This is a genomic window from uncultured Actinomyces sp. (assembly GCF_963542285.1).
Classification (GTDB): Bacteria; Actinomycetota; Actinomycetes; order Actinomycetales; family Actinomycetaceae; genus Pauljensenia.
In genome coordinates this window covers 1-46,383 of record NZ_CAUTWQ010000014.1, presented here as the reverse complement: position 1 = coordinate 46,383, position 46,383 = coordinate 1, and the positions used below count along the sequence as shown (strand labels likewise).

General features: G+C 57.8%; 29 protein-coding genes and 1 pseudogene. 19 read left to right on the top strand and 11 right to left on the bottom strand.

The features are described 5' to 3' along the window. Window positions 1–22 precede the first annotated feature (22 nt). From RW023_RS06610 to RW023_RS06580, 7 genes are all read left to right on the top strand, one after another. On the top strand, window positions 23–1,444 hold the full coding sequence (locus RW023_RS06610) for a multicopper oxidase domain-containing protein (protein ID WP_315580447.1): 1,422 nt from the start codon (window positions 23–25) through the stop codon (window positions 1,442–1,444). A gap of 75 nt (window positions 1,445–1,519) precedes the next feature. Further along, window positions 1,520–2,842, top strand: a complete 1,323-nt coding sequence (locus RW023_RS06605; protein WP_315580449.1) for an MFS transporter — start codon at window positions 1,520–1,522, stop codon at window positions 2,840–2,842. A gap of 5 nt (window positions 2,843–2,847) precedes the next feature. Next, window positions 2,848–4,143, top strand: a complete 1,296-nt coding sequence (locus RW023_RS06600) for a phosphatase domain-containing protein (protein ID WP_315580446.1) — start codon at window positions 2,848–2,850, stop codon at window positions 4,141–4,143. Between the two features lie 386 nt (window positions 4,144–4,529). Further along, the gene (locus RW023_RS06595; RefSeq protein WP_315580445.1) at window positions 4,530–6,128 is read left to right on the top strand and encodes an ABC transporter substrate-binding protein; all 1,599 of its coding nucleotides are present in this window, start codon (window positions 4,530–4,532) and stop codon (window positions 6,126–6,128) included. Between the two features lie 334 nt (window positions 6,129–6,462). Then, a complete protein-coding gene (locus tag RW023_RS06590; RefSeq protein WP_315580444.1) occupies window positions 6,463–7,386 on the top strand; it encodes an ABC transporter permease in 924 nt (307 codons plus the stop codon). Further along, on the top strand, window positions 7,379–8,347 hold the full coding sequence (locus RW023_RS06585) for an ABC transporter permease (protein WP_315580443.1): 969 nt from the start codon (window positions 7,379–7,381) through the stop codon (window positions 8,345–8,347). Before RW023_RS06590 ends, RW023_RS06585 begins: the two co-directional genes overlap by 8 nt. A 35-nt stretch (window positions 8,348–8,382) precedes the next feature. Continuing rightward, window positions 8,383–10,314 carry an ABC transporter ATP-binding protein gene (locus RW023_RS06580; RefSeq protein WP_315580448.1) on the top strand — a complete coding sequence of 644 codons (1,932 nt, stop codon included), beginning with the start codon at window positions 8,383–8,385 and terminating at the stop codon, window positions 10,312–10,314. Window positions 10,315–10,490: 176 nt separating this feature from the next. Here RW023_RS06580 and RW023_RS06575 read toward each other — a convergent pair whose 3' ends face one another. Further along, entirely contained in the window at window positions 10,491–11,591 is a 1,101-nt protein-coding gene (locus tag RW023_RS06575) for a LacI family DNA-binding transcriptional regulator (RefSeq protein WP_315580442.1), read from the bottom strand. Between the two features lie 126 nt (window positions 11,592–11,717). On the opposite strand from RW023_RS06575, the gene RW023_RS06570 reads away from it, so the two are divergent. The 5 genes from RW023_RS06570 (at window position 11,718) to RW023_RS06550 (ending at window position 21,582) form a co-directional block, all read left to right on the top strand. Continuing rightward, window positions 11,718–13,658: a sugar-binding domain-containing protein gene (locus RW023_RS06570; protein WP_315580441.1), complete on the top strand. Its 1,941-nt coding sequence runs from the start codon at window positions 11,718–11,720 to the stop codon at window positions 13,656–13,658. Next, on the top strand, window positions 13,651–14,721 hold the full coding sequence (locus RW023_RS06565) for a sugar ABC transporter permease (RefSeq protein WP_315580440.1): 1,071 nt from the start codon (window positions 13,651–13,653) through the stop codon (window positions 14,719–14,721). Before RW023_RS06570 ends, RW023_RS06565 begins: the two co-directional genes overlap by 8 nt. A 1-nt stretch (window position 14,722) precedes the next feature. Continuing rightward, entirely contained in the window at window positions 14,723–15,550 is an 828-nt protein-coding gene (locus RW023_RS06560; RefSeq protein WP_315580439.1) for a carbohydrate ABC transporter permease, read from the top strand. A 120-nt stretch (window positions 15,551–15,670) separates the two neighbouring features. Continuing rightward, the gene (locus RW023_RS06555) at window positions 15,671–17,053 is read left to right on the top strand and encodes an extracellular solute-binding protein (RefSeq protein WP_315580438.1); all 1,383 of its coding nucleotides are present in this window, start codon (window positions 15,671–15,673) and stop codon (window positions 17,051–17,053) included. Between the two features lie 536 nt (window positions 17,054–17,589). Further along, window positions 17,590–21,582, top strand: coding sequence for an endo-beta-N-acetylglucosaminidase (locus tag RW023_RS06550; protein ID WP_315580437.1), 3,993 nt, complete (start codon window positions 17,590–17,592; stop codon window positions 21,580–21,582). Between the two features lie 278 nt (window positions 21,583–21,860). On the opposite strand, the gene gluQRS is transcribed toward RW023_RS06550, so the two are convergent. Further along, window positions 21,861–22,895, bottom strand: a complete 1,035-nt coding sequence (gene gluQRS, locus RW023_RS06545) for a tRNA glutamyl-Q(34) synthetase GluQRS (protein ID WP_315580436.1) — start codon at window positions 22,893–22,895, stop codon at window positions 21,861–21,863. A gap of 23 nt (window positions 22,896–22,918) precedes the next feature. On the opposite strand from gluQRS, the gene RW023_RS06540 reads away from it, so the two are divergent. From RW023_RS06540 to RW023_RS06520, 5 genes and pseudogenes are all read left to right on the top strand, one after another. Next, entirely contained in the window at window positions 22,919–23,503 is a 585-nt protein-coding gene (locus RW023_RS06540) for a CrcB family protein (RefSeq protein WP_315580435.1), read from the top strand. Then, window positions 23,500–23,877 carry a CrcB family protein gene (locus RW023_RS06535; RefSeq protein ID WP_315580434.1) on the top strand — a complete coding sequence of 126 codons (378 nt, stop codon included), beginning with the start codon at window positions 23,500–23,502 and terminating at the stop codon, window positions 23,875–23,877. Before RW023_RS06540 ends, RW023_RS06535 begins: the two co-directional genes overlap by 4 nt. A 71-nt stretch (window positions 23,878–23,948) precedes the next feature. Next, window positions 23,949–25,033, top strand: a pseudogene (locus RW023_RS06530) (methionine ABC transporter ATP-binding protein). Further along, window positions 25,030–25,752 (top strand): methionine ABC transporter permease, encoded by a 723-nt coding sequence (locus RW023_RS06525; protein WP_315580433.1) that lies wholly within the window; start codon window positions 25,030–25,032, stop codon window positions 25,750–25,752. The pseudogene RW023_RS06530 and the gene RW023_RS06525 overlap by 4 nt, the downstream one beginning before the upstream one ends. A gap of 117 nt (window positions 25,753–25,869) precedes the next feature. Next, window positions 25,870–26,709: a MetQ/NlpA family ABC transporter substrate-binding protein gene (locus tag RW023_RS06520; protein ID WP_315580432.1), complete on the top strand. Its 840-nt coding sequence runs from the start codon at window positions 25,870–25,872 to the stop codon at window positions 26,707–26,709. Window positions 26,710–26,870: 161 nt separating this feature from the next. Here RW023_RS06520 and upp read toward each other — a convergent pair whose 3' ends face one another. Then, the gene (gene upp, locus RW023_RS06515; RefSeq protein ID WP_009407884.1) at window positions 26,871–27,509 is read right to left on the bottom strand and encodes a uracil phosphoribosyltransferase; all 639 of its coding nucleotides are present in this window, start codon (window positions 27,507–27,509) and stop codon (window positions 26,871–26,873) included. Window positions 27,510–27,566: 57 nt separating this feature from the next. On the opposite strand from upp, the gene tadA reads away from it, so the two are divergent. Then, on the top strand, window positions 27,567–28,574 hold the full coding sequence (tadA, locus tag RW023_RS06510; protein WP_315580431.1) for a tRNA adenosine(34) deaminase TadA: 1,008 nt from the start codon (window positions 27,567–27,569) through the stop codon (window positions 28,572–28,574). A 101-nt stretch (window positions 28,575–28,675) separates the two neighbouring features. Here the strand turns inward: tadA and RW023_RS06505 are convergent, their stop codons facing one another. From RW023_RS06505 to RW023_RS06475, 7 genes are all read right to left on the bottom strand, one after another. Next, the gene (locus tag RW023_RS06505) at window positions 28,676–29,290 is read right to left on the bottom strand and encodes a biotin transporter BioY (protein WP_315580430.1); all 615 of its coding nucleotides are present in this window, start codon (window positions 29,288–29,290) and stop codon (window positions 28,676–28,678) included. Further along, window positions 29,287–29,808 (bottom strand): holo-ACP synthase, encoded by a 522-nt coding sequence (locus tag RW023_RS06500; protein ID WP_315580429.1) that lies wholly within the window; start codon window positions 29,806–29,808, stop codon window positions 29,287–29,289. Before RW023_RS06500 ends, RW023_RS06505 begins: the two co-directional genes overlap by 4 nt. Window positions 29,809–29,816: 8 nt before the next feature. Further along, entirely contained in the window at window positions 29,817–38,990 is a 9,174-nt protein-coding gene (locus tag RW023_RS06495) for a polyketide synthase (protein ID WP_315580428.1), read from the bottom strand. A gap of 19 nt (window positions 38,991–39,009) precedes the next feature. Then, window positions 39,010–40,599 carry an acyl-CoA carboxylase subunit beta gene (locus RW023_RS06490; protein ID WP_315580427.1) on the bottom strand — a complete coding sequence of 530 codons (1,590 nt, stop codon included), beginning with the start codon at window positions 40,597–40,599 and terminating at the stop codon, window positions 39,010–39,012. Then, window positions 40,596–42,398: a biotin carboxylase N-terminal domain-containing protein gene (locus tag RW023_RS06485; RefSeq protein WP_315580426.1), complete on the bottom strand. Its 1,803-nt coding sequence runs from the start codon at window positions 42,396–42,398 to the stop codon at window positions 40,596–40,598. The genes RW023_RS06490 and RW023_RS06485 overlap by 4 nt, the downstream gene beginning before the upstream one ends. After that, a complete protein-coding gene (locus RW023_RS06480) occupies window positions 42,395–43,171 on the bottom strand; it encodes a biotin--[acetyl-CoA-carboxylase] ligase (protein ID WP_315580425.1) in 777 nt (258 codons plus the stop codon). Before RW023_RS06480 ends, RW023_RS06485 begins: the two co-directional genes overlap by 4 nt. A 162-nt stretch (window positions 43,172–43,333) precedes the next feature. Next, window positions 43,334–44,074 carry a TetR/AcrR family transcriptional regulator gene (locus RW023_RS06475; RefSeq protein ID WP_315580424.1) on the bottom strand — a complete coding sequence of 247 codons (741 nt, stop codon included), beginning with the start codon at window positions 44,072–44,074 and terminating at the stop codon, window positions 43,334–43,336. 133 nt (window positions 44,075–44,207) lie between these two features. On the opposite strand from RW023_RS06475, the gene RW023_RS06470 reads away from it, so the two are divergent. After that, window positions 44,208–44,498, top strand: coding sequence for a hypothetical protein (locus RW023_RS06470; RefSeq protein ID WP_315580423.1), 291 nt, complete (start codon window positions 44,208–44,210; stop codon window positions 44,496–44,498). Between the two features lie 162 nt (window positions 44,499–44,660). Here RW023_RS06470 and RW023_RS06465 read toward each other — a convergent pair whose 3' ends face one another. Beyond that, window positions 44,661–46,238 carry an Ig-like domain-containing protein gene (locus RW023_RS06465; RefSeq protein ID WP_315580422.1) on the bottom strand — a complete coding sequence of 526 codons (1,578 nt, stop codon included), beginning with the start codon at window positions 46,236–46,238 and terminating at the stop codon, window positions 44,661–44,663. Between the last annotated feature and the right edge of the window lie 145 nt (window positions 46,239–46,383).

The window sequence follows — 46,383 nt, the reverse complement described above, 5'->3', positions numbered from 1 at the left end:
TGAGTGAAAGTAGGAAGGCTCAATGAGCGAAGAAACCACCGGACCCTCGCGGGCAGCAATGGTCTTCACTGGCCTTGGCGCTGTTGTCGCACTGGTTCTTGCCAGTGTCCTAGCTGGCGGAAGTAATGCAACGCAAAACTCAGCGGCGGGGAATACCTCAAGCGTGGCCTCGTCAACTCAGGTGAAAGAAACCGGAGAAACCACCCACGTGGAAATCGGCGTCCAAGGGATGTCCTTCACTCCCTCTGTCATCCACGTTCCAGCAGGAAATCGACTGCTCATCACTTTCACAAACACCGCGGAGCAGCGCCACGACCTGGTTCTGGCCAATGGGCAAACGACCGGATCCTTGGCCCCCGGTGCAAGTGCGGAAGTGGACGCTGGGGTCATCACTGCAGATACCGAGGGTTGGTGCTCACTGCCAGGACACCGTGAGATGGGGATGACACTGAGCATTGTCGCCGATGGCGCAACGGGCGGCTCTGCCTCAGCAGATTCGCACTCTGGCGACGCCTCCCACAACCACGAGGTTGCAACGGGAACGGGAATCCCAACTGCAGACCAACTGCGAGCCTACGCGGCGAAAGTCGATCCCTATCCCGCTGAAGTTGCACCGGCCTCGGAAGAAAAAGACCACTACTACACCCTGGTTGCCCGCGACGATATCGTGCAGAACCTGAGCGACGATGTCAGCCGGACGGTCTGGACTTTCAACGGGAACACTCCCGCCCCCACCCTTCGTGGAAAGATCGGCGACACCTTCCACATCACCCTCAAAAATGAAGGAACCATGGGGCACTCTCTGGACTTCCACGCGGGCGATATTGCGCCGGATGAGGCCATGAAGACGATCGATCCGGGGCAAACGCTGGAATACACCTTCACTGCGAAGGCGGCCGGTATCTGGATGTACCACTGCTCGACGCACCCCATGTCCATGCATATTGCCAATGGCATGACCGGTGCGGTGATTATTGACCCCACTGATCTGCGCCCAGTGGACCACGAGTACGCGATGGTTGCGACCGAGCTGTACTTGGGGGACAACGGCGGAACTGCGAACGCAACAAAGATCGCCTCGATGATGCCTGACCTGCAGGCATTCAACGGTCGCCCCTTCCAGTACGACGCGCACCCCCTCAAGGTGAAGGTTGGCCAGCGCGTGCGTTTCTGGCTGATGGATTCGGGCCCAAATACCGCCATGTCCTTCCACATCGTCGGTGGTCAATTCGATACCGTCTGGGACGAGGGTGGATATACCCTCATCGACGGCGGCAATGCCATTAGCCGTGGGGGAGGAGGATCTCAGACCTTCCCCATGCTTCCTGCGCAGGGTGGATTTGTGGAGCTTTCCTTTAAGGAACCGGGTACCTACACCTTCGTTAACCACATCATGAGCCTTGCCGAGGCCGGAGCTCACGGAAAGATTGAAGTGACGAACTAACCCACTTTTACGGGGTGCGCAGCACCATAAGCGTGGGGAGTGCCAAAGGCACCTAAGAACGCATACACTGGCACAGTGCTGTCGACCTATGGGGAAATTCTTCGTCTGAACCAGGCATGGCGTTTTTCAGCCGCCGGCTTCATTTTGCGCCTACCCATGTCCATCATGCCGATTTCGATCATCTTGTCGATCCAGACAGCTTATGGAAACTACACCCTTGCGGGTGCGGTGTCGGCAATCAATATCATCGCTTTGGCAGTAACTGCGCCAATGTGGGCACGCCTGGTCGACCGCTACGGACAGCTCAAAGTCATGGGGCCGGTTTTTGCGGTGTCGGCAGTCGCGACCATCGTGTTGCTCGTGGCGACTCTTCAGATGGCCTCGCCGTCGATCTTGTTCGTTTCTGCCGGAATTGCTGGTGCAACCTGGGGGTCTCCGGGCGCGTTGGTTAGAGCTCGATGGATCCGCACCACCGACACGGTGTCACAGCTCAATAGCGCATTTGCTCTCGAGGCCGCTGTCGACGAATTCGTCTACATCGTTGGCCCCGTCATCGCAACGGTTTTGGGAACGGTCCTGCACCCGACGACCGGTGTTGCGGTCTCCATTGTTTTCCTTTCTGTCGGCGCCGTGCTCTTCTTATCCCAGCGTTCTTCAGAGCCCCTTCCATTGGGGAAGGCTGGTCGCGTTGCCCGGGTAGCTAGCGACGGAACCGAGGGCTCAAAGGACGCGGCAACGGAGGCTAAAGGCGCAACGGCCTCGGCACCCGCACGTGAACGATCCCTGCTTCTTCTTCCCGCGATGATCGTCCTCATGCTGACTTACATGGGAATGGGCGCGCAATTCGGTGCGAATGACATTGCTGTTGTTGCTTTCACCAAGGAGCTGGGGGTTCCCGCTCTTTCGGGTGTTCTGCTTGCGATGTTCTCACTTGGTTCGTTTATCTCCGCATTGATCTACGGTGCGCGGAGCTGGCGACGTCCCCTGTGGCAGCTCTTTGCGATTGGCGTTGTCGCCTTGGCAATTGGTATGACCGCTTATCTGCTGGCGCATACGATCATTGCCTTGGCCGTCATCATGTTGATCAGCGGCATTGCCTGTGCCCCGACCATGACGAACGTCAACATGATGGTCGCCAAATCTGTTCCCAGACATCGTCAGACCGAAGGCCTGGCATGGTTGAGTACTGCCATTAATCTGGGTGTTTCGCTAGGATCTTCTGCCTCGGGTCCCGCTGTCGACCGTTATGGTTCGGGCGGCGCCTACGTGATGATTGCAATCTTTGCGTGGGTAATGGTTCTCATCATGCTCGTTGGCCTTCCATCTTTGAAGCGTTCCATGGAGAAGTCTGCTGCGGAAGAAGCGCAGCATCAGCGCGATCTTCTGAATGAGGACTAAAATTGGTGTTTGCCCGAAAGAGCCTTCCCTCCCTTGCACTTTCCGTTGCCTCTCGCCTTGACGAGGCCACGTCGACGGGGCTTGCCCGAGTGCTGGGGTGGGCGGGCTTCTACCCGGGTGTTGTTGGCTTTGGAGGTTATGCCTCGCAGAGTCGTGCGCGCGTTCTGGCTCGCGTCATCATGGAAGAACGAGGGGGGGAGCGCTCGTGGTTGACCCAACGGCGAGGTTGGCGTCAGTTTTTTGATGCTCAGGTTCCTTTCCAGCCGGTTCTGGTGACCTGTGGTCAAGCCCAAAAGGTCGTTTTCACCGATGGCGGTGGATACATCGATATTGAGCTTGAGGGGCACGGTTTGGAACCGGGGTGGCAGGTCGCCTCGATTCAGCCTCTGAACGCCGTGGATGTTCAGCGAATGGGTGTTCGCGAAGGAGATCGCCTGTATCCCTCTTCTACTGTTGAAGGGGCCACTGCTGCGGGAGAGTCTCTCTTACGTGTGGGCGATGCAAAAGACGGTCGGGTCCTTGGTCGAATCCGCGCGGCAAAATCTGTTGATGTTCCGTTACGAGTGATCGGTGACGATGAACGTTACGGTGTTGTTTCAGATATTGATGACACGATCATTGTCTCGATGATTCCGCGTTTGTTGACCGCGGCAAAGCATGCACTGCTGGAGAGAGTCTCTGATCGCGAGGCCGTACCCGGGATGGCGGGGTTCTTGCGGCGAGTAGCTCGTTTCAACCTCTATCCTTCGGTTCAAGAGAAGCACGCTGAACACAAGGAGTCTTCTTCGGTTGGGCATGGAAGGCAGGCGAATGCCTTGCCTGTCATGTATCTATCGACTGGTCCGTGGAACCTAGTACCCGGCTTGCGAGAGTTTTTACGCCGAACGGACTTTCCTATGGGCGCCTTCTTGATGATGGATTATAGTCCATCAAATTCGGGATGGTTCCGCTCGGGAGTTGAACATAAGAAGCGTGAATTGCGACGCCTTGCGCATACTTTCCCAAATATTCAGTGGATCCTAGTCGGTGATGATGGGCAGCATGATCCCGAAATCTATGCGGAGTTCGCACGCGAGTTTCCGAAGAATGTCGCGCTGATTGCAATTCGCTCACTGTCACAGCTTGAACAGCTGATGGTACACGGGACTCTTGATCCAATTTCCTTGGGAGAACTAGAAAAAATCCCCGACCAAATACCTTGTTTGTCTGGTGAGGATGGATTTAGGCTAGGCCGAGCGGCTGCGGCTCTGGTGCCACAACCGCCCGACCCGCAAAGTCTAACCGGATATTTGGATCGCTGAAGCTAGCCAAATATCCGGCTTCAGTCCTCGAGGCGGCGAGTCCTGCACTGTTTAGATTAGTCTGTTTCGCTTCGTATCGGCAGTGCTTAGTTCGTACCTTTAGCTTTAATTTCGTGCCTTTTGAGGGGCTGTTGACAAGGCAATAAGCCTGATCGGAACGGGTATGAATGGTTGACGAGGAAGCAAAATCTATCACGGTGTGATATGTGGCATAGGTTGACAAATTTGAGAGCTTGCTAACAGATGCTTCTTTACCAAATCTTTATAATTGTAACCGAAATGTAATGTTTACATCATGGACATGTGAAGGTTTTGAGAAAAAAGTGGGCTATGCTTCCGAGACATCAGCACTTATGACTGAATAGCACTCCTACAGGAGGAATCTCATGAATCTTAAGAGGTCGTGGCTGGCAGTGCCCGCCGTCCTTGGACTGGCGCTGACCGCATGCTCTTCTGGCAGCACTGGTTCCAATGGTGGTTCTTCGGACAACATTGTTACCGTTAACGGTTCTGAGCCCCAGAACCCGCTGATCCCGGCGAACACCAACGAAACCGGTGGTGGCCGTATCGTCTCCAGCATCTTCTCGTCCCCCGCTTACTACGCGGCTGACGGCTCGACCCAGCTGGACGCTGCAGAGTCCATTACCCCCAACGCCGACAACTCCGAGTGGACCATCAAGCTGCGTTCCGATGGCAAGTTCTCCGATGGCACCCCCGTTCTAGCAAAGAACTTCGTCGAGGCATGGAAGATGGCCACCAAGGAGAACCTTGGCTCTGCAAGCTTCTTCGCTAGTGTTATCGGCACCGACGATGATGGCGCTGGCGACATGGAAGGTGGCCTGGAGATCGTCGACGACTACACCTTCGTCATCAAGCTGAAGGCCCCCGAATCGGACTTCATCAAGCGCCTGGGCTACACCGCCTACGCTCCGCTTCCCGACTCGACTCTGGCAGACCCCAAGAACGGTGGCGAGCACCCTGTGGGTAACGGCCCCTACATGGCCAACGGTGAGAATGCTTGGCTGCACTCCAAGCAGATCGATCTTGCTGTGAACCCCAACTACTCCGGTCCTCGTGTCGCGAAGAATAACGGTCTCCGTATTGTCTTCTACCAGTCCCTCGACGCTGCTTACGCTGACCTGATCTCGGATAATCTTGACGTTCTCGATGGTGTGCCGTCCTCGGTCTTCTCCAGCTACCAGCAGGAATTGCCCGGACGTACTGTTAACCAGCCTGCGGCCATCATCCAGTACATCACTATTCCTGAACGCTTGGAGCACTTCTCCGGCGAAGAGGGTAAGCTGCGTCGCAAGGCCATCTCAATGTCTATCGATCGCGACTCGATCATCAAGACGATCTTCGCTGGTACTCGTACCGCTGCTAAGGACTTCACCTCTCCTGCAATCGATGGATTCAAGGAAGGCCTGAAGGGCTCTGAGGTTCTGGAGTACAACCCCACCAAGGCTAAGGAACTGTGGGAGCAGGCTAACGCCATCTCTCCGTGGAGTGGCAAGTTCCTCCTCGCCTACAACTCTGATGGTGGACACCAGCAGTGGGTTGACGCAACCTGCAACTCGATCAAGAACACCTTGGGTATTGAGGCTGAACCCGATGCCTACGCAGACTTCAAGTCGCTGCTTGGCGATATGAAGGCCGGCACCACCAAGGGAGCTTTCCGTCAGGGCTGGCAGGGTGACTACCCCGCGCTCTACAACTTCCTCTTCCCGACCTACTCTTCGAACGCTTCCTCCAACTACTCCGGTTGGAAGAGCGAACAGTTCGACCAGTACCTGGCCGACTCGCGGTCCGTTTCGGAGACTGAGGCACTCGAGCTTCAGTACAAGGCCCAAGAGCTGCTCTTCGAGGACATGCCGGTCATTCCGACCTGGTACTCGAATACCAACGGTGCATGGTCTACCAAGGTGAGCAACGTTCAGTTCACCTGGAACTCAACCGTGAACTACTTCGCTATTACTAAGAACTGAAGATAGTTCTTCCCCGCTAGATACGTGAGCGGATGAGGTGTGGGGTGGAAGTCTCTCGACTTCCACCCCACACGCATTGAATTTATTTCTTTCGACATATTATCAATGAGTAATTCCTCACCGTTTTCTCTGCGTAATTAAAGACACACGATTGACCATTTACCACTTCTTTGCATTACTATGAGTGATAGTGCGCATATGTTTGTATGTATCTCTTGCGGTATCTCGCTGATCCGTTTGTAGCTACAGGCGTATGCGAAAGCCCGTTCATGATGATGAACCCCGATACGTTTACGAAAACTCTTCGTAAACACATGTAATAAAGGACCTGTCCATGCTGCGATACATCGGACGACGTCTCCTGCAGACCATCCCGGTCTTCTTTGGAGCAACGTTCCTGATCTTTGCGATGGTCCACCTGATGCCAGGTGATCCCGTCGCGGCCCTCGGAGGCGATAAGGGCTTAACCGAGGCTGCGGCAGCTCGAATCCGCGAAGAATACAACCTTGATAAGCCTTTCTGGTTGCAGTACGTGCTCTACCTCAAGGGCATCTTCACCCTTGACTTTGGGACGACCTTCTCCCAGCAACCGGTAACGACGGCGCTGGCGACCGCATTCCCGATCACCATCCGACTTGCCATCTACGCCCTCTTGATCGAGGCCATTCTCGGTATTCTCTTCGGTGTTATCGCAGGTGTGCGTCGCGGCGGTATTTTCGACTCAACGGTTCTGGTCCTCTCTCTGGTTGTCATCTCTGTGCCGACCTTTGTTATCGGCTTCCTCATGCAGTTCTTCCTCGGCATGAAATGGGGATTGCTTCCTGCTACGGCAACTACGGTTTCCTTAAAATCCTTGACGATGCCTGCAATTGTGCTAGGCGCGACCTCCCTTGCATACGTCATCCGACTCACGCGCCAATCGGTATCCGAAACCGTCTCTGCCGATTACGTGCGTACCGCACGCGCTAAGGGCCTGAAAGAGGGCACCGTGATGAGGCGCCACATTCTTCGTAACTCGCTGATCCCTGTCGTAACCTTCCTCGGTGGCGACTTGGGCGGCCTCATGGGTGGCGCGATCATTACCGAAGGTATCTTCAACATCAACGGCGTTGGCGGTACCTTGTGGCAGGCTATCGTCCACGGTGAGGCAGCTACCGTTGTTTCCTTCACGACAGTTTTGGTCATGGTTTACATCATGGCAAACCTCCTTGTTGACCTGCTGTACGCCGTTCTTGATCCGAGGATTCGCTATGAGTGATTTCATCCCTTCGCAAGCTATTTCGCGTACTCGCGCCGGTCAGGAGCACTACGTCTCGGATATTGATGAGACCGGTTTGGGTGCAGTTGACGCCGTCGCCGATGAGTCCGCGCCCGCCTCAATGTGGGGTGAAGCGTGGAAGAATCTGCGCAAGCGGCCCCTGTTCTGGATTGCTGCGGTCATTATCGTTATGGCCGTTTTGATCTCTGCGTTCCCACAGCTTTTCACGAGCGTTAAGCCCGACTACTGCGAACTCTCGCACCACCTGGGCAAGCCCGAGGCCGGACACCCCTTCGGCTACACCTTCCAGGGTTGCGATATCTACGCTCGCGTCATCTACGGCGCACGCGCCTCGGTTTCCGTCGGTGTCCTGACAACGATCTGCGTCGTCTTGATTGGTGCAACTCTTGGTTCCATCGCCGGCTTCCTTGGCGGCTGGATTGATGCCCTGATTTCACGTGTCACCGACATCTTCTTTGCAGTTCCCCTCATGCTTGCAGCCATTGTGTTCATGCAGATGTTCAAGCAGCACCGCAACATCTGGACGGTCATCTTGGTCTTGTCGATATTCGGTTGGACTCAGATTGCACGTATCACACGCGGTGCGGTCATGAGCGCCAAGAACGAAGAATTCGTGACGGCCGCGAAGGCAACCGGTGCATCGCGTTGGCGCATCCTGCTCTCCCACATCATCCCGAACTCCATGGCACCGATTATCGTCTACGCGACGGTTGCTCTGGGTTCCTTCATCGTCGCCGAGGCCTCGCTGTCCTACATGGGTATTGGTCTTCCCCCGACGGATGTGTCTTGGGGTTATGACATCTCGCAGGCGAAGGATAGCCTGAGGGAGGCACCGATGGTTCTCTTCTACCCCGCTATGGCACTGGCCTTGACCGTGCTCAGCTTCATCACGATGGGTGACGCCGTTCGCGAAGCCCTTGACCCGAAGGCGAAGAAGTGAACGAAGAACAATTCGAAGAGACTGTTACCGAGGTCATCCTCGAAGGTGCTGAGAAAGCCGAAATCCACCCGGACGACGCCAATCCTTTGCTCAAGATCACCGACCTGGAGGTCACCTTCACGACCTCGACCGGTGTCGTTCCCGCCGTTCGCGGAGCTAACCTGACCATTTACCCCGGTCAGACCGTTGCAATCGTGGGCGAGTCCGGTTCGGGTAAGTCGACCACCGCCGCTGCCGTCATTGGCCTGCTTCCGGGCACCGGTAAGGTGACCGGCGGCTCTATCGAGTTCGACGGTAAGGAGCTCACCAAGATGAGCTCCAAGGAATGGATCAAACTGCGTGGATCTGGTATTGGTTTGGTTCCCCAGGATCCGATGAGTAACCTGAACCCCGTTCTTCGCATCGGTACGCAGGTGAAGGAAGCTCTGCTGGCGAACAATATTGTTCCCCGCTCCGAGGCAGGGGAGCGAGTAACCGAGCTCCTCGAGCAGGCAGGCCTTCCCGACGGACAGCGCCGCGCAAAGCAGTACCCGCACGAGTTCTCGGGCGGTATGCGTCAGCGTGTGTTGATCGCTATCGGTCTTGCTTCTCGTCCGAAGCTGCTCATTGCTGACGAGCCCACCTCGGCACTGGACGTGACTGTTCAGCGTCGCATTCTCGATCACCTCGAGACGCTGACCAAGGAAATGGGCACGGCAGTGCTCTTCATTACTCACGACTTGGGTCTGGCCGCTGAGCGCGCCGAACAGCTGGTCGTCATGCACCGTGGTCGCATCGTGGAGTCCGGTCCTGCCTTGGAGATCCTCCAGCACCCGCAGCACCCCTACACGAAGCGTCTGGTTTCCGCGGCCCCGTCCTTGGCCTCGGCACGTATCGAGTCCGCACACGCACGCGGCATCACGCACACGGAAGAAGAGTTCACCGGCTCGGCGAAGAACGCCTCGAGCGAGGAAATGATTCGCGTCGAGCACCTCACCAAGGAGTTCCACATCCGCGGTGCGAAGGGAGATGCCTCGAAGCTTCTCGCGGTCGACGATGTCTCCTTCACGCTGCGCCGTGGAAAGACTCTGGCGGTCGTGGGTGAATCCGGTTCCGGTAAGTCAACTGCCGCGAATATGATCCTCCACCTGCTGGAGCCGACCTCGGGCAAGATCTTCTTCGACGGTGAGGACACCTCGGAGTACACCGAGGCGCAGCTTTTCGCGTTGCGTCGCCGCTTGCAGGCCGTGTTCCAGAACCCCTACGGTTCGCTGGACCCGATGTATTCGATCTACCGAATTATCGAGGAGCCTCTGCGTATTCACAGCTACGGCACGAAGGCCTACGCTCAGCAGGAAGTTGAGCGCGCCAAGGCTACGGGCCGTGACCCTGAGCCGTGGGCAGTTGCCGCTCTTGAATGGCACTCTGAGTCCGATAAGAAGCTGCGTGAAGAGCGCGTTAAGGCCTACGCTCAGCAGGAAGTTGAGCGCGCCAAGGCTGCGGGCCGTGACCCCGAGCCGTGGGCAGTTGCCGCTCTTGAAGGACACTCCGAGTTCAACCCGAAGAAGCTGCGTGAAGCGCGCGTTGCCGAGCTGCTTGACTTGGTTGCCCTGCCGCGTAGCGCCATGCGTCGTTACCCCAATGAGCTCTCCGGTGGTCAGCGTCAGCGCGTTGCCGTTGCGCGCGCGCTTGCGCTCAACCCCGAGGTAATCGTCCTTGACGAGGCCGTTTCCGCACTGGACGTGCTGGTTCAGAACCAGATTCTGCACCTGCTCAACGATCTGCAAGCTGAGCTTGGACTGTCTTACCTGTTCATTACTCACGACCTGGCCGTTGTCCGCCAGATCGCAGACGATGTTGTGGTTATGGAGAAGGGCCGTCTGGTCGAGGCAAATACGACCGATGCACTCTTTGATCACCCAGTTCAGGATTACACTCGCGAGCTGATCGAGGCCGTCCCCGGACGCAAGATCCAGCTGAACCTCTGAGAGTATTTCGAGCTTTTCGTGTGGGCAGGCCTTCGGGTCTGCCCACACGTGTATGTGTGCGCGGTGGCCGCTTCCCCCCCCTCCACATTCCTGCTTTAGCTCACTCGTTCCTGTCCTATTGCTGTTCTAAGGCCGCAGGTGTGCGAGCTAAAACAGGAATGAAGGAGCTTACGCGCTTAAGCTCGAAGGGTTGAGCGGCGGATTGTCAGCGTGTGTGAGACCGTTACGTCTGCCACCGCGTGTGGGAGATCGGCTGACGAGGCGTTGCTTTCCTCATTGCTCTGCTCTTCAGGTGATGTGGGTGCCTGTTTGCCACCTGCGCCCCCGCGTCCCTCAATAAGCGCAATCAGCCCCTGGACGGCCTCGCGAGCGATCGCGTGAGTATCGGGCGTGATCGTGGTCAGCGTTGGCGTTGAGAAGCGCGAAAGGACCGTATCATCCCAGGTGGAGACCAGTACGTCCTCGGGTACGCGCACATTCGCCTCGGCAAGCGCGCGCAGTGCGCCAATCCCAAGGAGGTCGTTCATCGTGAAGATTGCATCAGGGAGATTGTTGGATTCCAACCACTGAGAGAGTGCTTCCTGTGCGCCACCGGCGGTCCATGGGGACACTTCAACGCTGCGCCATGCCCACGAGTCCAATCCGAGTTCGGCCAGCGCCTTCTCGATCCCGCGTTGGCGAAGTGCGCCCGCGCTGGAGGTTGCTCGAGTATGTGTCGAACCAAGGATGAGGAAACTGCGCGCGCCCTGCTGGTAGAGGTGGTGCACCATTTCCGAGGCCGCAGAGACGTTATCCATTGAAAAGTGCGGAATGCCTGCATCCTGGATCCTCTCGCCGAGCAGTACCAGCGGTGCGTCCAACTCGAGCTGGTTGAGGCCTTCGAGGTCGAGCTCGATGGGGGAGAGGATGAGTCCATCAATGAGGTTGGTACGGAAGTCGCGCAGCACCGAGACTTCGTGTTCGCGAGTGCCGGCGGTTTCGACAACCATGATCGAGTATCCGCTGCGTCGCGCCTCTTCTTGAATCAGGTGTGCAATCTCTCCGAAATATGGCCAGGCGAGATTGGGGATAGCGAGCGCCAAGGTGTGTGTCTGACCCTGCCGAAGGCGCTGCGCAGCAATATTTGGCCGATAACCCAGTTGACGGATTGCATCCTCAACTGCCTTCCGCGTAGCAGGGGAGATGTGCGGGAAATTATTTACCACGTTTGAAACGGTGCGCTGTGAAACACCGGCAAGCTGCGCAACGTCGCGCATGTTTGGCCGTGAAGATTTCATGTGCGTCTCCAAAAAGTGTTATTAACACCGATCTCATCTGGGAATATTGCTTCAGTCTACTGAAAATTCTGGTTAACTGCTGAGGAATTGTGGTTAATTTGCTACGTTGCAATTTGTTGGTAGATCATGCATCATGATCCCATGAAGGTCAATGTAGATACTTTCGATGCATGGAGTGACGCGAATTATCCGCGCCCGGATCTCTGTCGTGAATCCTGGTTAAATCTCAATGGCCAGTGGTCCTTCGCCACGGATTCATGTGATGAGGGACTTACTCTGGGTTGGTATCTCCCCGGAGTCAACTTCTCCAAGACGATTACTGTCCCCTTCCCGCCGGGAAGCCCGGACAGTGGCTGGAGCGGAGAACGATCCGATGTCGTCTGGTACCGGCGAACTATTACCCCTGAAGACCTTCAGCGGGCAGGTGCTGATGACAGTTCCTCGCTCCAGCACCTGCGTATTCATTTCGAAGCGGTTGATTTTACCTGTGATGTCTGGATTAACGGCCGTCACCATATACACCACGAAGGTGGATATACGCCCTTCACCATCACCGTTGACTCATCTGATTATTTGGATGAAGGCCTTGAAATTGTCGTCCGCGCACAGGACCGCCTTGACGCAGTGGACCAGCCGCGCGGCAAACAAGACTGGCAAGAAAACCCCCACGGTATTTGGTATCACTCGGTCGTTGGAATCTGGCGCGATGTCTGGATGGAAGTTGTCCCCGAAGGCTACATTGAGTCGTTGACCTGGTCTTGGGATATTGAGAACGCTCAAGTCGCCTGCGACATCGCACTATCGGGTCTGCGTGAAGCCAGTGGGGACATCGACCCGATTGAGGCCAGTTTGACCCTTGAACTTGAGGGTGAAACCTTGGCTGCAAGTATGGTCCGGATGCGCTCGCGTTCACTTCGCCTCGTCGCTCAAATCCCCGGGCTGGCAAACCGACAGGAATGGGGGCGCTTACTGTGGTCCCCCGCCCACCCCAATCTCATCAATGCGCGGATATGTGTTGGTGATGACGAGGTTGTTTCCTATGTCGGTATCCGCGATGTCAGCCTTTCGCATCGCTATGTGGAAATCAACCACCAGCCCACCTACCTGCGCGGTGTTCTGGACCAGGGCTACTGGCCCTCGTCCTACTTCACTGCCCCCAGTCCACAGGCCTTGAAGGCGGATCTGGAACTGGCCCGCGATATGGGCTTCAACTTCGTCCGTATCCACGAGAGAAGTGCGGATCGACGGACACTGACGTGGGCTGATCGCATGGGAATGATGGTGTGGGGAGAATCCGCATCCGCCTATGCCTTTAGTGACCGGGCAGTCACCGTGACCACGCAGGAATGGCAGGATCTGGTTTTACGCGATCGCAATCATCCCAGTCTGATTGTGTGGGTGCCCTTCAATGAAAGCTGGGGAGTGGACCTGATCGTCACCTCACCAAAGCAGCAGGCCTTCGTCCGCTCGGTTGTCGCCCTGACCGATGCGCTTGACGGAACTCGTCCAGTCATCGCTAACGACGGGTGGGAACAGCTGGAGACTCCGATCGTGACAACCCACGACTACGGGGTTTACGGCGAGCAACTCCGCGTTAACTACGCCGACCGTGAATCGATTGCAGAGCTGGTTAACGGAGTCGGCCCGCAAGGACGCAAGATCCTACTTGGCGAAGCCTGGAGCGATGACCGCCCCGTTATGGTCACGGAGTTCGGTGGGATTTCGCTGCCCCTGGATGCAGAGGATGCGTGGGGCTACGCAGTTGTCCCCACTGTCGAGGCCTACAAGGAGCGCGTGAGCGGACTATTCGATGCTCTTGAATCCTCGCCCATTCTGGCTGGCTTCTGCTACACGCAACTGACGGATACCCGTCAAGAGACAAACGGCCTCGCCGACGAAAACCGCACTCCCAAGCTTCCGTTGGAGGTTATCCGAGGATTTGTCACCAGTTCTGCTCGCCAGAGCGGGCAAATCCGGCCACGCACGATTGTCGAGGCCAGTGCGGTGCTTGGTACCGATGAGCGAAGCGCTGTTTCACGGGCCTTTGAAGGTGATCGCGATGCCTAAAGCCCGCGTCCTTCGCCGGTGGGCAACGAACTTCGCTTTTACCCTGCCCTTCCTGATCTTCTATGGGGTCTTCGTCCTCTTTCCCGTGGTCCAAGCGATTCTGATGTCCTTCTTTGACTGGGATCTGCTGGGTAGCACCCGGGAATGGATCGGGCTTGAAAACTACACCCACATGCTCGGCGGTACCGGCCTGGTCTGGGACGTCACTTCGATGTGGCTTGTCCGACTGTTGTGTTTGGCCTGTGGAGTGTATGTGACCGTCAAGGCAGTGCGCGAAGGCGACCTCAACTCAGGGCGCATCCTGTTGATCGTCACCTTGATCGGTGCGGCAATCATCTTGGGAATCCACCCTGGAGATGGGGGTTCGTGGTCTGATCCGCGTTTTTGGAACGCGATGAAGAACACTGCGATTTTTACCCTGGTGTCGACCCCCATCATTGTTGGACTTGGCCTGATCTACGCGCTTCTCCTTCAACGAGGCGGACGGGCAAGCTCCTTCTACCGTGCAGCGTTCTTCGTCCCCTACGTTCTTCCGGTCTCGGTTGCCACCCTGATCTGGGGATACATGCTCAACCCCTCGCGAGGCATTGTCGCGCGCTTCACCGAATACATGGGGTGGGGGACGATCTCGTGGCTTTCGGATCCAAAGTGGGCAATGACTGCAATCGTTGTGACAACCGTATGGTGGACGGTTGGTTTTAACCTCATTCTCTTTGGCGCGGGTCTTCAAGATATCGATCCGACGCTATATGAGGCCGCAAGCTTGGACGGCGCGAATTCCTTCCAAAAATTCGTCAACATCACCCTTCCGGGTCTTCGTCACGCGACGGTCTTGGTTTTGGTCACACAGATCATCGCCTCTTTCCAGATCTTCGGTCAGGTGAACATCATGACGGCCGGAGGCCCGGGTGGTACGACAGACGTTCTGGTGCGCTACATCTATCAGACGGGCTTTAGGGATACCCAGCTCGGCTACGCCTCGGCAATGTCCTTGGTGCTCTTTGTTCTGATGGTCTTTATCTCGTTCATCCAATTCCTGATCTCACGGCAAAGGAGCCGCTGACATGCGCGAGAAACTCAAGTCGTGCGGCTACCACGTCGTGATGATGGCACTTGCTCTGCTGTGGCTTATTCCGCTGCTGTGGACACTGGTGATCTCTCTGAGTTCGAACTCGTCATTGAAGACGAACTCGCAGATCCTTGTGCCCACAGAGCCGACCTTGTCGAACTATGCCGATGTTTTCCGCACTGGTTTGGCTGGTCGATGGTTCCTCAACTCGATGATCGTCTCGATTACTGCCACGGTCATTACGGTGATCATCTGCGCTGCTGCCGGTTATGCATTCGCGAAGCTTCCCTTCCCTGGGCGAACCATTGTTTACGGACTGACCTTGGCCGGAATGATGGTTCCCAAAGAAGCGATGTTCGTCCCCCTGTTCATGATGTTTTCCGAGGCCGGGTTGGCGAATTCCTATATTGCGTTGATTTTCCCCCGTGTTGCCTTCCCCTTAGGCGTGTTCATCATGACGCAATTCTTCTCGCAGGTGCCAAGCGAAATGGAGGAAGCTGCGCAGGTTGATGGGGCTTCACCCGTGAGGATTTTCTTTTCCATCATGGTGCCCCTTGCGCGGCCTGCTCTGATCGCGCTTGCGACCTTCTCCTTCGTTCAAACCTGGAATGACTACCTGTGGCCACTGGTCTCGGCGACAAAGCCCGAAATGTTCACGGTGACGACCGGTTTGGCCTCTCTGCAGGGAACATTCGCACAATCGACGGAATTGGGTTCGCTGATGGCCCGAGGAATTGTTGGTGCGGCGCCCCTGCTCATCGTCTTCCTGCTGCTCCAGAAGTATCTGATCCGAGGAATTGCACTATCGAGTGGCGATAAGTAGGCATCGCCACCTGCGCCACACGCCTGATCATCACTGCCGGGAAAGGGAGACTCGGCCTCGGCAATGAGGATCTTACTCACACGAAAACTCACCATTCACCACACAACGAAAGGCATGACAATGCGACAAGGACGCGCACTGACACGTCACGCGGGAATCGGTGCATGTGCACTGGCGACGACCGCGCTCTTTGTACTCACCGGATGTGGAGTGAACTCCGCCTCCTCCTCAAAGACTGTTGATGGAGCGGCAATTGCTTCCGTCAGCGATGATGACCTCAAGGGAACCACCATCACCATGGCTCGCTTCTTTGGCGACTGCCAGGAAAAGACTGAGGGAGTCACCGACCTGTCCAAGGCCAACAGCGAATGCACCGCCATCTCGATCCTCACGAACAAGTTCAACGCTGAGAACAAGTGGGGAATCAAGGTCGAGCGTATGGGCGGCGCTTCGTGGCACAGCTACTACGACTCACTCAATGCCGCTTTGGCCTCGTCGGATCGCCCCGATGTGACAATCATGCACGGCTCCAACCTGCCCTACTACGCTGCCAAGGGCCTGCTCATGGAGGTGCCCGATGGAGTGGGCATCGACCTGTCCGGATCGACGAAGCCCGCGTTGGACGCCGTGACCTACAAGGACAAGAAGTGGGGCGTTCCCTTCGATACCCACGCCATCATCAGCCACCTGAACATGGATATCCTCTCCCAAGCCGGATTGGTTGGTGAAGACGGTACCTACGAGCTTCCGACTTCGCCCGATGAGCTTCTTGAGCATGCAAAGGCCGTGAAGGAGAAGACCGGAAAGAACTACATTGATATCGCCCTGTCAAATGACCCGATGGGCGGGCGCTTGTGGATGACTCTGGTTCAGCAGCAGGGCTCGGACATTATTTCCGAAGACGGCACCAAGGCAAATATGAACTCGGCTGAGGCGAAGACCTCGTTGGAATTCATCAACACCCTGGTTAAGGAAGGTTACACGACCGTCAACCATGACTACGATGCCTCGGTTCAGAGCTTCCTGCGTGGTGAATCAGCAGTGATGTACAACGGTGTGTGGTCGGTTAACCAGTTCACAGCTGAAGCTCCCTTCAAGTACGAGACCAGCGATGCGCTCATGCTCTTCAAGGACAAGGCAACCTGGGCGAACTCTCACGTGTGGACCGTTCCGGTCTCCGCCAATCCCGATGCGAAGAAGTACCGTGCGGCTTTCGAATTTACCAAGTTCCTTAACGAGCACACCGGCGACTGGGCGATCGCGACCGGTCACATGCCTTCAACTCAGAAGGCTCTGGACTCGAGCGAGTACCTGAATGCTCCGCACCGCTCGCAGTACCTGAAGACCGCGACGACCTACGCTCGCATGGCTCCGCGCGTTGAGGCCTGGCCGAAGATCGCCGACCAGATTCAGGAGCAGATTGAGGCCACCTGGCTGAACGGAGCTGCAGTCGGTACGACTCTGGACAAGCTGCAGGAAGCTGCTAGCTCTTCACTGAAGTAGGAGTGTGTATCAGAGGTTTCCCTACGGGGTACTTCGTTGAGGGGTGTCTTGGTGATCCCTCAACGGTGACAGCCGCTTGTTAGCGCGACACCATGATTCGATTCCAGTGGGGTCAGGGGCTGACACGTGAATAAACGCAAGTGATGTGTCGGATAGCGTGCTCGCTGAGATATCGCGAAAGTTCGCGTTAGTTGCGAGAAAGCGGCTGAATAATCGGGACGGGAACGTATTCCATGTGAATGCGTTCCCGTCCCTTCTTCTTGCATGTGTTCAAACTTCTTGCATGTGCTCAAAGCGGGTTGCTCCTTCATTCGGTTTATCAAATCGTTATCATCGGTGGTCAGAACTGGTTTTGGTGTCGATTGAGCTTTGGTACCATGACTTCTAACCGGCGAGCTTAACCGGTTTTTCTTTCGGCAATCGATCGCAGCGGATCGGGCGCCGCCTGTGACTCTTGGAATCCCACATGGGCCACATCGGTACTACGCGTACCCACAACTACACACAAATCGACAGGGCGAAGGAGCTCCTGGCAGATGTCGACACATAAGAATAAGAGGCGCCTTGTTGCCATTGGCGCACTGACCGCCGCTAGCGCGTTGATAATCCCCGCTGCATTCGCTGCAGACTCCTACCCACCTCAGGGAGATTCTGCGGTCGCAAGTGCACAGCCCGTGGTCTCGGGCTACCGCGTTCAAGACCTGCGTGACTGGACCCCCGAATCTGACCCATTTGCAAGTCAGCTTCGCGCAACCGTCCCACTCCAGCCTCGAATTGATCGAAATCCTGACACCCAGGTGAAGCCAGAACTGGACGGGAAATCCGAAATCATGCTCATGCAGGGTGATTACGGCAATTCCTTCTTCGGTTCAACAACCTTTAACAACACTTTTACTGACCACACTTTGAACTTCTGGCAGTACACCGACTATTGGTCACCGTGGCACGGCGGTGCATCCTTGGGTGTCCCGCAGGCGATCTACAATCCAGCAACCTCGGATTGGCGTAACCGCGGATTTGAGTTCGGTGTTCTGACCCTTCCCAGTCCCGAATACACCAATGCTGCACACCGCAACGGCGTGAAGTCGATTGCGATCTTGTACTTCGACCCCTCATTCCGCCCGGGCCTGACCTTCACTGAGATGTTCGATAAAGATCCGAACTCACAGGGCTACCTCATCGCCAAGAAACTGGTCGATATGGCCAAGTACTACGGTTTCGACGGCTATTTCCTCAACCAGGAAGAATGGGGCGATGACTCTGAATTCAAACCATTCATGTCCTATCTGACCAGCCAGGGTTTGTGGACTCAGTGGTATGACACCAACTCTTCCTTTAACGAATCCAAGGCAGCGTGGCTGCGCGACGATGAACACGGACGTATTCACTCCTCTGTCTTCGTCAATTACGGAAACAATGGCAAGCGAATGAATAGCTGGGCGCTTGCGAATGGATACGACCCCTACAAGGAAGTATTTGCAGGAATTGAAGCCAACCAGACCGGTTTTCGCTCCAGTGGTGGTGTCGACCGAGGCTACACCTCGGAAGAAAATCACTCTCCGCTGACCTCGATTGCTCTTTTCACTCCCTCGGATCACTACCAACGCGGACTAGACGACAACATCCAGGAAATCACCGGTCGCAGCGATTCAGCTCGTCCTTTCATGCAGCAACAGCCCTATCAATGGATGATTGCTCAACGTGAGCGCATGTACTTCTCTGGAATGAAGCAGGACGTCACCCAGACCGGATCGGCTAATGGTCAGGCCAACCCCGCTGTCGGAGTTAAGGGCAGCGGATGGGTTGGAGTTGCTGATTTTGCTCCGGCTCGAAGTGTTATTCAGGGGAGTAACTTCTGGACGAATTTCTCGACCGGTAAGGGGATGCGTTCGTACACGAATGGTGCAGTCACCAATACCTCCGAGTGGTCGGACATGGGAGCGCAATCTATCTTGCCTTCATGGCAGTGGTGGATTGCCGGAGAAGGCGGCGCAACGCTGAAGGCCGATTTCGACTACGGCGAAGAGCCGCGAGTCGATCTGCAGGGTAAAGAAGTGGCTCTTCCCTATTCGCCTGTAGGTGCCTATCAAGGAGGAAACTCCCTGGTCCTCTACGGTCAAGCGCAGCAAGCGCAGACCATTCGCCTCTACAAGACGAACCTGAGCGTGAAGGATAACTCGACCGCTGAAGTTGTCTGGCGCGCAAAGGACGCGTCAACGAAGGCCCGCCTGGCACTGGTCTTTGCCGACAAGCCAGGGGAAGTTGTCACTCTCTCCTTGGGTGCAGCTTTGACAGATGGATGGAAGGATTCGCTTGTTGATCTTTCTGACTTCCAGGGGCGAACGATCGCAACGATGGGCCTGCAGGTCGAAGGAAGCGGCGATGTTCAGGTGAATGTCGGCAAACTTGCTGTCAGCGATGAGTCCGCAACACCCGCTATCCCCGCTGGATTTACGATCAACGAGCTGACCACCGACAGTGAGATGAACGTTTCTTGGCAGAAGGCAGACTTTGCCTCCGTTGATTCCTACATTCTCGAGGCCGTGGATGCCTCAGGAAATGTGCGTCATCTTGCCCAGGCCTATGGGGATTCGCGCTACATCAAGAAGGTCGATCTTGAGGGTAGCTATATGCTCCGACTTCGAGCAGTGGGCAAGGACGGATCGATTTCACAGCCTGCCGAACTGGTTGTTAATCGTTCTGCGCTTCCCAGCGAATTGACCTATGCAACTGCGAAGGATGCTAACGGTAACTTCACTCAAGCAGCGACTTCGGGGCAGGTCGAACTGTCGTGGAAGGCACCCGCTTCGGGGACACCCACCGGATACAAGGTTCGTCTTGAAACTTTGTACGCAGGAAATGACAACCCCTACCACGGATACGCCGAATACACGGTCGGTCCTGAAGACACATCGGTATCTGTGCCCGCTCCCGCGGAGGGGCTAATGTTCCGAGCAACGGTTCAGCCCCTAGGTGTCGATACCGGTGCGATTCCCGCTCTGGCATTGCGCGGACGTTACAACGATTCGTACTCACGGCCGATGGGACGCCAAGACTTTGTTGGGCTAGACGGTGCGAAGTACAAGCTGGTGAACCCAACGACGAAGGACTGGCAGAAGATCAATGCGACGGGTGACCAAAGCTGGACCGCTACCCGCGGTAAGAACAACCGTTCCGACTGGGGTAACCGAGATGAGAACGGCCAGCTCAAGCGCACGCGTCCTCTGGGGACTCACGGTGCAACCTACTCGATTACCGACTACGCGGGTAACACCTCGGGACAAGTCGTTGTGAAGGCGAAAGACGGGGCGATGGGAATCGTCGACCGTGCGGCACCGGAACTGTGGGCCAGCCCGTGGAACGATCAAGAGATCACCCGGGGTGCGTCAATGAAGAATATCGTTGCAACTGCTCGCGATAACTTCTCAACCGTTACTCTGTCCGCCAAGCTGGTGGATCCGGATGGCCCCGAGGGCAATTCTGTGGCAATTCCGACCACGGGCGAGGGGCCAAAGGCCATGAATGACCCGATGCTTCTCCCCGATACCAATGAGCCGAGCGATGAACCCAGTACTGAGCCCACCGCTGAGCCCACGCACGGTGCTAACGATGGTTGGGATGACGATGATGAACCAATCTTCGATTGGGGAGCTCGCTCTGCGAATACAGGGAACAACCACTCAACGGACCGCGCAGCTCTTGACTCGGGAGTGACCGCGTCTGGGCTCTCGCTTGATTTGGCCAGCGGAACTATTTCGGGAACTCCGACGTGGAGCGGGACTCGAGAACTGGTTCTCACTGCGACAGATGAATCGGGAAACGCTTCGACAATGAGCCTGATGCTGACGGTGAATGGGGGAGCGGATACGCCGACTCCTACGCCGACTCCTACGCCCACGACTGAGCCCTCTGCTGAGCCGACAGTAGCACCGACGGTTGAACCAACAGCTGCGCCGTCAACGCAGCCCAGTGCTCAGCCCTCGACTGAACCAAGCGTTCAGCCCACCGAGGAGCCTTCGGCCAAGCCGCAGCCCTCCGAAGAACCCAGCTCTGCTCCTTCGGCGTCAGTGAGCCCCTCGGCCTCGCCAAGTGCCGAGGCCACCGCTGAGCCCAGTGCTCAGCCCACTGTCCAGCCAAGCCAGCCCAGCGAGCAACCTACGACGCAACCTCAGCCTTCCGCCTCGGCCTCATCCGATAGCGACCAAGGCAACGGTCAGGGAGGCACCCAGGGCAACCAGGCCGGTAACGGCGGAAACACGGGGATTGGTATTGGGAATGTCCCGAATGATCCCCAGGGCAATGCCCCGGGAACAAGCGGCCAGCAACCCGGAAAGGACCAGGCGAGCCAATCCGGGAATGATCAGGGCAAGTCAGCAATGACGAACCCGAAGCACAGCGCGAGCAAGAAGGCGGGCTCGTCTCTCGCTGGCACCGGTGTCACTGTCGCGGTGATTGGTGCGATTGCACTGATCCTGGTGATGACCGGTGGGACTCTCACCGCCTTGCGTCGCAAGCGTGAGGAAAGGTGAGCGGCTCTTCTAAGTATTGAGAAGAGCTTTGTGCCCGGGTTGGAAACCGCATCCGCTGCATACGCGGTTTCCGACCCGGGCACAATCCTGTCTGGAGGCGCGATATCCCCGTGATATCCCCGCGTCCGTTTGTGCTGCCGTTGCAGCCCTGTTTGCGCCCCCTCCACACGAAGTCGTGAAATGACACAGCTTATGGCCTGTGTCTTTTGCCAACTTCGTGTGTCATTTGTGGGGGTCGGGCGGAGGAGGAGGGAGGCTTGAGGCGTTACGCCGAGCGATCAAGCGAAAAGCTTGTCCAAGTCGGGTGTCCAGGGCTGACGGGGGAGCGCGCGCAGCGTCTCAGTGTCCATCGATTCAAGAAGCTGGGAGGCGGAATGCACTCCTTCAATACCCATCGAGCGGGCTAAAACCTCAATGATCTGGGCAATAGTCACCCCGCGCTCCGCAAGTTCCTCGATGGTCACTGCACCATCGCGCTTGGCGAGCCGCGCGCCCGATTGAGCTAAAACCAGGGGGACATGTGCGTAGGTGACCGTGGGATACCCCAATAAACGCGCCAGAATTGCTTGGCCGGGCGATTGAGAGAGGAGGTCGTCACCGCGAACCACTTGGTCAACTCCCTGGAATGCGTCATCAATGACGACCGCCAGGTTATATGCCGGTGCACCATCAGAACGCTGGATGACAAAGTGATCGACAGGACCCGTGTACTCACCAAAATATTCGTCATGCACCGTCCACTCCGATACGGGAGCCTTCAATCGCAGGGCGGGACGACGTCCCTCGGCCGCGAATTCTTCGCGCTTTTGGGTGATCTCAGATGCGCTCAGGTGCAAGCACGTCCCGGGGTAGTGGCCAGGCGGAACGTGCGGTGCGGAAGAGGCCTCGCGAATGTCCTTACGTGAACAGAAACACTCGAAAGCGTAACCCTCGTGGAAGAGGCGGGCAACGGCCTCGTCATGGACGTGCGCGCGCGAGGACTGGATAAGCACCTCGCCATCCCAATCAATTCCCAGTGCCTTCAGTTCGTCAATCTGACGTTGTGCGGAGCCCGAACGCACCCGGTCGATATCTTCAATCCTCAAAACGAAACGTCGACCGGTGAGCCGTGCCCACATCCACGCGAGCAGCGCAGTGCGAAGATTGCCCAGGTGGAGGTCGCCGCTGGGGGAAGGAGCGAAGCGTCCGGCGCCTAGGGCATGCGCAGGGTTGCCTTCTCCGATTGTGATTTCCGAGGCCGAGTTCGCAGGGGAGGAAGCCGAGTTTCCCGCTCCATCGTGTGCCCGGGATGTCAAGGTCGACGCAAATGCCATAGCCCCAGACTAACCTTGGATACATGGAGACACGAGCGCATCTGAAAGGTGATGAGCTGGAAGTCGGCGTATCGGCGCACCATCACCTGAGTTGGCTCACGCGCATTCCCTCGTGGTTGTGTGTTGCTTTCGGAGCCTTCCTTGGCACGGCAATTCGTGCGGGATTGGATCTTGCTGCTACGGATAGCGGGAAACTTACGGTTTTTTCTTGGTCCACGGTGGCCGTCAATCTTTGCGGGGCCTTCTTTCTTGGTTTCGCCACTTCTTGGGCACAGAGCTATTTCCGCGAGGATGCAGTGCGCAGAAAAGTCATGTTTGTCGCAGGAAGCGGATTCGCTGGCGCTCTGACCACATACTCCACCATGGTCATGGCCAGTATCCATAATGCAGTCCAAGCAATGACATCAGTCCCCGCTGCTGGGGGTGAGCTTTCCGGAGCTGTCTCTTCTCCGTTTAGTGCTGCGATGGCGTCCTCCGTGCCTCTACTCATCGAGGGAATGCTTGCAAGCCTTGTCTTGCTTGTAGTTGGGATTGGGCTTGCTGCCGTGGGGTGGATCTGGGGCCAAGGATCCCGACGCAGTGAATCGTCAAGGGCGGCAAAGAAATGACCCCACTGCTCTTCCTTCTCGTGTGCGTTTTCGCTTCCTTGGGTGCTCTCTCTCGCTGGCAGCTGGATCTTTATCTCAAAAAGCATCGAGCAAAGCGAACACCCCAGTGGGGGATCGGTGTGGTCAATCTATTGGGATGCACATGCGCTGGTGCGCTCGCGGGTATTCTTGCCCCCAATGCTCCCGTTTTCTTCCTGCTCTCGACGGGATTTTTAGGCGGATTTACAACCTTTTCCACCGCTGTACTCGATGCAGTGATGCTTATTCGTGAGCACAGATACCGCGCTGCTCTGGGCCTCGTTCTAGGGGTCTGGTTGGGGGGATGCGTGTTGGCCGTTACCGGTTTCCTCATTGCTGTCAGTTTCGCAATGTGAGGTTGTGTAACGAAAAATTTGGACACTCCGGCACGGACTCATAGTCTAAGGGTGCATGGAAGGAGGACCCAGTGATTGATCTGATCGACGTCTCGAAGATCTATCCCGTGAAGGGAAGTGATGATGTCGTTGCCCTTGATCACGTGAATCTGCACGTTGAAGCAGGAAGTATTCACGGCATCGTGGGTCAATCGGGTGCCGGTAAGTCAACGCTCATTCGCTGTCTGACGGCTCTGGAGAAACCCACTTCTGGGTCGATTATCGTTGATGACATTGATCTGTCACAGCTTCGTGGGCGCGAGCTGCGCCAAGCGCGGCGCAAGATCGGCATGGTCTTCCAAGCAGCTAACCTTTTCGACGCCAAGACTGCGGGAGGAAATATCGAATTCCCGCTGAAAGTCGCTGCGAAGAAAGAATTTACCCGCGAGGAACGCAAGGACGCGTTCGTGAACTTCTTACGCTAGTCGGCCTCGAGCATCGTGGCGGTGCCTACCCTTCAGAGCTTTCCGGTGGCCAGCGCCAGCGCGTCGGTATTGCGCGTGCACTTTCAGATACCCCTCGAGTCTTGCTCTGTGATGAGCCAACCTCAGCCCTTGACCCCGAATCAACCCGCGCGATCCTGTCACTGCTGCGTCAGGTGCGCGACGAAACCGGCGTCACCATTGTCATCATTACCCATGAGATGTCGGTCGTTCGCGAAATCTGCGATTCCGTAACACTCCTGAAAGACGGAGGAATCGTCCAGAGCGGAACAATCGAAGAAGTCCTGGCTGACCCGGGTTCGCCTCTGGCAAAGGAATTGGTTCCTGCGCCCAGTGTTGATGAACTGGATGTCACGGACTTCAATCGTGAGCTGACCGCACGTGAAATCGTTGCACAGAGCAGCTCAGCGGAGGCCAAAACCTCAGCCCAGCCCTGGGAATCTGGAAATATCCTTTTGGACGTGATCTTCACGTCGCATCCCGGGGTTCCCACGGGTTCGAATATGCTCAACCTTGCCGCAAAGCTTGGTGCGGATGTGACCGCAGGGACTTTCGAATCGATGGGTTCTGTCCAAGTTGGTCGCCTGGCTCTGGCAATCCCTGCAGCCCAGCGTTCTCCGATCATTGAGCAGCTTCGCGCCCAGGGAGCGCATGTGGAGGTGAGGTCGCTGTGAATCTTTCGGCTCTTTCAACAGTCCTGACGCTGCTTCCACTGGGTAAAGGTGACCCGACGTGGGGAGACAACCCCGCACTCACCCAGCAGTTCCTCCCGGCAATCTGGGAGACCCTGCTCATGGTCATCTTCGGCACCTTCTTCACCGTGCTCGTCGGCCTTCCTTTGGGTCTGCTTCTTGTCCAGACCTCGAAGACGGGACTCACTCCTAACAAGACCATCAACCAGATCGTTGGTTTGATTGTCAATGTTGGCCGCTCTTTCCCCTTCCTCATCCTCATCATCGTGCTACTTCCGGTGACCAGGCTCGTCATGCGTAGCGCGATTACCTGGCAGGGAGCGACCTTCCCCTTGGTCATCGGCGCGATTCCGTTCTTTGCTCGCCTAGTGGAAACCAACCTGCTTTCCGTCGAAAACGGCAAGGTCGAGGCCGCGCTCATGGCTGGGGCTTCCAACCGCCGGATCCGCTGGAGCATTTTGGTTCGCGAGGCCCTGCCCGGCATCATCCAGTCCGTGACGGTTTTGGCGATTACCCTGGTGGGCTACTCGGCAATGACGGGCGTCGTTGGTGCGGGCGGTCTTGGAAAAATGGCGATTGACTACGGGTATCACCGTTTCCAGACGGACACGATGATCTGCTCGGTCGTTGTGATCATCATCATCGTTCAGTTAATTCAAATGATTGGCGACATGCTCAGCCGGCTGGTGGATCACCGCTGAGCATCCACCAGCCGGGTCGCGAACTCTGCTTGGTAATTAGGAAAAATTCGCGGGATTATCGCGGGCCACTCAGGTCCCCCCGCTTGTAGGAAACAGACAATCTAAGGAATTACTCTCATGCGTCACTCTCGTTCTCTTCGTACTCTCGCTGGTCTTGGTGTTGCGGCAGCACTGGTCCTCTCGGCCTGCTCCAGCGGTTCCACGGGCTCTTCATCATCTTCAAACGGCGCAACCACCATCACCGTTGCAGCCAGCCCCTCACCTCATGCAAAGATCCTCAAGTACATCCAGGACAACCTGGCAAAGGACGCGGGAATCAACATCAACATTAAGGAATTCACCGACTATGATCTGCCCAACCGTGCGTTGGATCAGGGTGAAGTTGATGCCACCTACCACCAGACTGTTCCCTACTTGGAGAAGGCTGAGCAGCAGTTCAACTACGACTTCACTCCCGGTAAGGGCATCCACCTCGAGCCCCTGGCCATCTACTCCTCCAAGCACAAGTCCCTGGATGAGCTTCCTGAAAAGGGCGGAATCATTGGCGTGATCTCCGACGTCACCAACCAGGAGCGCGCACTTCGCCTTCTTGCTGCGAACGGTTTTGTTGAGATCCCCGCAAGCGGTGACGTCAATGTTTACACCGTTAAGAAGCTGAAGAACTTTGACTTCAAGGAAATTGACGGACCCGTTCTGGTCTCTAACTTGGGTGAGACTGACTACTCGGTGATCAACGGTAACTTCGCGCAGGAAGGTGGCCTGGCGCCCTCGCGCGATGGTCTGGCCGTTGAATCCCCCGAGAACAATCCTTCGGTGAACGTCCTGGTATGGAAGACCAGTATTTCAGGCGATAAGGCCGAGGCAGTGAAGAAGCTGGATGAGCTTCTGCGCTCTGACCAGGTGAGGAAGTACATCGAGGACACCTGGAAGGATGGCTCGGTGATTCCGGCCTTCTGATCAAGGGCTTCGCGATTAACTGATCGTTACTTTGATGTGTGTGGGCGCGGCTTGGCCGCGCCCACACACATGTCCCGCACGCATGTCCGCGCGCATCAAGGTGGCCACGTCCCTTGGACGTGGCCACCTTAAGTTTTTGAGGAATCTAACCGGAGCTAGGCTCAGTCGACGATGCCGTAGAGGCGGTCGCCAGCGTCACCCAGACCGGGGACGATGTAGGACTTTTCGTTGAGGCGCTCGTCAACAGAAGCGACAACTACGGTCACATCTGCGCGATCGCCCACGAAGTCTTCCAGAACCTTCAGGCCCTCGGGAGCAGCCAGCAGACAGACGCAGGTCACGTCCTTGGCTCCACGATCGAAGAGGTACTTGGTTGCGGCAACCATGGTGTGACCGGTTGCAAGCATTGGATCCAGAACGAAGCACTGGCGACCCGAGAGATCTTCGGGAAGACGGTTCGCGTAGGTTTCAACCTCAAGGGTCTTTTCATCGCGCTTCATTCCCAGGAAGCCAACCTCGGCGGTGGGAAGAAGACGGGTCATTCCTTCGAGCATTCCCAGCCCAGCACGAAGTACGGGGACTACGATGGGGCGCGGCTCGCTAATGCGCTTGCCAACGGTAGGCGCAACAGGAGTGTTGATTGCGATCTCAGTGGTTGAGACGTGGCGTGTGGCCTCGTACGCAAGAAGGGTGACCAATTCGTCAACCAGTTGGCGGAAAGTTGCCGAGTGGGTGTCGCGGTCACGCAGAACGGTGAGCTTGTGGGCAATGAGCGGGTGATCAGCAATATGAAGGCGCATGGTTCAAGAGTAACCCGCGAAGTAGGGTTTACGCGATAGGCTGAAGGGGTGGCAACTATGGATCAGTACAAAGAAGCGATGGCTCGCGCTCTCTTCCTGGCGAATAAAGCACGCGAATTGGGAGATGTCCCCGTGGGTGCGGTCGTTATTGACTCAGTAGGACGGATTATCGGCCGCGGTTGGAATTGCCGCGAGGCCGAGCACGATCCCTGCGGTCACGCTGAGATCATGGCCCTGCGAGAGGCCGGAAAGCGTTTGAATCGATGGAATCTCATCGGTTGCACGCTGGTTGTCACTTTGGAACCCTGCACGATGTGCGCGGGGGCAATAGTTTCATCTCGTGTTGATCGCGTCGTCTTTGGCGCATGGGACCCCAAGGCTGGAGCAGCTGGGTCGCTGCGTGACGTTCTTCGTGATTCTCGCCTCAATCACCAGGTCGAGGTCGTTCCCGGAGTTCTGGCTCAGGAAGCAACCGTCCAGCTTCGTGCATTCTTCGAAACACGTCGGGATCGCCCGGACAACCCCTTCGTTGGAATCCCTCCACGTGAACGTGAATCCAAAGAACCTGAAATTGAAACCCTGAGCGGTTGGGCCGATTCTCATCCTCAGCCGGAAATTTCCGCGCCCGAGGCCTCTGCCGCGCAGGAAACCCCAGATGCTGACCCGACCGCTGCAGCCATCGCCTCGATCCTTGCACGCATGAACCATCCCGCGGCCACGGAACCCTCGCAAGCGGCTCAGGTGGAGCCGGCAGGTGCACAGCAAGCCGCAGCAATGGAAACCCCCGCAGTGGCTCCTCGAACAGCCGTGGCGGCCTCGGAAGCTCCGCTCAGTGGCCACAGCTCGGTGCCGCCTCGTCGGGTGCGCTCGTACGCGGCTATGAACGACGTCCCTCAGGCGAACTCCCACGCTCAGCAGGCTCCTCAAAGAGCTACACAGCCCACTGCTCAAGCTAAGCAGGCTCCGGTCCTTCCTCAACTCAAGCCTGCTGAGTTCGTCCCCGGAACGGCCGGGATTGTTGTTCGTACACGTGCGTCAAAACACGGAAGGCCCACTCAGGAGTAATCCGCCCCTGAGGGAAGCCTGAATCGCTCCTCATCACACAATATGGGTGTGGCCCGCGCATTGTGCGCGGGCCACACCCATCAAAACTGTCGACGTGGGCTTTATCGATCGAGTCCCACGTGGCCGACCGCCTTCCACAGGCTTCCAATCACAGCCGCCCCTGCGATTGCCTTAACGATTCCGCCCACGATAAAGGGAGTGAACCCTGCATTCATGGTCTGCGCGAAAGACATGCTGACACCACCCATGCGGACAACCACCCACATATAGGGGATGCCGACCAAGAAGGGAACTAGGGTCGCTCCGCCGAATGCCGCAAGAGACAGCCAGAGGTGACGATCCCATGCGCGTTCAGAGAGCTTTCCGATCAACCATGCAGCCGGAATAAAACCAATGATGAAACCAAAAGATGGCTTTGCAAGTGCGGTAAGACCGCCGCTTGCGGACGAGAACCACGGCACTCCGGCAAGGCCAAGTACCAGATAAGAAAGCAGTGAGAGAGCCCCGCGACGTGCTCCCAGAACAGCGCCGACCAGCAGAACGCCAAGAGTTTGGCCGGTGATCGGAACAGGCCACATGGGAATGGCGACCTGTGCCAAAGCTCCGACGAGTCCCGCGCCTGCGAGAACAGCAAGAGCGTCTCGGCGCAGCGATGCGCTACCGAAGTGGTCAGCTAATACCGGTGAGAAAGTCGATGAAGCCAGTGGTGTCGTCATGAGAAATCCTTTGAAGAGTGTGATTCGGATGGGTACGCATGAATCCATGCGATCGCGTAGTTACCGTCGTGGGATAAAGAAACAAGCCATGTGAGTGAAGCTGAAATCTCGCGCTCTGTTTGCTTGAGCGCGGCGGCAATTGCTCCGTGGAAGCGCAGCGAAGGGCGCCCCCAACGGTCATTCACCACTTCGATTTCGGCCCAATCAACCTGGTCGCGCTCAAGTGGATCTTCGCGACCGTAGTACAGCGAGGACCAGGCCTTGATGAAGGCCTCTTTCGCTGCCCAGCGAGCCGCAAGGGATTGAACCGAACGCATCGACAGACCTGCAGGCAGGCTAGAAGTCGAAAGGGCCTCAGAAGCTTCGCGGGCGGATGCTCCCTGCTCGGGAGTAAAACGCGCTGCTGCATTCCACTCCCGAGCAGTGAAGACTCGATGAAATACCGAGCCTTCCTGGCCGAGTTGCTCCCCGAAAGAAGCAACATCGACCAGGTCGACACCGATAGCTGCCGGTTTCATGCCGGTTCTCAGTTCTGAGCTTCCTGCGAATCCGAAGCCGCCGATGCGTAGGTGCCATCTGCACCCAAGCGAGCGGAAGGATCCAGAAGCAGGGCAACCTCGGCCTCGTGAGTGTCGGTTGCCGGAAGGCGACGCCCCTCAATGGGAACGAAGAGCTCCGCGTGTCCGATCATTCCCTGCTCCAGGTGACGACGTCCCTCTTCCAGGCGCTTCTGGGCGCGTTCACGCCACTGCGCCAGAGCGGCCTCGCCACGTTCGGCACGCAGCGCAGCCTCAAAGGCAGCGGGGTGAACAAGGACGACCATCGCGGCGATGTGGCCAAAGCCCAGAGAGGTCAGGACACCAGCGCGGACGGGGGAAGCGGACATGTCCAGCGGCTGACGCAGCCACAGGAGCGGCATCCACTGAGCCATTTCCGGATCCAAGCAATCCAGCGCGCGGTTTGCGGGCAGTTCCTGGCGACGGAAGATATCGATCAAACCTGCCGCCTGGAAGAGCGCAGCGCCACCCTTTGCGTGACCGGTCAGGGTCTTCTGCGACACGACATACAGCGGGTTGCCCACTGAACGCCCAAGCGCGGCCGATAGACGCGAGTGAAGCTCGGCCTCGTTTGGGTCATTCGCACGAGTCGAGGTGTCGTGCTTGGAGACAACCGCGATATCGTCCGCGCTCAGTCCGAGGTCCTCAAGGGCACGAGCCAGTGCGGAATTACGACCACCGCGTGCCGCCGCCAAGGCGCCGAGGCCGGGGGCGGGGATCGAGGTGTGCGCACCGTCTGCGAAGGAACGCGCGTAGGCGACAACCGCTTGGACCGGCAGTCCCAGATCCGCGGCGATATCACCGCGGGTGACCAACAGGGTGCCACCGCCAGCGGCCTCGAGGAAGCCCGCACGACGACGGTCCCCTGCGCGAGAGAAGTGACGCGGGGTAATTCCACGTGCTTCAAGCGCTGCGGACTCGGCGGTCGCGTTCATGTTGCCAAAGCCGGTGAGCGATTCGACAGAGATATCGTCGATACCGCCGGCAACAACGAAGTCGGACTTGCCCAGGCGAATCTTGTCGACGGCTTCCTCGATGGAAACCGCGGCAGTTGCGCAGGCACCCACCGAGTGGATCATCTGACCGTAGCCGCCAATGAAGGACTGCATGGTGTGTGCGGCCACGACATTGGGCAGTGCCTCTTGAAGGATGTCCTGCGGACGATCTTCACCCAGGAAGCGCGAGAGGAAGACGTGGCGCAGGGACTCCATGCCACCGATACCCGTGCCCTGTGTCGAGGACACATCTGCCGGATGGACAGCCTGCAGGAGCTCAGCGGGGGAGAAGCCCGAAGAGATGAAGGCATCCACTGCGGTGACCAAGTTCCACACAGCGATACGGTCCAGGGCCTCAACCATGGAAGCGGGAATACCCCACTGAGCCGGATCGAAGTCTTGCGGGATCTGGCCGCCGACCGTACGGGTGAGAGTTGCGCGCGCGGGGACCTGGACGGGGGAACCAGCGGACTTGGTGACATGCCACGTACCGTTTTCTTCCCAGATCCTCGTGTGCGAAGGATCGGCCAAGACGTAGTCTTCGGCTTCAGCCTTCGTGTCCACGGTGAAGGTCTGCTCGGAGGTCAAGAAGACCGTCCTCACGTCATTCGAACCGCAATCAACCATGTTTGAATCGTCGTTGAAGCGACGGATACCCGACCTAGCCACGACCTCATCGCGGAAACGATCGTAGATCTCGGCCTCGTCAACCGGTGCGCCAGAAGCGTCGTACCAGCCGGGCTGCGGGCTATCAGACCAGTTGATGAGCTTCATCATCCAGGCCATCTCCAGGACGCCGGCTGCGGTCAGGTCGAAGTCCTCACCGAACTCAGCCTCTTGGCGGGTACGTCCCGAACCCCAGGTGCCAATTTCACCGGTGCCGACAATGACGATCTGATCGCGCAGTTGCGCGCGAGGAGTTGCCCACTCGATCGGTGCAGCCAGTGAAGGAAGAACCGGGTTGGGCAATGCCCGCAGGGTTGCTTGCTTCTCTGCCTGAGTTTCCTGTGCCGAGGCCATCGCCTGCTCGCGTGCTTGGCGAGCCAGCGCGGGAAGGTCAAGTCCCGCGTCGGCCAAGCCGCCGGTCAGGTCGGCGTGAACAGGAGACTGAGCAGCCTGTTCGCGGACCTCCCGGGTGAGGAGCTGGGCGAGTTCGCCGGCGATTTCTTCGGTCGTGTAGACGTGTACACCTGCCGCCTCAGCCGCGGGAACTAGAATGTCGTTCCCGCCCATGAGGGAGGTCCCCTGAACCCAACCGATCAGCGGGTGGGCAATGCTCGTGCGCGTCGGCCAACCGGACTCGTGCTCCCACTTGGTCGCAATCGCGTCGAAGGCTGCCTTTGCTTCGCCGTATGCACCGTCGCCACCGAAGATTCCGCGGTTCGGCGAACCGGGAAGCAAGATGTGCGTGCGGTGGTTGGGAGCCGTGTCCGCACCCAAGCCGGACAACAGGTGGATTGCGCGCTCGACGCTCCACAGAAGCAGGCGTTCTTGAGCAAGAGCACCCTGAGGATCCGAACCAACAGTCCCGGAGACGCGAGGTGCGGCGAAGGGAACGAATAGATCGGGAAGAAGCGCGGGCTTGACGACCTCGGTCGTCGCCCCGTGCGTCTCGGTCTGTTCGCTACCAACCCAGGAGATCAGCGCGTCAACATCGCGGAAGGATGCCATGTTTGCGGGAACGATCCACAGGGCTGCACCAATTGCTGCGTGCGTGCGGTACAGCTCCTTGGCGAATGCCAGTCGTGCATCGTTGACTCGCGATGAGGTCATGATGACGGTTGCGCCACCAGCCAGAAGCTCACCGACGACTGCGGCCGCAATCGAGTGGGGGGCAGCGCCGGTAACAAGTGCGACGTCTCCGGCGAAGCGGCCTTCAGCTGTCTCAAGAGCAGCGTGGGCGACGCGGGCGAAGTAGTCCTTGAGACCTGCATCCGAGGTGTTGGCGCTGTACCACTTCGCCAGTTCACTCAGCGATTGTCCTGCGCCGCGTAGGCGTTCGGGCGCAAGGCTTTCAGCGGAAGTCGCACCCGCGAAGATGCGGGCGAGATCTTCACGAGCAGTTGCCCAGCGATCGTCAAGGAGGACCGCGCGGCCTTCATCAAAGGCTGGGCGCACGGAGGCTTCCCAATTTGCCCCAAGCTCGGCCTCGACAGCCGCGATCAGCGCGGAGGAATCTTCGCTCTCTACTGCAGCGAGGGCAGTAGAGATACCCAAAACCTTGAGAATGTCGCGCGCTTGGTTGGCCAAGATCCCGCGCTCACCCAAAATGCGATCTTCCAGGTCGCGCAAAGCAGCAGAATCAACGACCTCGCCGCTGGCGCCTCCACCGGAGCTTGGACGCGAGAGCGTCAAGCCCTCACGTGCCGCGATCAAAGCCAGAGCCTGATCGATGAGCGCTGCGGCATCCTTCGCAGAGGAAACCGAGCCGGGCAGAGTCGAGAGGCTACCGCCGCGAATCGAGTCACCTTCACGGGTGCCCAGCAGGATTTCTGCGTTCACACGTGCGGCCCACTGTTCGCTCAGGCCCCAATTGTCCTTGACGTAACCGGTCGTGAAGCTTGCGGGAAGGCCGGCGGAACCAAAGATTTTTCGGAGCTTGGAGTTGATTGCGTCGCTGAGGACCGGGCCAAAAGGCGTGTAGCTGGGAACCAGAGTATCGATGGTCGCGAAGAGATCGCCCATCGATGCTTCAGCCGCGCCTTCGATGGTCGAGAGCGAAAGCTCAGCGGCCATGTCCATGAGCAGCTGGTTGCGCTTTGACGACACGCCATTTGTCAGGGTTTCGACCGTGTCAGAGGCATCGATCTGCTCGGGGAGGAGCTTGTTCGAGAAGGCGAGAAGAACGCGGATTGCATCCGAGGCCGAGAGCGGGAGTTCCGGCATGGTTCCGCTTGCTGCAGCCGCGGGGGCTGGCGCCGGGGCGGGGGAAGGTGCTTCGACCGCAGGAGCGCTTGCCGCGGGGACTTCCGCTGCCGAGGCGTTGCTTTCGGCTGCAGCGAGAGTGGCCTCGTCGCTGGGCGCCGACGCGTCGGATTGTGCACGCTCGGGCTGAGCGACCGCGTCCTCGTTACGGGCGCGTGCAGCGTCGCGCTCGACGTTCAGCACATCGATATTTGTCTGCGCAAACTTAGGCTGCGAAAGCGTCCGCGAAGCCATGTTTGCCAGGGTCGGCGAGGATGCCAAACCGATCTCAATCACGCGCTCAACGCCCAAGCCCTGCGGGGGAGCGCTGAAGAGCAGATCCTGAGTCTCAATCCAGCGAACCGGCGAAGCAAACTGCCACGAGAGAAGCTCGATGAGCAGGGTACGCGCGGTGGCCTGCGGATGAGCGATCGATTCTTCCCAATTGTCGACGATCTTTTGAGTTGCCTCAGAGGGAACAACGTCAAGGATCGACTGGGCAAAATCTTGGGTGAGTTCGAAGGGGCGAGCAACCAAGTTCGGGATGTAGCGTCCTTCGAGAACCTCAAGGTTAATGTCCTGGGGAAGCAGAGAATCGAGCTTGTCGCGGAAGGCCGGGACACCAGCGCGCAGGCGCGAGGAGTGGAAGGGAACATCGATTCCGGGGATCATGATGAGCGCTCGGCGACCACCGTGTTCGCGGGCACGCTGTGCGGTGTCCTCTTCCAGGGCCTTCAGGCCGGCGACCGTTCCAGCAACCGAGTACTGAGAACCAGCCAGGTTGTAGTTGACAATCTCCAAGAATTCGCCGGACTTTTCAGCGATCGAGGCCACGTAGTTACGGACCTCGGCGTCGCCCATACCGAATTGGTTGGGGCGAAGAGCTCCCATTGCGTAGTTCGATCGACCCTGTGCGTCGCGTTCGACCAAGTGATGCATGGCTGAACCGCGCTGGAACACGATTTCCAGAACCTGCTCGAGGGGGAAGATCCGTGCGTAGGCGGAGAGGGCGGTGTATTCGCCCAAAGAGTGTCCCGCATAGAAGGAGTGATCCACAAGGGCGTTTTCCTCGCGGAGTTCCTCGGTCTGGGCGTAGGCCAAAGTTGCCAGAGCGACCTGGGTGAATTGCGTGAGGTTGAGGACGCCCTTGGGGTGGCGGAAGACCTCATTGCCGACGCGAAGTTCGGTCGGGTTTGTACGAACAATGGCCTCGATGGAGAAGCCCAGTGCCTTGCGAGTATGAGCATCGGCTTGTGCCCACACCGCGCGAGCGGTTGAGCTCATGTGCTCCAAGCCCATCATCTTTCGCTGGATACCCTGACCGGGGTAGATATAAGCGGTGCGTGGTGCGCGAGTGAGTGCACGCGCGATGGAGACGACCTCATCGCCAATGCGGCATGTAGCTTCAAGGACCAATTCGCCACCGATACGACCCACGCGCTCAATGGTGATATCCACGATGTCCGAGAGCTGAACCATGCCGAACATGCGGTAGGACCATGCTTCAATCTCGACCTCGGGCATGTCAACGGAACGAATGACACCCAGTCGATCAGGGCTGTCAACCGGCTGAGTTGAGTGAGCGCACAGCAGATGCTGAACGGTCGCGGACAACCACATTCCGTGAACCAGCGGAGCTGAAAGGCCGGAAAGGCGTGCAGCAGCGTAGGAGGTGTGAATGGGGTTGAAGTCTCCGGAAACAATGGCGAAGGCCGTCATGTTTTCGGGAGCCTGAACGCGCACGTGACGCAGGAAGGAACGCGGTGTATCCCTGTAGGAATCTGCGACCTCGGGTGCCGGTGCGGGCGGTTGGGTCGAAGCAATGCGGCCTCGGATAGCGAAACGCTCAACCAAGCGGGCAAAAACGGTGCCTTCAGCACTCAACTCAAGTTCGACGCGCACCACGCGACCGGCCGAAGACTCAGCAAGCTCAGCGCAGCGTCCCACGACCTCGACGCGGGTTCCAAAAGCGGGAAGCGGAGCATCAAAGAAGATCGAGTGGTCGAGGTGAACGGCATTGACCAGACCTTCAATGACAGGCACGCCCTGGTACATTGCCGAGCCCAGTGCTGCGTAAATCGCGGGCCAGCAGGGGCCGACCAGCGCATCGGGAACTCCCGAGGCGAGTTGTGTCGACAGAGCGCCACCGGTCACCGCTCCGTGAGCGTAGCCCAGGTTCTCGGTGAAAGTGAAGGAATAGCGAACCGTGCCAAAACCTTCGCCGGGGATAACAGCGGGCATCTTCTCAATGTGGTCGCCATTCACTGTCGTCGTGCCCACTCCGGCAGCGCCGGCAAGCAGATCGTAAGCGGTCACTGACAGTCGCGACATGTCAACAACCGGGTAAGCACCGGTCATGCACGCACTGGAGAGAAGAACGGGGATGTCAATGTACTCAACTGAGTGGTGAGAGCTATTCGGGGTCTCATCCCACATTGAATCGCAGTGAATGCGAATCGAGTAGCCGCCCTCATCGTGAAGGATTTCCGTGGCTTCGACCGAGGTGTAGGCCGGGTTATCGACCAGGTTGCCTGCCCACTGGATGTGGGAAATTTCCCGCAGGAACGAGGCCGCGTCAGTCAAATCGTGGAAACGCGACCAGACCTGGGGAACACGCGCGTCCTTAGTGGAGACAGCATCGACGACAGCCTGCTCGAAACGGGCAAACATTTCACCGATGGGCTCATCAACGCGATCAATTCCGGCAACCGAACGGGGACCGGGGATGATGCGGACCGCGTCTGCATCGAAACGTGCATCTTGGGACTGCCACAGAGTGTCGGTTCCCCACCAGCGAGCAAGATCGCCGTCCAGAACGGGAACGAAAGGCATGGGCTTGTGGTGCTTGCGGCACAGGACCGGGAACCATGCGACATCGGCGGGAATGACGCGGGTGGTCGCGGCCTGAGGGTAGGCCTCGAGCAGGCGGGCCAAAGCGGCCTGTCCGTCTTCAAGATCATCGCGGCTTTCGAAAAGCGTGGGGATATCACCGTGGTCGGCCGGGTTCAGGCGGGACTCAATGCGGTGGAAGAGATCCAGAGCGCGATCCGTCCAGGTCCAATCGGCCCAGGGGTAGGACAGATCGATGACGCGGCGTGCCCAATCGGCGTAGGTCATCTCAGAGAGCTCACCGAAGTAGGGCTTCGCAGTCTTGTTCATGGCTGCAATGAGTTCATCGCGGTGTGCGTCGATGGACTCTTGGTCGGAGCCGACCTCGTGAATCAGGCGTGAAGCGCGAGCAGAGGAGTTCTCAATCTCGTGCATGTCCGCATTCAGGTGGGACAAACCGGAGGTCATGCCACCGCGTACCTGGCCGGTACCGACCCAGCCATCACCGCCAACACCGGGGGTGTCCTTGAGCAGTTGCTTCACCTGAGGAGAAGTTTCGGCTTCTAGTGTCGCCATCGAGGCCGTACCTACCAGAACAGCGTCGACGGGCATGGGTGCTGAGCCCAGATCGACGGACCACTGTCCGGTGATGTAGCGAGCGGCGTCCGTAGCCGAACCAATACCGCCGCCAACAGCAAGAACAAGGTTGGGTGTACGACGGATTTGTGCGTAGGTAGCCAAGAGCAGATCGTCAAGGTTTTCCCATGAGTGGTGGCCACCAGAGTGGCCGTCTTCCACCTGAATAATCAGGGTCTGATCCGGGTTTGCCTGTGCAACACGGATGACCTGTTCGATCTGCTCGACGGTTCCGGGCTTCAGGCACAGGTATTCGAAGCCATCGGCGCGCAACTGCGCGATGAGCTCGTGGGCCTCGTCCAATTCGGGGATACCGGCGGCGATCGTCACCGCATCGATGGGCGCACCTGCGCGGCGGGCCTTGGGAACAATGCGGTTGACACCGAATTGCAGGTTCCACATGAAACGATCAAAGAACATCGTGTTGAATCCCGCGGTGCGGCCGGGTTCAAGGAGCTTTTGAAGCTCAAGACGGTGCTCGGTGAAGACCTCTTCGGAGTACTGGCCGCCACCGGCCATTTCGGCCCAGTGACCAGCGTTTGCGGCCGCAGCAACAATACGAGGTCCGACGGTCGTGGGAGTCATACCCGGAAGGATGATGGGAGAGCGTCCCGTCAATCGGGTGAATGCCGTTGAAACCACGCGGCGTCCATCGGGAAGGGCAACGACCTTGGGAGCGAACTGTGACCAGTCTGCGGCGGCTTCGATTGACGAACCTTCTTCATCGAGTTCGGTGCGGCGCGATGCGGTTGATGCATCCACGATCTGTGCGCCGGTTCCATCCAGGAGGTCCTGGGTCAGGCGGGTGAGCATATTCGAAGGCCCAAGATCAACGAAGGTCTTGACGCCCTGGCTGAGGGCTGCACAAATCGCTGCAGACCAGTCGTCGCGCTCAACGAGGATCGCGCGGGCAACGCGCTCGGCCTCGGCGTCATCAATTCCGTGACCGGCTGCTGCCAAGCTTCGTGCCCACGAAGCCACCTGCGCGACTGCTTCCTCCAACAGGGGCGAATGGAAGGGGGCAGAGACAGGCAGGAACTCGACGATTGCCTCAAGAGGAGTACCGCCGGTCAGGTGCTCGTCCAGAGCGCGGTTCGAGGCTGCAACCTGAGCCTCAAGCTGACGGCGGCAGGCTTCAAGATCACCCGGACGGCCGGAAAGAACGACGGAACGCGGGCCATTGACAACGGCCAGGGAAACGGGAGAACCCTCAACGGCCTCGGTAATCATCGAGGCCGGTAGTCCGCGAACGGAAAGCATCGGGGTCGCTTCGCCCAAGTTTGTCGCGCCCAAACGGATGCTGACCGATTGCGCAGCGGCGCCGATGAGCACTGCGAGGGCCAGGACGTGGGTGAGTCGCTGGTCATCGCGGGCGATCCACGCGCGGGCAATCTCGGCGCCCAAGATGCCTTGGGAATGACCGAGCAGCAGGGGGGAAGTCGTGTGGACATCCAACTGGGTGGCATCAAGATCTGCCAAAGCAGCTAGCTGAGCCAAGGTGATACCCGGCACTGAGACGGACGCGGAACGGTCCAGAGGAAGGTCCTCAGCGTTGCCGTCCAGAAGAGCGTTCAGGCGCTCCAATGAACCGGGCGCGCTGGTCAGAAGCTCACCGGCAACGGGAGCAAGAAGCTCACGCATCGCCTGGTAGTGCTTGCGCAGCAGTGCGGCGTGAGGGGGGAAGGACAGGGAGGTCGAAAGAGCAGGGCGCCACGCGGACCCCTGTCCCGCAAAAGTCAATGCGTAGGGAGTGGGGATTTCGGCAAAAAATGCGGTCATGATTAATCTACTTTCCTCATCACATAGGGGCGTTATCGTGGACGCGTGGGGTCGTTACGGTGCGGTCCTTGAGGTGAAGGACCGATAGGGCTCGGCAAATGTTCTGGCGGGTTGTGGAAGGCTCGATCAGTGCGTCGAGCTCTCCATTTTTCAGAGAAAGATTCGGGTTCATCGCTTGGCGCTCATACATTTCCTGGTAGTGCGCACGCTGCTGAGCAACATCGCGCCCTTCCTTTCCGGCCGCGGCAAGCTGGCGGCGGAAGACGATGTCCACCGCACCTTCAGAGCCCATCACGGCGATTTGAGAGGCCGGCCATGAGAAGTTCATATCTGCGCCCAGTGACTTCGAACCCATGACGATATAGGCGCCGCCAAATGCCTTTCGGATGATGACGGTGATCATGGGAACCGTGGCCGTTGCGTAGGCGGTGATCAATTTGGCACCGCGGCGAATGATTCCCGCTCGTTCCTGTTCAGAACCGGGGCGATATCCAGGGACGTCTACAAGGGTGATAATCGGGATCCCGAAGGCGTCAAGGAATTGAACGAATCGTGCGGCCTTCTCAGAGGCGTTCACATCCAGAGTTCCCGCATCGATGCTGGGCTGGTTGGCAACAATTCCAACCGGCCGTCCTTCAAAGCAGGCGAAGCCAACAACGATTGACGGTGAGAACAGGGGCTGAACCTCAAGGAATTCCCCGTGATCGACAAGCGCTTCAATAACTTCGACCATGTCGTAGTCCTGCTTGGGGGATTCCGGAACCAAGGAAGCGACCTCGCGTGCGCGTTCTTCGGTGCCATCGTTTTCAAAGAGGTAGCGCGGAGGCTTCTTATCGCAGTTCTGCGGCAGGTAGGACAGCAGGGTGCGCGCGTAATCCAAGGCCTCGTTCTCATCTTCGGCAAGGAAGTGTGCAACGCCCGACACCGAGTTATGCAGGTCGCCACCACCCAGGTCTTCAGAGGAAATCTCTTCGCCGGTCGCGGCCTTCACAACGGAGGGGCCCGTGACAAACATGTACGAGGAGTTCTTCGTCATGATGATGAAGTCGGTGAGTGCCGGCCCGTAGACCGCGCCACCCGCGCAGGGACCCAGGATTACCGAGATCTGAGGGACAACTCCCGAGGCCTCGGTGGTCTTGCGGAAGATTCGACCGTATTGTGCAAGCGCGGTGACGCCTTCTTGGATGCGTGCGCCGCCCGAGTCCAAAAGTGCAATGATCGGGATTCGCATGGAGAGGGCACGATCCATGAGGAGAAGGATCTTATCGCCTTCAACCTTGCCCAGCGTGCCGCCACGGATTGAGAAGTCCTGTGCGTAAACAGCGACGGGGCGGCCATCCAGCGTGCCGATACCCGTGATGACGGCAGAACCGAGCTCGCCGGCTTCGATATCGCCACCGGCATAGCGGTTAAGCTCGCTGAAGGAGCCTTCATCAAGCAGGTAGTCCAAGCGCTCGCGGGCGGTCTGGCGTCCCCGAGCATGCTGTGCCTGACGTGCTTTTTCTTCTGCCGCCTCCAAGATGCTGTGCGTGCGATCGTAGAAGTTTCTGCGGCTGATTGCTTCGTGCTCTTCGGCCTCGTCGATTCGCTTGGCGCTCGATGGGGTCATGCTTCCTCCTTAATGCTCACCAAGACGTCTCCTGCTTTGACGGTGTCGCCCGCGCAGACGTGAATCGCCGAGATCGTTCCCGCGCAACCTGCGTTCAGGGCCTTTTCCATCTTCATGGACTCAATGACCGCAACCAGTTCGCCCTCTTCGACCTCTTGGCCTTCTTCGACGGCGATGCGGATGACGGTTGCTTGGATGGGGGAGGTAACGTTCGGGCCCTCGTCGTTTGCCCCAGTGCGTGGGCGCAGTGAGCGTCGCAGTGGCTGACGAGGCCGGAGTGCGCGTCCCCCCGATTCGCCCCCGGCAGCACTGAGAAGTTCCGCGGGAAGGCTCAGAGTTGTGCGCTTTCCGTCAATTTCGATGACGAAGGAGCGCAGTGTGTGTGCTTCCTTTCCTTCTTCCGAGGCCTCACGTGATTGCGTGCCACCCGCAGCCGAGAGCTCGCGCGCAACTTCCTCGAGGACTCCTTCGCGTTCCAACCACTGGGTGTAGACACCCAAGCTGTCGCTTTCTTCACTTCGAAATTCGGGAGTTGCGAGGATATGAGCGAGCAGGGGAGCAGAGGTCGGCAGACCCTCGACACGAAACTCATCCAGCGCGCGCTGAAGGCGAATAATTGCCTGAATACGCGTCGGAGCATGAACGGTGATTTTTGCAATGAGAGAGTCGAAATCGGTTCCGATTTCTTCGCCGGGACGGATGAAGGAATCGACACGGACTCCGGGGCCGCCGGGCCACTGGATTGCGCTCAAACGACCAGTTGCGGGCATCAGTTCTTGAGCGGGATCTTCACTGGTGACGCGCACTTCGATCGCATGACCGCGAGTAGAGGGGATCTCGCTGAGTGGAAGAACTTGAGCAATTCGGATCTGTTCGCGAACCAGATCGATTCCGGTAACCTCTTCGGAAACCGTGTGTTCGACTTGCAGTCGGGGGTTGACTTCCAGGAAATAGGCGTTGCCATCTTCGACCAAGAACTCACAGGTACCGACACCCACGTATTGGACCGCGTCGAAGAGTGCGCGGGAGTATTCCTCAAGTGAGGCGTGGAGTTCTTCGGAGATAAAAGGAGCAGGTGCTTCTTCAACAACCTTCTGGTTGCGACGCTGGACCGAGCAGTCGCGCGTTGAAACGACTGCGAAAGTTCCGAAAGAATCGCGAGCACATTGGGTTTCGACGTGACGACCGTGAGAAATGAATTTCTCCATGAAACACAGCGTCAGCGTCGAAGGATCGCTTAGGTTCGTGTAGAAATCACGAACATCGGCGTCGGAATTTATGCGAGTGATTCCGCGCCCACCGCCGCCATCGGCACGCTTGATGAGGACCGGGTAGCCAATAGACTGTGCCAGCTCAAGCGCATCCTCGACGCTGCTTCCTTCCAAGGAACGACCGGTGATCGTTGGGACCTTGCACGAATCAGCCAGTTCGCGGGCTCGAATCTTGTCACCCAAGGCCTCGATGGCCTCGGCGGAAGGACCGATCCACACCAAGCCGGCTTCTGCGACGCGCGAGGCGAAATCGGCGTTCTCGGAAAGGAACCCGTATCCCGGGTGGATTGCTCGCGCGCCCGACTTTGCGGCAGCCTCGAGAATCGCTTCCGGGTTCAGATAGGTCTCAGCAGCGCTCTTTCCACCCAGGCTGTATGCGGAAGTGGCGAGCTCGCAAGCCAAGGTATCCCGATCGGCCTCAGCGTAGACAGCGACGGAATCCACACCCATTTCGCGAAGGGTACGAATGACGCGAACTGCGATTTCACCTCGGTTCGCAACCAAAACGGGAGAAAGGGCAATCGTCATGACTGGTGTCCTTCCACTAGTGGGGTGGGGGAAATTTCCCCCGTGGTGACGGTCAGAATTTCACCTTCCGTGGAGCGACAGATCAGGTGTGCGTGTTCATCTATGCTGATTGGAGTCGCAGTGAAGGCAATGCCTCCGGGAAGGTGCAGTGGACATTGCATGCCGAAGATGCGCATGTGTGAGCTGTACTCCTCGCACCAGGATTCGGGTGCGCCGGGGAGCGTGAAGAGCAGATCGAGGTTCATGCGCAGTTCGCGGATAAATGATTTGCGTTCCTCGCTGCTCAGTGAGGTATCGAAGCTTGCGGCGAAGTCACGCACTTCAGCCGGTAGTGCGCCGATGTTTAACCCAATGCCGATGATCACGCGGTGAGTGTCGTCTTTTGTGTTGAGGTGTTCACAAAGAATTCCAGCGGCTTTACGTCCGTTGATCAGCAGATCGTTTGGCCACTTGAGCGAAAGCGCATCCTTAGCATCTGCTGCTGTGTCGAGCCCTGTGCTGCGGATCGTGCGCAGGAGTGCGACTCCAGCCAGTGCGGTCAGCCATTCCAATTCGCTTTCCGAGGCCTCAACCATGAGAGAGAAAGTCAGTGAGTCATCGGAAGAGAGCCAGACGCGCCCATCGCGTCCGCGTCCCTTGTTCTGGCGGCTTGCCCACAGCGCTATACCGGAAGGCGCAGTTGACCCCTCGCCGAGCACAATGCGGGCAAGGTGAGTGTTCGTTGAGTCAACTTCGTCGCAGTGTAGGACGGGTGCTTCTTGATCAATCTGCATTACACCCATCGTTCAATTCGCCGCATAAGCGGACAAATACAGGGGTGCATATTGTGGGGGATAGGCCTGGAACTCAGATAAAGTGCTACGAGTTTTTGGCCTGATTCTGCGACTCTTGAAGTTTCCTTTGAAAACGCTTGAGGGCGATACCGATGTGTATTTTCAGTTGATTTCGCGCGAGCAGGCGTAGAGCAGGACCAAGACAACTTCGAGAATTGATCGGGTTGCCGGGCTGGCTTGCGAAGCTGTGTGGGCAGCTGGGACCGGGGGGTGATCTTCACGAGGCGCCGGCGCGGGGTAGCCGGAGTTTGTGGCAGTACTGTGCTTACTTCGGTAATCGCGAATAGATTGACGCCAACCTGCAAGTCCTGCGGCACGCATGACGACACCGATGACGCTTTGGGTAAGGGCGCCAATGGGAACCGTGAGTTCGCGCCCGGCGGCCGTCAGGATTGTCTGCAGAACCGAACCGAGTTGATCCGCAAATTGGCGGTTCAGGTCCAGCAGTCGCATACCCCACTCGGGGTCGCGGATTGAACGCATGAGCATCTCGGAGTGGAGGATGTAGAGTCCTTCGTCAATGTGGATTGCGTCCAAGGCTTCGTAGAGCAGGTTTTCCATGAGGAGGTGACGATCCCCCTCGCCTCCCTGCGAAGCGGGGGTTTGGGCGTTCTCCCACAGAAGGACGCGCTCACGCAGGCGTTGGATCAGGTCGGCGTATTCGCCTTCAGCCAAGATTCCCAGCAGTGAGTCTTTAGAGGAAAAATTTGAGTAGAAGGCGCCGCGGGTAAAACCAGCGACTGCGCAGATGTGCTCAAGCGATGTGGCTTCAATGCCTTCGGTGATGATGATGTGTCGAGTTGCTGCAAGGAGACGGTCCTGGGTTTCGGCTCGTTTTCCCATATGTAACCGCCTCTTCCTGCCGACACCGAGTGGAACATGCGTGGGCGAAGGCGATGCGTCTTCAGTGACATGTTCGTTTAGAGCTGAGGGCTCTATTGTCTCACGATCATTGTGCCCAGTGTAGGGTGAATGCATGATTGGTGGACTTCTTACATTACTGGGCAACCTAATTCTGATCGTTGTCATCGGTGTTGCGCTGATTTCAGCTGCCTTCATTTTCTTTGTTCGTCGCGCGTTGCGTCGTGGGATGGGCCAAGATACGCCTTCGCGTTATGGATCTCCGCGACCGGGTGTGCGCGTTGTTGACAGCACTGTGGTTGATGAGCCTTCGACCGGTGCTTCTGGAAAATCTGCTCCTCGCGCGGCTGATATCCCAGATTCTGCTGAAGTTCAGATCATTGAGGTTACGACCCGCGAAGACTGATCACCACCGCTAGATGCGGTTATGACAGGGTGGGGGCCAGACGCTGCGCGTCTGGCCCCCACCCTGTTGTGTATTGAGTCGATTGCGTGTCGGCCAATCAGGGCTGTGCCTTTGTGTCCCTATGTGTGGGCTTCAGGCCGCAAACGTGATCGACTTTTTATCTCAATCCTGTTCGCGACGAGTGCGGGCGACAAGTACCCCACCAGCAATTGCCGCACTCAGCGCAGCTGCTGCGGCAAGAGTCGCATCGGTGCCGGTCGAAGCAAGGGAACGATTCGCTTCCTTGGGTGAAGGAGCCGCGGGGGGCACATCCTGCTGTGGCGCCGGTGGAAGCGGAGGGGTGCTTGTCTCGGGAGCTAGCGGAGGAGTCGTGCTGCTTGTTGAGGCCGCAGGTTGAGGAGTCGTTGTTGAGACCTCAGGAGTCGGCTCAGTTGTCGTCGGAGTTGGCTCCGGAGTGGTTGTACTGGGGGTGGGTTCCGGCGTTGTCGTCGTGGGGGTCGGCTCCGGAGTCGTCGTACTGGGAGTAGGTTCCGGAGTGGCCTCAGTCGTTGTTGGGGTCGGCTCCGGTGTCGTCGTGCTCGGGGTCGGCTCTGGAGTGGTTGTGGTGGGGGTCGGCTCTGGAGTGGTTGTGGTGGGGGTCGGCTCTGGAGTGGTTGTGGTGGGGGTCGGCTCTGGAGTCGTCGTAGTTGGTGTGGGGCGAGGCAATGACGGGTTGTCGTCGGTGGAACCACCACCATCAGCTGTGATTACCGCTTTTCCGACCAATGCAACAGCGTTGACAGAGGCGTTGTTAGTGAAGGTCGCAGACTTGCCGACCATTGCCGAGTTCTTGATCTTGGTGTCATAGGAGATCGAATAGATTGCGTTTCCGTCACCCTTCGGCCAAGACGCAGTGAAACCGCTGCCGTCGGCCTTCTTCGTGACGGTGAAGGTGCCACCGTTCAGAGCATCGCCATTCGACACCGTTGTGGAATCACCCAGTGGGAAATCGTCTCCGTTGGCCCACACCAACATTGAGGGCTCGTTGGCCAGGGTGTAGCCACCATTGTCATTCGTGAAGGTGTCGTCAACAGTGATGGTCTCGACTGAGATTCCCGACTCCACGACGTTGATCGACCAGTTAATCAACGAGGGATCATCGGAGTCGACTGTTCCGCCCTTGTTGTGTTTGGTGGTTTTTCCGATATTGGTATCGCCAATTCCGGTCCCGTCACCGGGGAGCTGAACAGAAACAGCCTTGCCATCAATCAAGAAGGACACTGCGCCAGCAGTGGTCTTTGCAGCTGCACTCATCTTTGCCCAACCTGAACCGGTGATGTTCTCGTGGGAGTTTGCGTAGTCGGTGAAGGTACAGGTAATGACCGCTCCGGGTTCAGGTGCGGGAGCAGAGCAATTGACAGCGACCTGACCATCGGGGGCGATCATGTCGAATTGAAGTTGTGTGCCGGTCGAAGCGAAGGTGTTGAGCTCCGGGGGGGCTTGTATGGTGAAAGTGTCTCCCTGGCGGATCGCCTTCCCTGTTCCGTCGATGGTGAAGTCAACCTGCATCATGGTGCCAATGCCAAGCTTCGTCGAGGAGCTGACTCCTGAGAGTTTGACATCCTTGACGATGTCGTTGACGGTTGCGGCCTGCGACGCACCTTGAGAAACGACGAAATAGGCTAATGCAAGGAAACATGCGAGGAGCATTGAAAGCCCCGAAATCGCTGATCTTGCGAGAGTTTGAACGCGTATCGACACCTGAAAATCTCCTGATTGATTTGTGTGGGATATCTAAATGCTAGTCAGTTCAGGGATGAATTCACAAATATCTGGGACGGCCTAAAAGTTCGGGTTAATGCCCGAAATGTGTGTATGAGATTGTTGTTTTTCTTTGTGGGGTGTG

Coding starts and splice junctions, on each gene's coding strand:
- RW023_RS06610 (WP_315580447.1), top strand. CDS start 23: ATGAGCGAAGAAACCACCGGACCCTCGCGGGCAGCAATGGTCTTCACT.
- RW023_RS06595 (WP_315580445.1), top strand. CDS start 4,530: ATGAATCTTAAGAGGTCGTGGCTGGCAGTGCCCGCCGTCCTTGGACTG.
- RW023_RS06590 (WP_315580444.1), top strand. CDS start 6,463: ATGCTGCGATACATCGGACGACGTCTCCTGCAGACCATCCCGGTCTTC.
- RW023_RS06585 (WP_315580443.1), top strand. CDS start 7,379: ATGAGTGATTTCATCCCTTCGCAAGCTATTTCGCGTACTCGCGCCGGT.
- RW023_RS06575 (WP_315580442.1), bottom strand. CDS start 11,591: ATGAAATCTTCACGGCCAAACATGCGCGACGTTGCGCAGCTTGCCGGT.
- RW023_RS06570 (WP_315580441.1), top strand. CDS start 11,718: ATGCATCATGATCCCATGAAGGTCAATGTAGATACTTTCGATGCATGG.
- RW023_RS06565 (WP_315580440.1), top strand. CDS start 13,651: ATGCCTAAAGCCCGCGTCCTTCGCCGGTGGGCAACGAACTTCGCTTTT.
- RW023_RS06560 (WP_315580439.1), top strand. CDS start 14,723: ATGCGCGAGAAACTCAAGTCGTGCGGCTACCACGTCGTGATGATGGCA.
- RW023_RS06555 (WP_315580438.1), top strand. CDS start 15,671: ATGCGACAAGGACGCGCACTGACACGTCACGCGGGAATCGGTGCATGT.
- RW023_RS06550 (WP_315580437.1), top strand. CDS start 17,590: ATGTCGACACATAAGAATAAGAGGCGCCTTGTTGCCATTGGCGCACTG.
- gluQRS (WP_315580436.1), bottom strand. CDS start 22,895: ATGGCATTTGCGTCGACCTTGACATCCCGGGCACACGATGGAGCGGGA.
- RW023_RS06540 (WP_315580435.1), top strand. CDS start 22,919: ATGGAGACACGAGCGCATCTGAAAGGTGATGAGCTGGAAGTCGGCGTA.
- RW023_RS06535 (WP_315580434.1), top strand. CDS start 23,500: ATGACCCCACTGCTCTTCCTTCTCGTGTGCGTTTTCGCTTCCTTGGGT.
- RW023_RS06520 (WP_315580432.1), top strand. CDS start 25,870: ATGCGTCACTCTCGTTCTCTTCGTACTCTCGCTGGTCTTGGTGTTGCG.
- upp (WP_009407884.1), bottom strand. CDS start 27,509: ATGCGCCTTCATATTGCTGATCACCCGCTCATTGCCCACAAGCTCACC.
- tadA (WP_315580431.1), top strand. CDS start 27,567: ATGGATCAGTACAAAGAAGCGATGGCTCGCGCTCTCTTCCTGGCGAAT.
- RW023_RS06505 (WP_315580430.1), bottom strand. CDS start 29,290: ATGACGACACCACTGGCTTCATCGACTTTCTCACCGGTATTAGCTGAC.
- RW023_RS06500 (WP_315580429.1), bottom strand. CDS start 29,808: ATGAAACCGGCAGCTATCGGTGTCGACCTGGTCGATGTTGCTTCTTTC.
- RW023_RS06495 (WP_315580428.1), bottom strand. CDS start 38,990: ATGACCGCATTTTTTGCCGAAATCCCCACTCCCTACGCATTGACTTTT.
- RW023_RS06490 (WP_315580427.1), bottom strand. CDS start 40,599: ATGACCCCATCGAGCGCCAAGCGAATCGACGAGGCCGAAGAGCACGAA.
- RW023_RS06485 (WP_315580426.1), bottom strand. CDS start 42,398: ATGACGATTGCCCTTTCTCCCGTTTTGGTTGCGAACCGAGGTGAAATC.
- RW023_RS06480 (WP_315580425.1), bottom strand. CDS start 43,171: ATGCAGATTGATCAAGAAGCACCCGTCCTACACTGCGACGAAGTTGAC.
- RW023_RS06475 (WP_315580424.1), bottom strand. CDS start 44,074: ATGGGAAAACGAGCCGAAACCCAGGACCGTCTCCTTGCAGCAACTCGA.
- RW023_RS06470 (WP_315580423.1), top strand. CDS start 44,208: ATGATTGGTGGACTTCTTACATTACTGGGCAACCTAATTCTGATCGTT.